A 55,646-nucleotide genomic window follows, 5' to 3' on the forward strand; every position below is an offset into this window, starting at 1 on the left:
GTGAAGGCGCGCAAGGCCTCGCGCCATGCCACCTCCGACTGGATGGAAATCGAAAAGCAGCGCGGCATTTCCGTGGCCTCGTCGGTGATGCAGATGGTCTACCGCGACCACGTCATCAACCTGCTCGACACGCCCGGCCACAAGGACTTTTCCGAAGACACCTACCGCGTGCTCACCGCCGTCGACTCGGCGCTGATGGTGATCGACGCGGCCAACGGCGTGGAAGCGCAGACGCGGCGGCTGATCGAGGTCTGCCGCCAGCGCGACACGCCCATCATCACCTTCGTCAACAAGATGGACCGCGAAGTGCGCGAGCCGCTGGACATCCTCGACGAGGTGGAGCGCGAGCTGGGCATGCCCTGCGTGCCCATGACCTGGCCCGTGGGCCAGGGCAAGAGCTTCCGCGGGATCATGAACCTGCGCACGCAGGCGATGACGGTGTTCGAGTCGGGCAGCGAGCGGCTGCCGCAGGACTTCGAGACCATTCCGCTCGCCGAGCGCGACACCCTGGTCGAGCGCTTCGGCGCCGACTTCGAGACCGCCATGGAAAGCATGGAACTCGCCACCGGCGCGTCGCCCGCCTGGGACCGCGAGGCCTTCCTGGCCGGCAAGCAGACGCCCGTGTTCTTCGGCTCCGGCGTGAACAACTTCGGCGTGATGGAAGTGCTGGACGCGCTGGTCGACCTGGCGCCCTCGCCGCGCTCGCGCACCAGCACCACGCTGGTCAACCGCCAGCCGGTGGTCAAGGAGATCCAGCCCGAGGACAAGGACTTCGCGGGCGTGGTCTTCAAGGTGCAGGCCAACATGGACGCCAACCACCGCGACCGCATCGCCTTCGTGCGCATGGCCTCGGGCAAGTACACGCCGGGCATGAAGCTGAAGGTGCAGCGCACCGCCAAGGAACTGCGCCCCACCAGCGTCGTGACCTTCATGAGCCAGCGCCGCGAGGCGGTGGAAGAGGCCTACGCCGGCGACATCGTGGGCTTCACCACGCACGGCGGCGTGCAGCTGGGCGACACCATCACCGACGGCGCGAGCCTGCAATTCACCGGCCTGCCCTTCTTCGCACCCGAACTCTTCATGACCGTGATCCTGAAGAACCCGCTGCGTACCAAGCAGCTGCAGCAGGGCCTGGCCCAGCTCGGCGAGGAAGGCGCGATCCAGGTGTTCCGCCCCGAGATCGGCGGCCCGATGCTGCTGGGCGCGGTCGGCCAGCTGCAGTTCGAAGTGGTGCAGCACCGCCTGAAGGCCGAGTACGACGCCGACGTGCGGCTCGAGGGCTGCCAGTACACGGGCGCGCGCTGGATCACGGCCGACACGCCGGCCGAGCTGCGCGAGTTCGTCAACGCGTACCCGCAGCGCATGGCGAAGGACGCGGCGGACACGCTGGCATTCCTGTGCACCTCGCCGTACGACGTGCGGCTGGCGCAGGAGCGCTTTCCGAAGATCCACTTCCATCCGCTGCGCGAGCATGCGGGGCTGGCGCTGCAGAGCGCGGGGTAGGCATTCGTCATGGAAACCTACATCCAGGTGGCTGGGCTCGGTGACTTGACCGAGACGATCGTCGAGCAACGCGCAGCCTTGACGATTACCGTCAAGGCATCGAAGACCGAGGTGGCACTGGCCGAAGCGACCAAGCTGCGCAACGACGCGATCCGGACGCTGAAGGAAGCCGGCCTCACGCCTGACGAGATCACCGAAGGCGGGCGCGACGCCTGGCAGCCCTGGTATCTGAAGCGCAACGTCGGCCAGGAAGTGGCGCACCGCGTGCTGATCGCCTGCAAGGAAACGCGCCGTCTCTATCAGGCACTCGACGCGCTCGAACCGCTGTTCACGAACTCGCGCTACACCATGGGTGTCGACATGCAGCAGCCCCGCTTCGAAGCGCAGGACGACGCGGAAGCCGAGGCACGCATCGCCGCGATCCGGCATGCGCGCAGCAAGGCGCTGATTCTTGCGAAGGAAGCGGGTGTCACGCTGGGTGCGGTCGCGCAGGTCGAGGAGCTTGGTTCGCAAGCAGATAACTCGGGTGCCTACGGCGATCGCAACTGGGGGTATGCGGGTGGTGCCGTGGCACTGGCGTCCGCCGGCCCTGGGGACGACTTCGAGGAATTGGCGGGAGCCAAACGCACACGCACCCTGCGCTACCGCGTGCGCTTCCTGATCGCCTGAGGCTCTTCAGCTCCCCGTCGACGCATAGTGGCGCAGCCCGAAGCGCCACACCCAGAACGCCGCCGCCAGGAACATGAACCCCGCGAGCGGCGACACCAAGCCCACCCACGCCGGCGCACCGAGCGGATCGGCCTTCCCGAGAATCGCCAGCACCGGGTAGTACGCCACGCAGGCCAGCGGCACGATGAATGTCAGCACGCGCCGGAACCATCGCGCATAGAGCGCCAGCGGATACTGCGCCGCCTGCACGCCACCGTAGGTCAGCACGTTCGCGACCTCCAGGCTCTCGACGGTCCAGAAGGCCAGCGTGCCCTGCAGCACCAGGATGCCGAGGAACAGCGCGACGCCGCCGGCAATGGCGAACAACGCAATGGCCACGGCGTGCGGCGTCCACGCGATGTGCATCTGCTGCGTGGCAAACGCCACCATCGCCAGCCCCTGCAGCAGGCGGCCCAGGCGGCTGATGCGGAAGTCGTTGCCCATCAGCTGCAGCGCGAGCGGACGCGGGCGCAGCAGCAGCCGGTCGAAGGTGCCGGTGCGCAGGAACTCCGTGCCCAGCACGTCGAAGCCGCGGCCCAGCGCGTCGGCCAGCGCGAACATGCAGTTCACCAGCCCGTAGAAGAGCGCCACCTCGCCGATGCGCCAGCCCTGCACGTCGCCGAAGCGGTGGAACAGCGCCCACACGGCGACGACCTCGATGCCGGTGCCGAGAAACTGGCCGACCGTCGTCATCAGCGCCGAGACCGGGTAGCGCGCCTGTCCGCCGATGGAGGCGCCCACCAGCCGGAAGAAGAGCGGAAGCGATCCCATCGCGTTCACCCGCCCTGCACCTGCAGGCCGCGCATCGTGCGCCCCATGGCCAGGTGCCCCAGCGCCACGATCACCGCGATCCAGAAGGCCTGAAGCCCCAGCGCGCCGATGGCCTGCCAGCCCTGCAGCTGCCCGAAGTAGAGCCGCGCCGGAATGTCCATCAGCCCTGCCAGCGGCTGCAGCAGCAGCGCGGCCTGCCAGCCGTCGGGCAGCATCGCGAGCGGCAGCAGGTTGCCCGAGAGCACGATGACCACCGGCGTGGCCACCGCGCTGATGCCGCGTTCGTTGAGCGCGGCGGTGGCCGCCACGTTCAGCAGCATCACCATCGACGTCGAGAGCAGCAGCGCGAACACGGCCGACACCACGAAGGCGAGCCCCGCCGCCACGCCCGCTGGAAGCTGCCACGCCCACTCGCCCAGCCCGGCCAGCGGCAACACGACCATCGCGAAGGCCGCCATCAGCGCCACGCGCGGCAGCACGCGCGCGGCGATCCAGCCGGCGCTGCGCGCGAACCACAGCGCGTAGGCATCCACGGGCCGCAGCCGGTCGTAGGCGACGGCGCCGGTGCGCACGGCCTGCGCCACTTCCGGATCGCCCAGCCAGGGCAGCAGCACGAGCAGCCCCTGCGCGAGCCATGTGTAGGTGATGGCCTGGGCGAGCGACATCGACGTGCTCGCGCCCGTGGCGGCCGCATGGCCGTAGAAGGCCGCGAACACCATCACCTTGATGCCGCCCCACCAGCATTGCGTGGCGAAGCCCGCGAGCGCTGCGGTGCGGTACTGCAGCATCTGCAGGAAGCGCGATGCGAAGGCCGCGAGGTACGGGCGCGCAAGATCGCGCGGGCTCGTCGCCGTCATGACTCCGCCGCCCCGTGCATGGCGTAGAAGCGCGCGATGACGGCCTCGATCGCCAGGCCTTCGAGGCGGATGTCCTCCACCGCGTGCGCGGCGGCGATGCGCGCGATCAGCGCAGGCGCCGCGGTCTGCGCGGGGTCGAAGTCGAGCACCAGCGTCTGGCCATCGCGCGAATGCACCCTGGCGCCGGCCACCTCCACGGGCAGCTCGGCGTCCTGCGCGAAATCGACGACGAGACGGCGCTCTGCCATCACCTGCGCGCGCAGCGCCTCGACCGGGCTGTCGGCCAGCACGCGGCCGTGGCCGATGATGATCACGCGCCGGGCCAGCGCCTCGATGTCGTGCATGTCGTGCGTGGTCAGCAGCACGGTGGTGCCGCGCTCGCGGTTGGCGCGGCGCACGAAGTCGCGCACGGCGAGTTTCGAGGGTGCGTCGAGGCCGATGGTCGGCTCGTCGAGGAAGAGGATGTCGGGCTCGTGCAGCAGCGCCGCGGCGATCTCGGCGCGCATGCGCTGGCCCAGCGAGAGCTGCCGAACCGGCTGCGCGAGCACGCGCTCCAGGTTCAGCAGCGCCACCAGCTCGTCGCGCGTGCGGCGGTAGCGGGCGGGGTCCACGCGGTAGATGTCGCGCAGCAGGTCGAAGCCGTCGCCCACGGGCAGGTCCCACCACAGCTGCGTGCGCTGGCCGAAGACCACGCCGATGCGCGCCACGTGGCGCTCGCGGTCGGCGAAAGGATCGCGCCCGTCGATCTCCACGCGCCCGCCATCGGACCGCAGGATGCCCGAGAGGATCTTGATGGTGGTCGACTTGCCCGCGCCGTTCGGTCCGATGAAGCCCAGCAGTTCGCCGCGCTCCAGCGCGAACGACACGCCCGACAGCGCCTCCACCATGCGATGGCGGCGCTGCACAAGGCCGCGCAGCGCGCCCATCACGCCGGGGTCGCGTTCGGAAATGCGGTAGGTCTTGCGGAGGTCGTCGACGAGGATGTGGGGCATGGGAGGCGCCGCGCCGGCCTCGATGGCACGGCGGGGGCGGGATGCTACACGAAAGCGCCGGTACGATCGCCGCTCTTCCAGCATTCCTGTCCCATGCCCTCGCAGCCGCCTTCCCTGCCCTCCTCGCCCCACCACCTGCTGCCGCTGGCCGACTGGCCCGAGGCCGCGCGCGCCGGGCTCACCGGCGTGTTCACTGACATCGACGACACGCTCACGCACGACGGCGCCATCACGCCCGATGCGTTGCGCGCACTGGGCGATCTCAAGGCGGCGGGGCTTTCCGTGGTGGCGATCACCGGCCGGCCGGTGGGCTGGAGCCTGCCATTCGTCAACACCTGGCCCGTCGATGCGATCGTGGCGGAGAACGGCGCGGTGGCGCTGCTGCCCACGGCCGACGGCAAGGTCGAGAAGCGCTACCAGCAGGACGAGCCCGCGCGCAGCGCCAACTTCGCGCGCATGCAGGCCGTGCTGGAGCGCATCGAGCGCGAGTTGCCCGGCGTGGGCCGCGCCACCGATTCGCCGGGGCGCGAGACCGACATCGCCATCGACCACAGCGAGTTCGTGCAGCTGAGCGATGCCACCGTCGCGCAGGTGGTGGCGCTGATGCGCGGCGAAGGCATGCACGCCACGGTCAGCAGCATCCACATCAACGGCTGGTACGGCGACAACGACAAGCTCGAAGGCGCGCGCTGGATCGTGCGCGAGCTGTGGGGCCGCGCGCTCGACGGCGAGATGGACCGCTGGGCCTACGTGGGCGACTCCACCAACGACCAGCTGATGTTCCGCACCTTCGCGCACAGCATCGGCGTGGCGAACGTCGCGCGCTTCGTGCCGCAGCTCGAGCACCTGCCGCGCTACGTGACGCAGGGCGAGCGCGGCACCGGTTTCGCCCAAGCGGCGCACGCGATTCTTTCTGCGCGCTGAGCACCGCGCGGCGCTGCGAAGAAACAACACACGCGGACGAAAAAAAAGCCCGCACGAGGCGGGCAAAGGGACCGTTTGACGGGGTCCTTGGAGAAAAAACGGTCTCGGGGATTCCTGGGAACGACCCCGATCAGAAGCTGTGGCGGATGCCGAACTCGTAGCCCATCGACGTCTTGGGCTGCAGCGCCACGCGGTTGTACGTTGCCACGTACGACGGGCCGGCGCCGACCGTGTTGCCGGCGCCGTTCTTGTTGGTCACGCGTGCGATGGTGCCGTAGAGCGCGGTGCGCTTCGACAGGTTGTGCACGTAGCCCAGCGCGAACTTGTTCGACTTGGGATCGGGCGAGTTCAGGACGCCGAAGGCCGGTACGCGGTTGAAGTCGTACTTGACCTGCGAGTACGAGGCGCGGATCTGGCCCGGGCCGATCGGCACGGTCACGCCGATCAGGTAGCCGGTGAGGTCGGTGCTCGGCACGCGGGTGAAGACGTTCAGAGGATCGCGCTGGTCCTTCGAGCGCGAGTACTCGCCGAACAGCTTGGCCACGCCGAAGTCGTAGGTCGCGCCGAGGTTGAAGGTCTTGATCTTGCCCGGGCGTGCCACGGCGGCTGCGCCGGTGCCGGTGGTGAAGCTGGTGTCGTTCTGCGCGTAGCTGGCGGCGACGTCGAACGGGCCCGAGGCATAGCCGACACGGCCACCGATGTGACGGCCGGTGTTGGTGCGGTCGGCGCCAGCCACGGAGTCCGGCGACGTGCGGGTGATTTCGTGGAAGCTGTAGCCGACGTTGCCGTAGAAGCCACCCAGGTTGCGCGGCAGGAAGTACTGGACCATGTTGCCGGCGCGCTTGTACGTGCTGTTGCTGCCGTAGCCGGTGCCCGACACGCTGGCTTCGTTGGCGTCGATGATCAGCGAGCCGCCGATGCCGGTGTCGGCGAACGGGTCGAACTGCTCGTCGTTCAGCACGGTGGCGGTCTTGTCGCGGCCGAGGCGGATTTCGCCGAAGCTGCCGGCCAGGCTCACCGTCGAGCGGCGGCTGAAGTTGGAGATGCCGGTGGCGCCGTCGTCATTGGTGATCGGGGCTTCGAGCCAGAAGCTGGCGGACAGGCCGCCGCCCAGGTCTTCCACGCCGCGGAAGCCGAGACGGCTGGAGCTCAGGCCCGAATTGGCCAGCTCGCTGCGGCTGGCCTTCACGCTGTAGTAGGGGGTGAAGGGGGTAGCCGGGATCGACTCGCTCTTGTTCGAGACGTTGCGGTAGGCGGCATCGACCACGCCGAACAGCGTCACGGTCGACTGCGCCGAGGCGGCACCGCAGGCCGCGAGGGCGGCCAGAACAAGCAGGGATTTCTTCATTCGTATCACTCCAGGATGGGGGAATCGCCGCACCAACGCGGGGCGCGGCAGTTAAGGCCCGGGCGTTTGCGCCACAAGACTGCATCGGAGTGTTTCCAGCGCGGAAGACAAATGAATTACATAGGGTAAACACTTGGCCACCGAAGGGCCAAGCCTCTTGACATGAGTGTCCTGACTGTTTCCTGACCTGAAATGCCTTCGCGGCTACTCGCTCACGGGCAGCTCGCGCGGCCGGCGGCGCAGCACCGCCCACTGGCTCCAGGTGCCGAAGGCCGCGATCAGCAGCAGCACCGTCGCGTAGCCTTCGGCCGTGTTCAGCAGCCCCAGCGGCGCCACCAGGAAGCCCGCGAGCATCGCCGGCAGGCTGAACGCGAGGTAGCTCACCACGAAGATCGCCGCGAAGAGCTCGCCGCGCTCGTGCGATTGCGCCATGGGCGCCAGCGTCTGCACCAGCGCCGAGAAGGCGCCGCCGAAGCCGACGCCCGCGACCGCCGTGCCGATGAAGAAGAGCGCGAGCGAGCGGCTGGCGAGCGCCGCCAGCAGCAGCACCAGCCCGAGCGCGATGCTGGCCATGCCGACGATGGCCGGGCGCGGCGCCGCGAGGCGGCCGAGCAGCGTCGGCGCGATGGCTCCCATGCCGGAGAGCACCGCCACCGTGAGGCCGTTGACCACGCCGTTGTCGACGCCGAACACATGCAGCATCAGCGAAGGCGCCAGCGACAGGTACAGCCCGCCGAGCGCCCACACCACGATAAACACCGGCAGCCCGCGTGCGAACTCGGCGCGGGCCTTCACCGGAATCGACACGCGCGGCACCAGCGAGGCCAGCGCGCCGGCGCGCGGCGTGACGGTTTCGGGCATCCACAGCACCACGGCCGCGCCCAGCGCGAACACGGCGGCCAGCACGCCGAACACCAGCATCACCGGCTGCACCGAGAACTTCACAGCGATGCCCGTGAGCAGCGCGCCCGCGGCAAGGCCGGCCAGCGGCGACACGCTGGTGATCAGCGCACCCAGCCGCTTGCGCGAAGCCGGGGCGGCCTCCACCACCGCCGCGCTCAGCGCGCCGCTCGCGACGCCGGTGGCGATGCCCTGCACCACGCGCGCGACGATCAGCCCGACGATGCCGTTCGCCAGCAAGAAAAGCCCCATCGCCACCGCCTGCAGCACCAGCGCCGCCAGCACCACCGGGCGCCGCCCGATGTGGTCGGACAGTGAGCCCGCGATCAACAGGGAAACCAGCAGCGCGATCGCATAGACCGCGAAGGCCACCGTGAGCAGCGACGACGAGAAGTGCCAGGCGTGCTGGAACACCACGAAAAGCGGCGAAGGCGCGGCGGCCGCGAAGAAGAAGGCGAACAGCACCGCCGCCAGCAGCGGAAAGGCCGCGCGCTGAGGCAGGCGCCATGGCCTGGAGCGGGCGGCGATCTCCGCAGTGGCGGAAGCGAGTTCGGGGCAGGAGGACGGCATGGCGAATCCTTAATGCAACTTTTTTTGCTTTTGCGATTCTAGACCTGCGAATCTTCTAAAGCAAATATCTTTGCGTTAAAGTCCAGACCATGACCGACATCGCCCTCCCCAACAAGCGTCCCGGTGGCCGCAGTGCCCAGGTGCAGGCACTGGTGCGCACCGCCCTCGAAGAGCTGGTCGCGGAACAGGGACGGGAGCGCGTGACGGTGCCGGCCGTGGCCGAGCGCGCGGGCGTCAGCGCCTCCAGCATCTACCGGCGCTGGGGCGACCTGCAGGGCCTGCTGGCCGAAACGGCCACCCACCGGCTGGACCCGAACCGCCCGCTGCCCGACACAGGCACCCTGCGCGCCGACCTGGAAGCCTGGGCGCGCGAGCTCATCGAACACCTGGCCAAGCCGTGCAATACCTCGTTGCTGAAAGCCGCGGCCGCGCTGGCCAACGGCAACTCCGACACCGACTGCCTGCGCAACCGCCGCAGGGAGGCGCTGACGCTGGTCGAGCAGGCGCACGCCCGGGGCGAGCGAGCGCCCGAGCCGCAGCAGGTGATCGATCACCTGATCGCGCCGATCGTGTTCCGGCTGGTTTTCGGGGGAGATGCGGTGCAGCCGGAACTGGCGTCCCGGCTGGTGGACGAGCTCTTCGCCCTCAGCTCGCTCAGTTCGTCTTGACTTCCTTCGCCAGGCCGAGCTTGTCGATGATGGCCTTCTCGCGCACCACCGTGTCCTGCGCGAACCTGGTGTAGGTCGCCGAGCTCATGTAGTTCGGCAGCATGTCGTAGCGGCCCAGCGCGGCCACGTAGCTGGGCTCTTCCATCGCCTGCTTGAAGGCGTCGTGCAGCTTCTTCACCACCTCGGGCGACGTGCCCTTGGGCGCGCCGATGCCGAAGGGCGAGTTCTGCACCACGTCGTAGCCCAGTTCCTTCAGCGTGGGCGCATCGGGGAACTTGGCCAGGCGCTTGTCGCCCCAGGTGTTGAGCACGCGCAGCTTGCCGGCCTCGACCTGCGGCGCGAAGCCGGTGCTGTCGGCCGCGGCCATCAACTGGCCGCTGACCACCGCGAGCATCAGGTCGGCGCTGCCCTTGTAGGGCACGTGCTGCAGCTGGATGCCGGCCTTCTGCGCGACGATCTCTGTGGTCAGGTGCGGGCTGGTCAGCGTGCCGGTCGAGCCGTAGGTGAGCTTGCCGGGGTTGGCCTTGGCGTAGGCAACGAAGTCGGCCCAGGTCTTGAAGGGGCTGTCGGCCGGCACGACGATGCCGAAGGCGTAGCCGGTGACGTTGATGACGTAGGTGATGTCCTTGAGCGGGTCCCAGTTGATCTTGGTCGTGTAGCCCAGGCGGAACACGCCCAGCGGGATCTGCGCGACGGTGTAGCCGTCGGGCTGCGCGGTCTGCAGTGCCTGCGCGGGCAGCGTGCCGCCGGCACCGGGCTTGTTGTCGATGATCACCGGCTGGCCGAGGATCTTGCTCGCGTTCTCGGCAAGCTGGCGCATGGTGATGTCGGTCGGGCCGCCGGCCGGGAAGGCGATCACCAGCTTGATGGGCTTGGCGGGAAAGGCCTGCGCGAGCGCCGCCATCGGAAGGGCGAGCCCGCAGCCCGCGGCGAGTGCGGCGGCGGTACGGAGGAAGGTGGAGCGGCGGAGCATGGCTGACTGGGTCCTGACTTTGAAAGCGCCGATTGGGCCCCGCCGCATCGGCGAAGGCAATCGGGGCTGCCCTGATTTCCCCGGGAAACCGGGGCGATTCGCGAGATCCGAGTCGCCTGCGCGTCAGCCGCGCCGGCCGCCTTAGGCCTGAGAGAAGCCCTCGATCACGTTCACCGCGTTGACGCCCACTTCGGCCACCGCATAGCCGCCCTCGAACACGAACACCGTCGGCAGCCCGGCGCGCGCCAGGTCCTCGCCCATGCGCAGGTAGTCGTCGCTCCTGAGCTTGAAGCCCGAGATCGGATCGCCCTCGAAGGTGTCGACACCGAGCGAGACCACCAGCGCGCCGGCCTTCACCTCGGCGATGCGGGCCAGCGCGGTCTTCAGCGCCGCGCGCCATGCCGTGAAGTCCGTGCCGCGCGGCAGCGGCAGGTTGTGGTTGAAGCCCTCGCCCCTTCCGGCGCCGCGCTCGTCGGCGTGGCCCAGGTAGTAGGGGTAGTCGGTCAGCGGATCGCCGTGCAGGCTCGCGAAGTGCACGTCGTCGCGCTCGTAGAAGATGGCCTGCGTGCCGTTGCCGTGGTGGTAGTCGACGTCGAGCACGGCGACGCGTTCGACGCCCGAATCGCGCAGCGCCTGTGCCGCGACGGCGGCGTTGTTGAGGAAGCAGTAGCCGCCGAAGAAATCGGCGCCTGCGTGGTGGCCCGGCGGGCGCGTCAGCGCGAAGGCGGCGCGCTCGCCGCCGATGACGCGTTGCGCCGCGGTCCACGCGCAGGCCGCTCCGTGGCGTGCCGCTGTCCAGCTGCCCGCCATCAGCGGCGTGCCTGCGTCGAAGGAGAACAGCCCCATGCGCGCCGGAAAACTCTTCGGCAGCACGTCGCTGCGCATGCCGCGCGTGGGCCAGTACGAAGGCAGCGCGTCGCGCGTCACGTTGGCCGGGTCCAGCGCCACCCACTCGTCCCACGCATGCGCGATGAAGTCCAGGTAGCGCGGCGCATGCACCTTCGCCAGCAGCGCCTCGTCGAAGGCATCGGGCGCCTGCAGCGGGCCGATGTTCCTGCGCTCCAGTTCATGCCTCACATGGTCGACACGGGCGGGCACCTCGAAGCACGGCACGAGCTCGCCGCGGAACATCTCGACTTTGCCTTGGTGAAGAGCGTGCTGGTCGTTGTAGATGGTGAGCATGAAGAAAGACTGGAGCGGCAGTGGCGAAGCCGCCCATCATGCCGCACGCCGCAGCACCGCCCGGCGCCGGCCCGAGGCCGTGAGCCCGAACAGGTCCTTCGGGTCGTCGAGCTCCGGCACCAGCGCGATCTGCCGGCCGATGCCGCGCTCGGTGGCGATGCGCTGGATGTAGCGCAGCGCCGTGTAGTCCTCCAGCGCGAAGCCCACCGAGTCGAACAGCGTGACCTGCGCGGGGCTCTCGCGGCCAGGCACCTCGCCGAGCAGCACGCGCCAGAGCTCCTGCACCGGAAAGTCGGCCTCCACCTGCTGGATCTCGCCCTCCACGCGGGTCTGCGGCTCGTACTCGACGAACACGCGCGCCTTGCGCAGCACGTCGGGATGCAGCTCGGTCTTGCCGGGCGAATCGCCGCCCACGGCGTTGATGTGCATGCCCGGCTCGATCATGTCGGGCGTGAGCACCGTCGCTCGCCCCTGGTAGGCGGTGACGGTGGTGACGATGTCCGCGCCGCGCACCGCGTCGGCCACCGAGCGGGCGCGCACGATGTCCAACGGCGTGCAGGCCGACAGGTGGCGCACCAGCTTGTCGGTGGCATGCGGATCGGTGTCGAACACGCGCACTTCCTCGATACCCAGCAGCGCATGGAAGGCCAGCGCCTGGAACTCGCTCTGCGAGCCGTTGCCGATCAGCGCGAGGCTGCGCGAACCAGGCCGCGCCAGTGCCAGGGCGGCCATCGCCGAAGTGGCGGCCGTGCGCAGCGCGGTGGTGAGCGTGAGTTCGGAAAGCAGCACGGGGTAGCCCGTGTCGACTTCGGCAAGAACGCCGAAGGCCATGACGGTCGGCAGCCCGACCTGGGTGTTGTGGGGGTGCCCGTTGACGTACTTGAAGGCATAGGCGCCGTCGTCGGCCACCGGCATCAGCTCGATCACGCCGAGGTGCGAATGGCTGGCCACGCGCGCCTTCTTGTCGAACTCCCGCCACCGCATGAAGTCGTCGCGCAGCGCGTCGGCCAGCGCGGTGAGGAACTGCGGGACACCGGTCTCGTCCACCAGGCGGACCAGGCTGTGAACATCGATGAAGCGGGTCATGACATGGCTCCTTGCGTAGCCCCGCCGCGGCGCTTCATCCCATCACATGTTTACTCCGCCATGGCTGATTCAGGATGCGCCTGCGCCAAGGGTTGAGAGCCATTGTGCGCCGCTTTGCATGACCTTGGCGAGCCCCTCGAAAGGCCTATGCATCGAGGCGGAAAGAAGGCGCGCGGCAGCCGGCGCCGCGCGAGCCTCCTTGCGCACTCAGCGCGCCAGCACCGGCTTCAGCGCAACGCCCGTGTGCGTGCCCAGCCGCACCACTTCTTCGGGCGGCGCCGCCGCGACGATGCGCCCGCCGGCGCCACCGCCTTCGGGACCGAGATCGAGGATCCAGTCGGCCTCGGCGATCAGGTCGAGGTCGTGCTCGATCACCACCACGCTGTGGCCGCCGTTCACCAGCCGGTGCAGCACGTGGATCAGCTTCTCGACGTCGGCCATGTGCAGGCCCACGGTCGGCTCGTCGAGCACGTACAGCGTGTGCGGCGCCTTCTGGCCGCGGCGGGTGATGTCGTCGCGCACCTTGCTCAGCTCGGTCACCAGCTTGATGCGCTGCGCCTCGCCGCCCGAGAGCGTGGGCGAGGGCTGCCCCAGCGTGAGGTAGCCCAGCCCCACGTCCTTCAGCAGCTGCAGCGGATGGCTGATGTTGGGCATGCTCGCGAAGAACTCGACGGCCTCGTCGACTTCCATCTTCAGCACGTCGCCGATGCTCTTGCCGCGCCAGCTCACGGCCAGCGTCTCGGGGTTGAAGCGCGCGCCGTGGCAGACCTCGCAGGGCACCTTCACGTCGGGCAGGAAGCTCATCTCGATGGTGCGCACGCCCGCGCCCTCGCAGCCCGGGCAGCGGCCTTCGCCGGTGTTGAAGCTGAAGCGCGCCGGGCCGTAGCCGCGCGCCTTGGCCTCCAGCGTGTCGGCGAATAGCTTGCGGATGGTGTCCCAGAAGCCGATGTAGGTGGCCGGGCAGCTGCGCGGCGTCTTGCCGATGGGCGTCTGGTCGACTTCGAGCACGCGGTCGATGGTCTCGTAGCCCTCGACCTTGCGGCAGCCGGCCCACGCCGGGCGCTTGCCGGCGGCGTCCGCGTCGCGGCCCGCCTTGGTCATGCGCTGCACGACGATGGCCTGCACGTTGGCCAGCAGCACGTCGCGCGCGAGCGTGGACTTGCCCGAGCCGCTGACGCCGGTGACCACCACGAGGCGGTGCAGCGGCAGCGTGGCGGTCACATCCTGCAGGTTGTGCAGGTTGGCGCCGTGCACGGTGAGCCACTCGCCGCTCTCCTCGGCCTTCGGGTCGGGCGACGGCACCAGCCGGCGCGCCTGCAGCGGGTGCCTGATGGCGTCGCGCAGGTAGCGGCCGGTCTGCGAGTCGCCGGCCTGCTGGATGTCGGCCACCGTGCCCTCGGCCACCAGCCGGCCGCCGCGCTTGCCCGCGCTCGGGCCGATGTCGATGATGTGGTCGGCGCGGCGGATGGTGTCCTCGTCATGCTCCACCACCACCAGCGTGTTGCCCTTGTCGCCGAGCTTGTGCAGCGCGTCGAGCAGGATCTGGTTGTCGCGCGCGTGCAGGCCGATGGTCGGCTCGTCGAGCACGTAGCACACGCCCTGCAGGTTGCTGCCGAGCTGCGCCGCCAGGCGGATGCGCTGCGCCTCGCCGCCCGAGAGCGTGGGCGCGCCACGGTCGAGCGTGAGGTAGCCCAGGCCCACTTCTTCCAGGAACTCGAGCCGGCTCCTGATTTCCGGCACCAGGTCGCGCGCGATCTCGGCTTCGCGGCCGGTGAGCGTCAGCCCGTCGAACCACTGCCGCACCTCGGTCACGCTCATGCGCGCGAGCTCGGTGATGCCGATGCCGCCCGAGCCGTCGGCCGCGGTGCCGAAGCTCACGGCGCGCGCCGTGGCGTTCAGGCGCGTGCCCTCGCAGGTCGGGCAGGCCACGTCGGCCAGGTCTTCCACCTCGGGCTCGGCGAAGGTCTGCTCACGGCCCTTGTTGTCGTCGGCCAGCACGGAGTCGTCGAACACCTTGCGCTGGTCCTTGCTGAGCTTGACGCCGGTGCCCACGCAATCGGGGCACCAGCCATGCTTGCTGTTGTAGCTGAACAGGCGCGGATCGAGCTCCGCGTAGCTGGTGCTGCACACCGGGCAGGCGCGCAGCGTGGAGAACACGTTCACGCGGCCGATGCCGGCGGCGGACACGCCGGCCATCATCGCGGCGCGCAGGCCGTCGAGCTCGCTCAGCACGTGCACCACGCCCTTGCCGTGCTCGAGCGCCCTGGCCAGCGCCTCGCGCAGTTCGTTCTCGTTCGACGGCAGCACGTCGAGGCTGGCCACCGGCAGCTCGATGCTGTGCTCCTTGAAGCGGTCGATGCGCGGGAAGCCGGTGGTCGGCAGGAAGTCGCCGTCCACGCGCAGGTGCGTGAAGCCTCGCGGGCGCGCCCAGTCGGCCAGCTCGGTGTACACGCCCTTGCGGTTGGTCACCAGCGGCGCGAGCAGGCCGATGTGCTGGCCCTTGAAGTTGCGCATGAGCTGCGCGGCGATGCTGTCGGGCGTCTGCGGCTGCACGGCCGCGCCGTCGTGGATGCAGTGCTGGATGCCCAGCTTCACGTACAAGAGGCGCAGGAAGTGCCACACCTCGGTGGTGGTGCCCACCGTGCTCTTGCGGCCGCCGCGCGACAGGCGCTGCTCGATGGCCACGGTCGGCGGAATGCCGTACACCGCGTCCACCTCGGGCCGGCCGGCCGGCTGGACGATGCTGCGCGCATAGGCGTTGAGCGACTCCAGGTAGCGGCGCTGCCCCTCGTTGAACAGGATGTCGAAGGCCAGCGTCGACTTGCCCGACCCGCTCACGCCCGTCACCACGCTGAACTTGCCGCGCGGAATGTCGACGCTGAGGTTCTTCAGGTTGTGCTCGCGCGCGTTGACGATCTCCACGGCATCGGCGCCCGGCGCCTTCTTGGCGTTGGCGATGTAGCGGCGCGCGGCGCGCTCGGCCACCTTGTAGGCGTCGGGGCCGATGGCCAGTTCGTAGTCGGCCAGCGCGGCGCCGGTGAGCGAGGCGCGGTTCTCGCGCAGCTGCTCGGGCGTGCCTTCGGCCACCACCTGCCCGCCGCCCTCGCCGCCTTCGGGGCCGAGGTCGATGAGCCAGTCGCTGGCGCGGATCACGTCGAGGTTGTGCTCGATCACGATCAGCGAATGGCCGGCGTCCAGCAGCTTGCGCAGCGCGCGCATGAGCCGCGCGATGTCATCGAAGTGCAGGCCGGTGGTCGGCTCGTCGAACAGGAACAGCGTGCCCTTGCGCGCCACCGACTGCTTGCTGGCGGTGGCGTTCTTCGCTGCCTCGGCCAGGAAGCCCGCGAGCTTCAGGCGCTGCGCCTCGCCGCCGCTGAGCGTGGGCACGGGCTGGCCGAGCTTGACGTAGTCCAGGCCCACGTCGGAAATTGGCTGCAGCACGCGCAGCACGTCGCGGTCGGCCTCGAACACCGCCGCGGCTTCGGCCACGGTAAGTTCGAGCACGTCGGCCACGTTGTAGCTCCTGCCCTTGCGCTCCACGCGCACTTCGAGGATCTCGGGGCGGTAGCGCTTGCCGTCGCAGTCGGGGCAGCGCAGGTACACGTCGGACAAAAACTGCATCTCGACGTGCTCGAAGCCAGAGCCGCCGCAGGTCGGGCAGCGCCCGTCGCCGGAGTTGAAGCTGAACTTGCTCGCGGTGTAGCCGCGCTGGCGCGAGAGCGTCGCCGTGGCGAAGATCTCGCGGATGGCGTCCCAGGCGCCCACGTAGCTCGCGGGGTTGGAGCGCGCGGTCTTGCCGATGGGCGACTGGTCGACGAACACCACGTCGCCGAGGTGGTCGGCGCCCAGCAGGCGGTCGTGCGCGCCGGGCGTTTCCGTGGCCTTGCCGAAGTGGCGCATGAGCGCCGGCGCCAGCACGTCCTGTATGAGCGTGGACTTGCCCGAGCCGCTCACGCCGGTCACGCACACCAGCCGCGCCAGCGGGAACTCGACCGTCACGTTCTTCAGGTTGTGCTCGCGCACGCCTTCGAGGATGAGCCGGTGCGTGTTCTCGCTCACGAGGCGCTTGAAGCCCATGCCGATCTTCTTGCGCCCGCCCAGGTACTGGCCGGTGAGCGTGTCGGCGTCGCGCAGCTGGTCGGTGGTGCCGTCGAACACCACCTGCCCGCCGCGCGCGCCGGGGCCGGGGCCCATGTCGATCACGCGGTCGGCGGCCAGCATCACGGCCGGGTCGTGCTCGACCACCACCAGCGTGTTGCCCGCGTCGCGCAGGCGCAGCATGGCCTCGGTGATGCGGTTCATGTCGCGCGGGTGCAGGCCGATGCTGGGTTCGTCGAGCACGAAAAGCGTGTTGACCAGCGAGGTGCCCAGCGCGGTGGTGAGGTTGATGCGCTGCACCTCGCCGCCGCTGAGCGTGCGGCTCTGGCGATCGAGCGTGAGGTAGCCGATGCCCACGTCGTGCAGATAGCGCAGGCGCGTGGTGATTTCCTCGAAGAGCAGCTTCAGCGCCTGGATCTCGCCTTCGCTGGCCGACTGGCCGTTGCCGTGGTGCTCGATGCGGTCGAACAGCTGCCGCAGCCGCTCGATGGGCAGCAGCATCAGGTCGTGCAGGCACAGGCCGGGCAGCGCCTCGAGCTGGGCGCGCGTCCATTTCACGCCCTGGGGCATGAAGCGCTTCTCGGGCGGCAGCACCGCGTCGGCGTCTTCCTTGCTGCCGATGCGCCACAGCAGGCTCTCGAGCTTCAGGCGCGCGCCGCTGCAGGTGGGGCACGGCGTGTAGCTGCGGTACTTGGACAGGAGCACGCGGATGTGCATCTTGTACGCCTTGCTCTCCAGGTAGCCGAAGAAGCGGCGCACGCCATACCACTGCTTGTTCCAGTTGCCTTCCTTGTAGTTGGGCGTGCCCTCGATCACCCAGTGCTTCTGCTCGTCGGTGAGCTTGTTCCAGGGCGTGTCGCGCGGAATGCCGGCCGTCTCGGCGTGGCGCATGAGGTCGTCCTGCGCTTCCTTCCAGGCGGGCGTCTGGATGGTCTTGATGGCGCCGGCGCGCAGCGTGAGCTTGTCGTTCGGAATCACCAGGCCCAGGTCGACGCCGATCACGCGGCCGAAGCCGCGGCAGGTGTCGCAGGCGCCCACGGCGGAGTTGAACGAGAACATCGACGGAATGGGGTCGGCGTAGCGGATGTCGCTCTCGGGGCAGTGCAGGCCGGTGGAGAACTTCCACACCTCGGTGGGCGCGTTCTCCTCGGAGCCGGTGGCGTGCACAGTGACGCGCCCGCTGCCGCGCTTGAGCGCCACCTCGATGGCCTCCACCACGCGCGAGCGCTCTGCGCCCGAAGCGCGGAAGCGGTCGGCCACCACGTCGAGCACCTTGCGCGGGCCGGTGGGCGTGGCCACCTCGCGCTCGGACTGCACGCGCGTGAAGCCGCTGGCCGACAGCCACTGCGTGACCTCCTCGGCCGTGGTGCTCGCCGGCAGCTCGACCGGGAAGGTGACCACCAGGCGCGGATCGCCCGCGGCCGCTGCGCGTTCGACGATCTGCGCATAGATGCTGTCGGGCGAGTCGTGACGCACCGGCAGCGCGGTCTCGCGGTCGAACAGGTTGGCCGCGCGCGCGAAGAGCAGCTTCAGGTGGTCGTTCAGCTCGGTCATCGTGCCGACCGTGGAGCGCGAGGAGCGCACCGGGTTGGTCTGGTCGATGGCGATGGCGGGCGGCACGCCTTCCACCTTGTCGACGGCCGGCTTGTCCATGCGGTCCAGGAACTGGCGCGCGTAGGCGGAGAAGGTCTCCACGTAGCGCCGCTGGCCTTCGGCATAGAGGGTGTCGAAAACGAGGCTCGACTTGCCCGAGCCGCTGGGCCCGGTCACCACCGTCATTTCGCCGGTGCGGATGTCGAGATCGAGGTTCTGGAGGTTGTGCTGGCGCGCGCCGCGAATCCGGATGGAGCCCTGTGTCATGAGTGCCTTGGGGGGTGGGGCAAACATTCTAGGGAGTGCTCCGTGACGGGTTTGCGCACTAGGTCACAAGGTCGGGGGCTGCGCAGGGGTTTGTCCTGATGGAATTCACGACACTTTCAGAAACAAATACCACATTTGTTTTCATGACAGCCCGAACCGGGCCCTCGCATTGCCTCGAAAGGTTTCCATGACGAAAACGCGCATGCTCTGCGCCACCGCACTGCTGGCCTTCAGCGCGCTCGGCGCGTCGGCCCAGATCGTGATCGGGCAGACCGCCGGCATGACCGGCTCGGTGGCGGCGAGCGTGAACGAGACCATCGGCGGCGCGCAGCTGGTGATCGACGCGGCCAACGCCCAGGGCGGCATCCACGGCGAGAAGATCGAGGTGCTGCGCATGGACGACGGCTTCGACGTGAAGCGCGCCAGCGAGAACGCACGCGTGCTGATCGAGGACAAGAAGGTGCTGGCGCTCTTCATGAGCCGCGGCACGCCGCACTCGCAGGCGATCATTCCCTGGCTCGACAAGTACGACGTGGCGCTCATCGGCCCTTCCACCGGCGCAATGGCGCTGCACAAGCCGCTGCAGAAGCACGTGTTCAACGTTCGCGCCACCTACCAGCGCGAGGCCGAGAAGGCCGTGCAGCACCTGCTGACCATCGGCCTCACGCGCATCGCGGTGGTGTACGTGACCGACTCCTTCGGCTCCGACGCGCTCGAAGGCGCCATGACCGGCTTCACCAAGGGCAAGGCCAAGCCCACCGTGACCATTCCGGCCGACCGCGACAAGCCCGACTACAAGACCATCGTGCCCGCCATCAAGGGCGCCGACGCGCAGGCGGTGGTGTGGATCGGCTCCGGCGTGGCCGTGGTCGATGGCATCAAGGCGCTGCGCGCCGCGGGTTCGGCCGCGCAGGTGGTCACGCTGTCGAACAACGCCTCCTCGGGCTTCATCAAGCAGCTGGGCGACGCGAGCCGCGGCGTGATCGTGACGCAGGTGTTCCCCAACGAGCGCTCGCTGGGCCATCCGATGGTGAAGGAAGCGCTGGCGCTCGCGCAGGCCAAGGGCCAGACCGAGCTGTCGCCCGCCGCGCTCGAAGGTTTTGCCTCGGCCAAGGTGCTGGTGGAGGCGCTTCGCCGCGCCGGCCCCAAGCCCACGCGGGCAAGGATGGTGGCCGCGCTCGACAGCCTGCGCGGCTACGACCTGGGCGGCGGGCTGGAGGTGAGCTACTCGCCGACCGACCACAGCGGCATCGATTTCGCGGACCTGTCCATCATCAGCGACGGTCGCTTCAAGCGTTGAGTCCCCGCCCCCAGAGGGCGAGTTGAACGGCCCGCCGGCCCGTCCGGCGGGCCGCTTTTTTTCGGGCGCTGGAAACCTTGGTTTGACAGGGTTTGCGCGAGCTAGCGATGCGTGACGTTCAGCAACACATTACACAGTTTCTGACAGAAGCACCGCTTCCTGGAAAGGCTTTGCTCGATGAAGAAGACGTTCACGTCCTGCGCCGTTGCGCTGTTCCTGGCCATGGCGGCGCCGGGTGCATCGGCCCAGATCCTGATCGGCCAGTCGGCCGACCTCTCGGGCCCCGTGGCGGCCAGCGTCAAGGAAACCATCATGGGTTCGCAGCTGGTCATCGACCAGGTCAACGCCCAGGGCGGCGTCAACGGCGAGCAGATCGAGGTCATCCGCATGGACGACGGCCTCGACGCCAAGCGCTCGCTGGAGAACACGCGCGTTCTCATCGAGGAGAAGAAGGTCGTCGCGCTGCTGCTGAACCGCGGCACGCCCAACACGCTCGCGGTGATCCCGCTGCTCGACAAGTACGGAGTGGCGCTGGTCGGCCCCTCCACGGGCGCGATGGCGCTGCACAAGCCGCTGCAGAAGAACATCTTCAACGTGCGCTCGACCTACCAGCGCGAGGCCGAGAAGGCGGTGCAGCACCTGCAGACCACCGGCATCCAGCGCATCGCCGTCGTGCAGGCCGACGACTCCTTCGGCAAGGACGCGATGGAAGGCGCGAACAAGGGCTTCGAGAAGGCCAACCTGAAGCCGGCCGTGGTGGCGCTTGCCGACCGCAGCAAGCCCGACTACGCGGCCATCGTGCCGCAGCTCACCAAGGCGAACGCGCAGGCGGTGCTGTGGATCGGCTCCGGCACCGCCGTGACCGACGGCGTGAAGGCGCTGCGCGCCGCGGGCTCGGCGGCGCAGATCATCACGCTGTCGAACAACGCGGCCTCGGGCTTCATCAAGGAACTGGGCTCGGCCAGCGCGGGCGTGATCATCACGCAGGTGCTGCCCTACGAGCGCTCCTTCGGCCATCCGCTCATCAAGGAAGCGCTGGCTCTCGCCAAGGCCAAGGGCCAGAACGAGCTGTCGCCCGCGCTGCTCGAAGGCTTCGTCGCCACGAAGGTGATGGTGGAGGCGCTGCGCCGCACGGGGCCGAAGCCCACGCGCGCGAAGCTCATCGCCACGCTGAACGCCTTCCAGTACGACGTGGGCGGCGGGCTCGACATCAGCTACTCGCCGACCGACCACACCGGCATCGACTACGTCGATCTCTCGATCGTCAGCGACGGCAAGTTCAAAAGGTAGCTCGCCCCCAGGCTTCGCGCACTTCGTGTCGCTTCGCCAACCCCCTACCGGGGGCAACACCTGCGGCCCGGCAAAGCCGGTTCCGCGGTGTTCCAGCCTGAAGAATCCGGGCCTACTTCGGCGCTGCGGCCGGTGCAGGCTCGTGCGTGGTGGTGTCCCCACCATGCTTCTCGCCCGACATGTCGACCTTGTCACCGGCCTTCGAGATCACGTACAGGGCAATGGCGGCGAAGATGACGAAGCCGACGACGAGTTTCCACATGGGTTTTGTCTCCTGGATGGTTCAAGAAAAAGGCCTCATGCGGTCGGCATGAAGCCTCTTTGTTGAACGGAGGGCGCGGCGCCCTCCTCTTTTTTTCTTCTCTTGTCCGTCGACGATCAGTCGTTGGCGTAGATGTCCACGTCCTTGGTTTCGCGGATGAACAGCGTGCCCACCACCAGCGTGATGCCGGCGATGATGATCGGATACCACAGGCCGTTGAACATGTTGCCGGTCGAGGCCACGATGGCGAAGGCGGTGGTCGGCAGCAGGCCGCCGAACCAGCCGTTGCCGATGTGGTACGGCAGGCTCATCGAGGTGTAGCGGATGCGCGTGGGGAAGAGCTCGACCAGCATCGCGGCGATCGGGCCGTAGACCATGGTCACCAGCAGCACCAGCCAGAACAGCAGCACCACCGTCAGCACCTTGTTCATCTTCGCGGGGTCGGCCTTGGCCGGGTAGCCCGCGATCTTCAGGTCTTCGGCCACGCCCTTCTTGAAGGCGGCGATTTCCTTGACGGAGTTCTCGTCGAACTTGGAGTTCACGACGTTGCCCACGGGAGCCTCGACCGACTTGTCGCCGATCTTCACGACGGCCTTCGAACCCGGCGCGCCGGCCACGTTCTCATAGCTCACCGAGTTCTGCACGAGGTAGCGCTTGGCGATGTCGCAGGAGCTCTTGAAGTCGATCTCGCGTGCCACCGGGTTGCCCTGGAACGAGCAGGTCGCCGGGTCGGCCGTCACCGTCACGCCGGCAGTGGCCTGCGCGCGGGCCAGGTCGGGGTTGGCGGCTTCGGTCAGCATCTTGAAGACCGGGAAGTAGGTGACCACGGCCAGCAGGCAGCCGGCCATGATGATCGGCTTGCGGCCGATCTTGTCCGACAGCGTGCCGAACACCACGAAGAAGGGCGTGCCCAGCAGCAGCGCGGCGGCGATCATCAGGTTGGCCGTGGTCGCGTCGACCTTCAGCTGTGCCGTCAGGAAGAAGAGCGCGTAGAACTGGCCCGAATACCAGACCACCGCCTGGCCGGCCGTGAGGCCCACCAGCGCCAGGATCACGATCTTCAGGTTCTTCCACTGGCCGAACGATTCGGCCAGCGGCGCCTTAGAGGTCTTGCCCTCGGCCTTCATCTTCTGGAAGGCGGGCGACTCCGACAGCGTCAGGCGGATCCACACCGAGATGCCCAGCAACAGGATCGACACCAGGAACGGAATGCGCCAGCCCCAGTCGTTGAATGCCGCCTCGCCCATGAACTCGCGCACGCCCAGGATCACCAGCAGGCTCAGGAACAGGCCGAGCGTGGCGGTGGTCTGGATCCACGAGGTGTAGGCGCCGCGCTTGCCGTGCGGCGCGTGCTCGGCCACGTAGGTGGCGGCACCGCCGTACTCGCCGCCGAGGGCCAGGCCCTGCAGCATGCGCAGCGCGATCAGGATCACCGGCGCCGCGACGCCGATGGTCGCGTAGCTCGGCAGCAGGCCGACGATGAAGGTCGACAGGCCCATGATCAGGATCGTCACCAGGAAGGTGTACTTGCGCCCGATCATGTCGCCCAGGCGGCCGAACACGATGGCGCCGAACGGACGCACCAGGAAGCCCGCCGCGAAGGCCAGCAGCGCGAAGATGAAGGCGGCGCCCGCATCCAGGCCGCTGAAGAACTGCTTCGCGATGATCGCGGCCAGCGAGCCGTAGAGGTAGAAGTCGTACCACTCGAACACGGTGCCTAGCGAGGAGGCGAAGATGACTTTCTTCTCCTCCGAGGACATGGGCCGGGGGGCCGGATGCGGCACTCCCCTCGAATCTAGTGTGGCTGCCATTGGTCGTCTCCTGTGTATGCGTACATTCGTTCCCGGCATTCGGGACCGTGAGGCATTCTTGGAGGCGCGACTGACCCGAGCCTTTCGCGAAACTGAACCGGTGCTTACGGATTAGGGTGAAACCCGCGCAGCGCGTTTCAGCTTGTAAGAAATCGGACCCTTGCGCGGGTTTGTACTCAGGCCGGCTTGCTGCCGCGCAGCAAGGCCGGGCGCTGGTCCGCCGAGGCCCATTGCGGGCCGTCGAACCAGTCATCGCCCTTCAGGTATGCGCGCAGCATCTGCAGGCCGTCGAAGCCCCAGAACAGGCGGCCGTCGACCACGTAGGCCGGCGTGCCGAAGACGCCCTGCTGCAGGGCTTCGTCGGTGTTGCGCTTGAGCAGGGCCTTGCTCTCGTCGCTGTTCGCGTCGCGCTTCGGCTCGAGCTGCGCGGCGAGCGCGGCAAGGCGCGCGGCGTCGCCGGCCTCCTCGCCGCCGCGCCATACGTGGCGGAAGATGGTCTCGGCCGCGAGGCGGCTGATGGTGCCGTCGTCGCCGGTGGAGACCGCCAGCCGCAGGTGCGGCAGCGGGTTGTAGGGATGCGAGGCGGGCATCTGGATCTCGATGCCGTTCGCATGGCCCAGCCAGAGCACGTGGCGGTAGGTCCAGCTGCGCTTCGACGGAATCTCGGCCGGGCCCAGCTGGCCATGCTGCTTGAGCAGCGCGCCCAGCAGCACCGGCTTGTAGGCCACGCTGTAGCTCAGGCCCTCGAGCGCCTCGGGCAGGTGCTCGAAGGCGAGGTGCGCGTAGGGCGAGATGAAGTCCAGATAGAAGTCGATGTGCTTCATGCGTGCCTGTCTCCTGTGTCGCTCGTGCCGTCCGGAGCCCGCCAGATGCCGGCCTTGGCACGCAACTCTATCGCGCGCCACACGTGGCGCCGCGTTTCGTCTTCCATCCTGCTCCAGCCCGCGATCTCGGGAATGGTGCGCAGGCAGCCTTCGCAGAAACCGCTCAGGCGGTCCATGCGGCAGACCGACGAGCACGGCGAGGGCACGTCTTCCACCATGGCCTGCACGGCCACGGCGCGTTCAGCAAGCGTCTCGGCTTCCGCGAAATTCACACCACGTCGGCCACCGGCGCGCCGGTGAGCTTCTCGAGGTCGTGCGGGCGCAGCTGGAACACGGCGTGCGGATGGCCTGCGGCCGCCCAGATTTCCTCGAAGCGGAACAGCTCCCGGTCGATCAGCACCACGGGCTGCGTCAGGTGGCCCACCGGCGACACGCCGCCGATGGTGAAGCCGGTGCGCGACTTCACGAAGTCGGCGTCGGCGCGGCCGGTCTTGCCGACCAGCGCATCGACCTTCTTCTCGTCCACGCGCTTGTCGCCCGAGGTGATGACCAGCACCGCCGACTCGTCGCTCTTGCGCCTGAAGATGATGCTCTTGGCGATCTGCCCGACCGAGATGCCGAGCGCGTCGGCCGCCTGCTGCGCGGTGCGGCAGGCGTCGTCGAGCATGCGTGGGGAGTGGGGATGGCCGGCATCCTGCAGGGCGCGGGAAACGCGCTGGACGCCTTCGGGGAGGGATTGGAGTTCAGAACCGCACATGGATTCGAATCTATCAGGCTGTCGCCAGACTGGCGGTAGAGCGTCGTCGAGCGCCGCTCAGGCGCTGCGCTTGAACATGAACAGGAACGCACCCATCGCCATCAGCACGCCGCCGAAGACGCGGTTCTGCGCACGCCGGGCGCGCACGCTGCGAAGCATGCCCTGCAGGCGCGCCGCCAGCCAGGCGTAGCCGTGCATCACGGTCACGTCGACCATCACCGTCGTGGCCAGCAGCACCAGCAGCTGCAGCCACAGCGGCCGCGTCGGCTGGATGAACTGCGGCAGCACGGCCGCCATGAAGACGATGCCCTTGGGGTTCGTCACGTTGGTCAGGAAGCCGCGCAGCACGCGCTGCGAGGCCGTGAGGTCGGGCTCGGCGGATGCCTCCTGCGCATCGCCTTCAGCCTTCGCGACGGGCGCGCGCCACTGGCGCCAGCCCAGCCACAGCAGGTAGCACGCGCCGACCACCTTGATGACCGTGAACGCGGTGGCCGAGGCGGTGAGCACAGCGCCCACGCCGAGGCCGGCCACCAACAGGATCACGGCGAGCCCCAGCTGGAGCCCGACGATGGTCGCCGTGGTGCGCCGCACGCCGTAGCTGAGGCCATGGCTCATGCTGAGCACCGCGCCCGAACCGGGCGATACGGCGATGACGCAACTCGCCACCAGGAATGCGAGCCAGACATGCAGGTCCACGCTTGTTCCTCTTCTTTCTTCTTTCGGTTTGCGATGCGCCTCAGCCGGCGCGCTTGGTGCGGATGGCCTTCGAGGCGCGGGAGTTCGGCTCGCGGCCCAATGCCTCGCTGATGTAGACGCCCGCGTCGATCAGCTTGTCGAGATCGATGCCGGTCTCGATGCCCATGCCTTGCAGCATGTAGACCACGTCTTCCGTCGCCACGTTGCCCGTCGCACCCTTGGCGTAGGGGCAGCCGCCCAGGCCGGCCGAGGACGACTGGAAGTTCCACACGCCCAGCTCGAGCGCCGCCAGCGTGTTGACCAGCGCCTGCCCGTAGGTGTCGTGGAAGTGGCCGGAGATGGCGTCGACATCGAAGTGCGCCAGCGTGGCTTCCATGGCCGCCTGCACCTTGCGCGGCGTGCCCACGCCGATGGTGTCGGCCACGTCCACGCGCTGCACGCCGATGCCCTTCATCAGCTGCGCGAGGTAGCCGACCTTGGCGGGCGCGATCTCGCCCTCGTAGGGGCAGCCGACCGTGCACGACATGGCGCCGCGCACCTGGATGCCCTTTTCGAGCGCCGCGGCCACCACCGGTGCGAAGCGCTCGATGCTCTCGGCGATGGAGCAGTTGATGTTCTTCTGGCTGAAGGCCTCGCTCGCGGCGCCGAACACCACGATCTCGTCGGGCCATTCATCGCGCGGCGCGGCAATGGCGGCCTCGAAGCCCTTCATGTTGGGCGTGAGCACCGAATAGCGCACGCCGGGCTTGCGCTGGATGCCGTGCATCACCTCGGCGTTGTCGGCCATCTGCGGCACCCACTTGGGACTCACGAAGCTGGTGACCTCGATCTCCTTCAGGCCCGCGTCCTGCAGGCGGTGCACGAGGCCGATCTTCACTTCGGCGGAGACGGGCTGCTTTTCGTTCTGCAGGCCGTCGCGCGGGCCGACGTCGACGAGGCTGACTTTGGTGGGGAGTTTCATGGGATGTCTCTTGTATCGCAGGAGGATGGAAGACCGCCTCCGATTGTCGGCCACATGGAAATACCCTGCCTGGTACACAAGCGGCGGAAGGTAGCAATGCGTGCCTGCGGAGTTGCAAATGGTGCCAGCCGCGCGGCGCCGACGGCCTGAAGGGCCGGACAGGCCGGCTAGACGGTTTCGCGCTGCTCGAAGCCTTCGGGCAGGTCGTCCGCCGGCGTGGCGCCGACCATGTCGCCCAGGTCCACGGCATCGACGCGTGCGCCGTCCGGCCCGCGCCGCGCCCAGCGCACCAGGTCTTCCACCGCACCGGGCTCGCCCGCCGCGAGCGCCTCCACGCTGCCGTCGCGCCGGTTGCGCACCCAGCCGCGCACGCCGAGCCGCCGCGCGGCCTGCACCATCGACCAGCGGTAGCCCACGCCCTGCACGAGGCCGCGGATCACGAGATGGCGGGTGACGGTGTTCATGGCTCGAGAGAAGAGATCAGTAGAGATCAGTACGACTTGGGCAGCCCCAGCGCCTTCTCGGCGATGAAGTTCAGGATCATCTGCGGGCTCACCGGCGCGATGCGCGGGATGTAGCTCTCGCGCAGCAGCCGCTCCACATGGTATTCCTTCGCATAGCCCATGCCGCCGAGCGTGAGCACGGCGTTCTGGCAGGCGTCGTGCGCCGCCTCGGCCGCGAGGTACTTGGCGGCGTTGGCCTCGATGCCGCAAGGTTCGCCCGCGTCGTAGAGCGTGGCGGCCTTGAGCATCATCAGGTCGGCTGCCTCCAGGTTGGCCCACGCGCGCGCCAGCGGATGCGCCACGCCCTGGTTCTGCCCGATGGGCCGGCCGAACACGACGCGCTCCTGCGCGTACTGCGAGGCGATGCGCAGCGCCGCACGGCCGATGCCGATGGCTTCCGCCGCGATCAATATGCGCTCGGGGTTGAGGCCGTGCAGGATGTACTCGAAGCCCCGCCCTTCCTCGCCGATGCGGTCTTCCTCCGGCACTACGAGCCCGTCGATGAAGAGCATGTTCGAGTCCACCGCCGCGCGGCCGAGCTTGTGGATCTCGCGCACCTCGACCTTGCTGCGGTCCAGCGGCGTGTAGAACAGCGTGAGGCCCTGCGTGGGCTTCTTCACCTGGTCGAGCGGCGTGGTGCGCGTGAGGATCAGCATGCGGTCGGCCACCTGCGCGGTCGAGATCCAGATCTTGCGCCCGTGCAGCAGGTAGCCGCCATTGGGCTGGCGCACCGCCTGCGTCTTGAGGCTGGTGGTGTCGAGCCCCGCGTCGGGCTCGGTCACCGCGAAGCAAGCCTTCTCGGTGCCTGCGATCAGCGGCGGCAGGAAGCGCTGGCGCTGCTCTTCGCTGCCGAACACCACCACCGGGTTGAGCCCGAAGATGTTCATGTGCACCGACGACGCGCCCGACATGCCCGCGCCCGACGCGCTGATGGCGCGCATCATCAGCGCCGCCTCGGTGATGCCGAGCCCCGCGCCGCCCTGCGCCTCGGGCATGGCGATGCCCAGCCAGCCGCTCTCGGCCACGGCGCGATGGAACTCGTGCGGGAACACGGCGCGGTCGTCGTGGTCGCGCCAGTAGTCGATGGGAAAGTCCTCGCAGAGGCGTTCGATGGCGGCGACCAGCGAGCGCTGGTCTTCGTTCAGGGAAAAGTCCATGTCAATCCTTGGCTGTGTCGGGTTGCAGCGTCACGCCGCGTTCGAGCATGCGCTCGATGGCCTCGTCGCCGTAGCCAGCCTCGCGCAGCAGCTCCACGCTCTGCTCGCCGATGCGCGGCGCCGGGCGGCGAATGGCGGCCGGCGTGGCGCTGTAGCGGCCGACCGGCGCGAGGGTGCGGATGCGGCCCTCGCTCGGGTGGTCGAGCTCGGGATAGAAGCCGACGGCGCGCAGGTGCGGGTCGTCGAGCAGGCTCTCGGTGCTGTGCAGGCGCGCGACCGGGATGTCGGCGCCGGACAGCGCGGCGAACCATTCGTCGCTGGTGCGCGTGGCCATCACCTCGGCCACGAAGGCATAGACCGCGCCGATGTTCGCGGCGCGCGCCGTGTGCGTGCCGAACATCGGCGAATCGCGCAGCTCCGGCCGGCCGATCACGTCGAAGAAGGCCTGCCAGTGCTTGTCGTTGTAGATGAGCACGCTGAGGTAGCCGTCGGCCGTGGCGTAGGGCTTGCGGTGCGGCGCGAGCAGGCGCGCATAGCCGGTGGGCCCGAGCGGCGGCTCGAAGCTGTGCCCGCCGAGATGGTCGCCCATGACGAACTGCGACAGCGCCTCGAACATCGGCACCTCGACGGCCTGGCCCTTGCCGGTGCGCTGGGCGTGCAGCACGGCGGCCAGCAGCGCGATGGCGGCCTGCAGCCCCACCGCGCGGTCGGCCAGCGTGACGGGCGCGTAGCGCGGCGCGCCGCCGCTTTGCTGCGCGAACAGCGATGCAACGCCGGCCGCGCCCTGGATCAGGTCGTCGTACGCCGGCTTGCCCGCATAGGGCCCTTGCTCGCCGTAGCCGAAGGCGCCGAGGTAGACGATCTTCGGGTTCGCCGCCGACACCGCCTCGTAGCCGAGCCCGAGCCGCGCCATCGCCTGCGGCCGCGTGTTGTAGATGAGCGCATCGCTGCCCGCCGCGAGCCGCAGGCAGGCTTCGCGGCCCTCGGGCTGCTTGAGGTCGAGCACGATCGAGCGCTTGTTGCGGTTGAGGTGCATCGCCATCGCGCCCATGCCGGGGTTGCGCATCGGGCCGACGGCACGCAGGTTGTCGCCACCGGGCGGCTCGATCTTGATGACGTCGGCGCCGAGGTCGCCCAGCGTCTGCGTCGCATACGGCCCCATCACCACGGCCGTGAGGTCGAGGATGCGGATGCCCTGCAGCGGCCCTGTCGATCCTGTAGCGCTCATTCCGGCTGGATCCCCGCGGCCTGGATCAGCTTCTTCCACTTCGCCAGCTCCGACACCGTGAACGCGCCCAGCTCTTCCGGCGTGCTGCCGAAGGCGTCGAAGCCCAGCTTCGCCACGCGCTCGCGGAAGACCGGGCCGTTCGCCATCTCGGCGAGCGCCTTGTTGAGCTTCAGCACGATGTCGCGCGGCGTGCCGGCCGGCGCGAACACGCCGTTCCACGAGGTGATGTCGAAGCCCTTGAGCTCGGGCGTGTCGGCCAGCGGCGGCAGTTCGGGAAAGAGCTTGGTGCGCTCCTGCGTGGTGACGGCGATCGCGCGCATCTTGCCGGCCTTCACCGTGGCGAGACCCGCCGCGAGGTCGACCACCATCATCGACACCTGCCCGCCGATCAGGTCGGCGATGGCCGGCGGCGTGCTCTTGTAGGGCACGTGCAGCATCGGCACGCCGCTCATGCGCGAGAGCGTGGCGCCGCTCACGATGCCGGTGCTGTTGCCGCTCGCGTAGGTGAGCTTGCCCGGATGCGCGCGGCCCCAGGCCAGCAGCTCGGCCACGCTCTTCACGGGCAGGTCGTTGTTCACCACCAGCATGAAGGGCAGGTTGCCCATGCGGCTCACCGGCGCGAAGTCTTTCACCGGGTCGTAGGGCAGCGACTTCATCAGGCTCGGGTTGGCCGAATGCGTGGTGTTGGTCGTCATGAACAGCGTGTAGCCGTCGGGCGCCGCCTTGGCGACGTACTCGGCCGCGATCACGCCGTTGGCGCCCGCCCTGTTGTCGATGATGACCGAGGCCTTCAGCGCCTCGCCCAGCATCTGCCCCGTGATGCGCGCCACCGCGTCGGTGCCGCTGCCTGCGGCGAAGGGCACGACGATGCGTATCGGCTGCTTCGGGTAGCCGTCCTGCGCGAAGGCCCAGGGCATGGCGCCCGCGAGGCCGGCGGCGGCGCCGATGGAAATGAAACGGCGACGGTTCGCCATCGCGGCCGGTTGCCCGGTCGCGTTCTTCGTTGTCTGCATGGTTTGTCTCCGGTTGTAGTGCTGTCGGTTCTCAGGGCCGGATCACGCGCTCCGGCGATTCCTCGTAGGGCGGGCTGTAGATCACCAGCACGCGCACCGGCTCGTCGCTCACCACGGTGAAGGTGTGCATCGCGTCGGCGGGAAAGAAGCAGCTGTCGCCCGGGTGCAGTTCCTGCCGCTGGCCGCCCACCTCGGCGACCGCGCGGCCCTCGAGCATGTAGCAGACCTGCTCGATGCCCGGGTGGGCGTGAGGCAGCGCGCCCTTGCCCTTCTGGATGTGGCCGACCAGCACCTCGAGCTGCTTCGCGCCCACGGTCTCGGGGCCGATCAGCCGCTTGTTCAGCGTGCCGGTGTGGTTGGCGGGGTGGTAGCCGGCGATCTCGGCCTCGCGGACGAAATAGCGGGGGGCTGCGACGGTCGTTGCTGTCATCGGGGGCTTTCGTTCTTGGGTTCGATGGCGAGGCAGGCGGAGCGCAGCATCGCGGCGATCTCCTCGATGCGCGCCTCCATGCGGTAGCGCGGGCCGGCGACGGAGATGGCATAGGCCTCGCCGCCGATGCGCAGCGGCCATGCCAGGCCGATCAGGTCGGGAATGCTCTCGCCGAGGTTGCCGTACCAGCCGCGCGTGGCGGAGCGCTGCAGCTCGGCCTCGATGGCGTCGGCGGTGGTGAGCGTGGCGTCGGTCAGCGGCGCGAGCGTGGCGCCTTCGAGCAGCCTGCGGCGCTCGTCGGGGTCCAGCGTGGACAGCAGCGCGCGGCCGATGGAGTTGGCGTAGGCCGGGCGCGTCTCGCCCGACTCGGCCGTGTAGCGGATGCTCTGCGGCGCGCTCAGCACCTCCAGGTACACCACCTGGCCCGCATCGCGGAACTTGCCGAAGACCACCGTCTCGCGCGCCGCGTCGCGCAGTTCCTCGAGCGTGGCCTTCACCCGGTCGAGCACCGGGTCGTGGGCGGCGATGACCTGCGCCATCGCGAGCAGCCGGCCGGTCGGGTAGTAGCCCTGGCGGCGGCCGGTCTCGTACATGTAGCCCTGCTCCTCGAGCGTGCGGATCAGGCCCAGGCAGCTCGACACCGGCATGTCGAGCAGCCGCGCCATCTCGGAAAGAGCCAGCGGCTGCTTCTCCCGGGCGAAGAGCTCGACGATCTCGATCACCCGAAACGCAGTTTTCACAGTCATGAAAAGATTTTCATACTTGTGAAAAACATGTGTTTCAGGGTTTCCCCTGCCCGCGATGCATTCCGGCGGGCCCGGAGGGAGGACGCGCCCCCGTCAGTAACCGCGCGCCGGATCGACCACGCCGGCGATCGGCAGCCCCTGCTCCATCGCGCGGATCTTCCCGGCGATCTGGGCAATGGACTCCTCGCGCAGCGTGCGCGCCGAGCCGTGCGGCGTCACGGTGATCTTCGGATGGCGCCAGAAGGCGTGGTCGGAAGGCAGCGGCTCGACCTGGAACACGTCGAGCGTCGCGCCCGCGAGCCGGCCGGCGTCGAGCAGCGGGATCAGGTCGTCTTCCACCAGGTGGCCGCCGCGCGCGATGCTGATGAGATAGCCCTCGGGCTTCAGCTTGCCCAGCGTGTCGCGGTTGAGGATGCCGCGCGTCGCCTCGGTCAGCGGCAGCAGGTTGACCAGCACGCGCGTGGACGACAGGAACTCGTCGAACTGCGACTCGCCGCTGAACACGCGCACGCCTTCGATCTCCTTCGGCGAACGGCTCCAGCCCAGCACCGGGAACTCGAACTGCGCCACGGCCTTCGCCACGCGCTCGCCGAGCACGCCCAGGCCCATGATGCCTACGGGGAAGTCGCGCCGCAGCTTCGGCTTGCGATAGCTCCACTTGCCCTCGCGCGCATCGGCCTCGTAGGCGTCGAACTCGCGGAAGTGGCGGATGAGCGTGTGGCAGACGTATTCGGCCATCTGCACCGACATGCCCGCGTCGTCGAGCCGCACGATGCGCGTGTGCGCCGGCACCTTCAGCTTGAGCAGCGCATCGACGCCCGCGCCGATGTTGAAGATGCCGCGCAGCTCCGGTTGCTCGTCGAGGAACTCCTGCGGCGGCGCCCACACCACGGCATGGTCGGCCTGGGGAGCGCCGGGCTTCCAGGCTTCGATGACGGCATCGGGGAGTTCGGCCTTCAGGCCTTCGATCCAGGGGTCTGGGCGGTTGTCGGTGAGGTAGACGGTGATTCGCATGGGCACGCATCTTAGGGGCCGCCCACGCGACACGCAGAGTCGCGCCCGGCTCGCCCTCGGCTTGTGCGGGCACTGGCCATCTCCTATGCTCGAACGCCCAAAGGAGACACTGCCCATGATCAAAGTCAGCGTGATGTACCCCCACACCCCCGGCGCCCGGTTCGATCACGACTACTACCGCGACAAGCACATGCCCATGCTCAAGGCCCGCATGGGCGATGCATGCCTCTCGTACACCATCGACAAGGGCCTGGCCGGCGGCGCACCGGGCTCCGCGCCCACCTACGTCGGCATGTGCCACGTGTTCGCCGAATCGGTCGAGTCCTTCCAGAAGGCCTTCGGCCCGCACGTGAAGGAGATCATGGGCGACGTGAAGAACTACACCGACATCGCGCCGGTGATGCAGATCAGCGAAGTGGTGGTGGGCTGACGAAGCCCCGTCGCCGTCCCGTCACCGTCTCGTCAGCGCGGCGGCCGCTCCAGCGCCACCCAGCGCTGCACCGATGGCCGCTGCCACTGGCGGTCGGCGTAGGAGGCCAGTCGCTGCGGCACGGCATCGCCGTTCATGACAAGGCGGTTGAGCATCAGCGCCAGGTCGACGTCGGCGATGGACCACTCGCCGAACAGGTTCTCCGCGCCATCGACAAGCAGCGACTGCGTCACCTGGAAGAGCGTCTTCGCCGAACGGTGCGCCGCCGCCGACAGCGGCACGCTCGCAGGGCCGTAGAAGATCACCTCGGTCGAGCGCTCCTGCCGTATCGGCATCAGGTCGCTGCGAAGCCAGGCCTGCAGCTGTCGCGCACGCGCCCGGCTGCGCGGTTCGGCGGGGTACAGCGCCGTGCCCTGCGAAAAGGTCTCCTCGATGTACTCGGTGATCGCCGAAGACTCCGACAGGGCGAAGTCGCCATGCACCAGCGTCGGCACGCGCTGCGTGAGCGACAGCTGCGAGAAACCCGCCGCCCGATGCTCCAGCGCGCCCAGGTCGACGGCTGTCATGTCGAAGCCCAGCTGCTTTTCATGCAGCGCCACGAACACCGACATGGCATAGGGGCTGGCGTACTGGGCATCCACGTAGAGACGCAGCGGATCCGGCATCGGAAAAGGCTCCTGGGGTAAGAAAAAGGGCCTAGAACAGAGCCCTCCCCGATCTTACTTACTCGGCCGCGTCATTTGGTTGCAGCGCGGCGGCGGCGCCACAGAACGCGCACCAGCCAGCCCACTGGCAAAACCATCAGCACCAGCCACGGCAGCACCGCCGCGATGAAGGTGATGAGCGAGCCCACGCTCTCCGCCAGCACCGCGCCCGCATTGCGCAGCGCATGCCCCATCGGGCTGTAGCCGTCGCCGCTGCTCACCAGCGCGCGCTTGGCCGAGAACTGGATCTGGATGTGCTGCTTGCTGGTCTGCTGCGCCAACACCTTGCGCTGCGTGGCGATGGCGTCGAGTTCGGCCTGCGTGTCCGACAGCGTGCGCTGGATGGCCAGCAGGTCGGTCATGGTGCGCTTGGTGACGGTGTCGCGCAGCATCGTGCGCAGGCTGTCGCGGAACTCGGTGCGGTTCTTGATGCGGGCCTCGACGTCGATCACCTCGGCGGTCTTGTCCTCGCTGGTGGTGGTGTGCGAGACCACGTTCGCCACGCCGGCCAGGCCGCCGAGCAGCTTGTCGACGTCGGCGGGCTCCACGCGCATCTCGAGCATGGCGTTGCCGGGCTGCTGCGGCGTCTCGCGCAGCAGCGAGGACGACAGCAGCTCGCACTTCAACGTGCCGCACAGGTCGCGCACCTTGCCCCAGGCATCGGCGAGCTGCTCGGCCGGCACCTCGACATTCAACTCCTGGCGCACGGCCAGGAAGCGCTGCAGGGGCGTGCCGTCTTGCTGCTGGTCGGAGGCGGAAGGCGCGGAGGCCGGCTCCGCCGAGCGCATGCGCTGCTCCTTCATGGCCATGCCGCCGCCGTAGCCGGCCGCTGCCTGCATGGGCGCGGGCGGCGGGGCCGATTCGGCGAGCACGCCGGCCTCGCCGCTGTTGCGGTTGCAGCCGGCCAGCGACAGCGCGGCCGCCAGGGCCAGCAGGGCGATGCCCGCATGGCGACGGGCAGAGAAACGGGGCAAACTGGGCAAACGGGGCAGGCGATAGGTCATGGAACGATTCCCTCGAGTGATGACTACCGCAGCTCATACGGGCGAGCGCCCGCAACGGGGTTAACTTTTTTTCGTCAGGCCGCCACCGCCGCGCTCATCCGAAGCAGTTCGTCGCCCTCGGCCACCTGCTCGCCCGGCGCGAACATCAGCTCCTCCACCGTGCCGTCGGCCGGCGCGGCGATGGTGTGCTCCATCTTCATCGCCTCCATCACCGCCAGCGGCTGGCCGCGGCTGACCTTGTCGCCGGCCTTGACCGCGAAGGACACGACCTTGCCGGGCATCGGCGCCGTGAGGCGGCCGCCTTCGGCCTGCGTGTCGCCGGCGTGGGCCAGGCGGTCGATGGCGGTGATCTTCGTGGCCCCCTTCGATGCGAAGACGTGCGCGGTGGCGCCATCGAAATGCACGTCGAGCGTCTGGCGCGTGCCGGCGAACTCCACCTCGAACTCGCCGGTCGGGAATTGGCCGATGACCAGCGGACCTGCGGCGCCGCCGGCCTCGAGCCACAGGCTGCCGTCGCGCTTGTAGGTCAGCACGGCGGTCTGCTCCGCGCCGCGGAACTCGAAGTCGAAGTGGCGCCGGTACTCGCCCAGCGAGCGCCAGCCGTCGCGACGCGCAAAGGGATCGGGCACCTTCGCGGGCCATTCGGTGATCAGCGTGCGCGTGATGGCTGCGGCAGCCGCCAGCGGCAGCCCCAGCGGCTCGCGGTCGAACAGCACGGCGCGCTCGCGCTCGATCAGCGCGGTGTCGAGGTTGGCCTTCGAGAACGACTGCGTCGCCAGAATGCCGCGCAGGAACTGCACGTTGGTGGCCACGCCCACGATCTGCACCTGCGCCAGCGCCGCGTCGAGCCGCGCCAGCGCTTCCTCGCGCGTGGAGCCGTGCACGATCAGCTTGGCGATCATCGAGTCGTAGAAGGGCGAGATCTCGCCGCCCTCGCGCACGCCGTCGTCGATGCGCACGCGGCTGCGCTGGAAGGCGGTGGCAGAAGGCTTGCGGTACACGCGCAGCGTGCCGGTGGCGGGCAGGAAGTTGTTGTCGGGGTTCTCGGCGCAGATGCGCGCCTCGATGGCGTGCCCGTGGATCTGCAGTTCGGCCTGCTTCGCGGGCAGCGTCTCGCCCGACGCCACGCGCAGCTGCCATTCGACGAGGTCCTGCCCCGTGATGGCCTCGGTCACGGGGTGCTCCACCTGCAGGCGGGTGTTCATCTCCATGAAGAAGAAGTTCATCTCACCGCCTTCGCGCTGCTCGACGATGAACTCGACCGTGCCCGCGCCCACATAGTTCACCGCGCGCGCTGCAGCCACGGCGGCCTCACCCATCTGCTTGCGCATCGCCTCGGTCATGCCGGGCGCAGGAGCTTCTTCAAGAACCTTCTGGTGGCGCCGCTGCACCGAGCAATCGCGCTCGAACAGGTAGACGTAGTTGCCGTGCGTGTCGCCGAACACCTGGATCTCGATGTGGCGCGGGCGCTGCACGTACTTCTCGATCAGCACCGCGTCGTCGCCGAAGCTGTTGATGGCCTCGCGCTGGCACGAGGCGAGCGCGGCGGCGAAGTCTTCCGCCTTGTCGACCGCACGCATGCCCTTGCCGCCGCCGCCGGCGCTGGCCTTGATGAGCACCGGGTAGCCGATGCGGTCGGCCTCGCGCTGCAGCAGCTGCGGGTTCTGGTCGTGGCCGTGGTAGCCGGGCACCAGCGGCACGCCGGCCTTTTCCATCAGCTGCTTCGACTCGGCCTTCAGGCCCATCGCCTTGATGGCCGAGGGCGGCGGGCCGATGAAGACCAGGCCCGCGTCGGCGCAGGCCTGCGCGAACTCCTCGTTCTCGCTCAGGAAGCCGTAGCCCGGATGCACCGCCTCGGCGCCCGTGGCCTTGGCGGCCTCGAGGATCTTTTCCCAGCGCAGGTAGCTGTCCTTCGGGGCGCTGCCGCCGAGGTGCACCGACTCGTCGCAGGCGCGCACATGGTTGGCGTGCGCATCGGCATCGGAATACACGGCGACGGTGCGGATCGCCATGCGGCGCGCGGTGGCGGCAACACGGCAGGCGATTTCACCGCGATTGGCAATGAGGATCTTCTTAAACATTCGGAGTGTCTCCCGGAGGATTCTTTTTCAGTTGAAACGCCGGCACCACGCCCGGATCGGGCCGGCCGCTGAAGATGCGGGCCACGCGGGCGAACAGCGCCTTGAGGAAACGCCAGCTCTTGCGGATGAGCCACACGCTCGCCACAAGCACCAGCACGAACAGCACGAGAAAGACGAAGGGATGCGCCACCGCGAGCCACAGCCCGGCGGGCACCATGGTGTCTTCGGCCAGCGAGGCGCCGACGTTCGAGAACGGCTCGGGCGACGTGTTGATGGCCGCGCGCGTCGTGGCCTTGGCCGCATGCGCGGTGGCCGCGAAGCTGCCACCCAGCAGCGCCGCGACGATGGCCATCACGCCATGGTCGACGCCGAACACGCTGGCCGCGAGCGCCGCGCCGGCCGGAATGCGGATCGCCGTGTGCACCACGTCCCACAGCGAATCGAGCCCGGGAATCTTGTCGGCGAAGAACTCGATGAACACCATGAAGCCGCTGGCCGCGATGACCACCGGATGCGCCAGCATCTGCAGCCCGCCCGGCAACGGCACCCAGCCGAAGTAGCCGGCCAGCCCCGTCAGCAGCACGACCAGGTAGAGCCGCACGCCGCTGGCCCAGCCGATGGCGGCGGCCAGTGCGAGCAGCTGCGGCATGTCGAGGCTGGTGTTCATGGCGGGGCCCCTTCTCTCTTCAGTCGAATTCGACGGTGCCGGCTTCCATGGAAGCCACGAGTTCCGCGAGCCATGCCTCGACCGACGCCTGCTCGACGGGACGGTCTTCATCGGCCTTCCAGAAGGCGACGAGCTGCCCCGGCAGGCCGCCGCCCTCGGCATCGATGTCCACGCACAGGTAGCTGCCGCCGCCGTTCGACAGGAAGGGCACCCAGCCGCGCCGCCATGTGGCGGGGTCCTCGAAGTCGGTGCCGATCATGTCGTCGAGCATCTCCTTGGTGTCGGCGATGTCCTCGAGCGCGCTGAACATGCGGTTGCCCTGCAGGCTGTCGAAGCTGCTGTTCGGCTGACCATTGCGCCAGCGGTAGAGCGCACGGAAGGCCTCGGGCAGCTTCAGCGAGAACTTCGCCTCGAAGGCGTCGAGCGCGCCGTCGTCCACGCCGGGCTGCAGCAACGCGTGGTAGTCCGGCCGACGGGCGGCCAGCCATGCGTCCATGCGCCCGATGAGTTCGCGATGCTGCGCCATGCCGCTCAGGCCTTGTTCGCTTCCAGCCACGAGGGCTTGCGCTTCTGCAGGAAGGCCTGCACGCCCTCGCGGCCTTCGTCGCTCGCGCGGATGTCGGCAATGCCCTCGACGGTCTGAGCGATCAACGCATCGTCGATCTCGCGGCCGGCCACGTCGGCGATCAGCTGCTTGCAGGCTCGCACCGCGGCGGGACTGGCACCGGTCAGCGCCTTCACCAACTCGTCGACCTTGGCATCGAGCGCATCGGCACTCACCACTTCATGCACGAAGCCGATGCGATACGCCTCGGCCGCCGTGAAGCGCTCGGCCGTGAGGAAGTAGCGCTGCGAGGCGCGCGTGCCCATCGCGCGCAGCACGTAGGGGCTGATGGTCGCGGGCACGAGGCCGATCTTCACTTCGCTCAGGCAGTACCAGGCGCTGTCCACGCTCACGGCCATGTCGCAGGCCGCCACCAGCCCCATGCCGCCCGCGTACACGTCGCCTTGAACGCGCGCGATGGTGGGCTTGGGACATTCGGCAATCGTGCGCAGCATGTCGGCCAGCTTGCCCGCGTCGGCGATGTTCTCGTCGCGCGTGTAGTCGGCCATGCGGCGCATCCAGTTGAGGTTCGCACCCGCGCAGAAGGCAGGGCCGTTCGCGCCGAGCACGATGGCCTTGACCTGCGTCGCGGCGCCGGCCTCGGTGAAGGCCCGCGTCAGTTCGGCGATGACGATGTCGTCGAAGGCATTCCGTGCGTCGGGCTGGTCGAGCCAGATGCGGGCGATGGCGCCGTCGAAGCTCAGCTGGAGTTTGGTGTATTCGTTCATGGTGTCGGTTTCCAGACGACGTTGCCGTCGACTGCATAAAGCTGGCATCCGCCGGCCCGTGCCTTGCGGGCGCAGCTTTCCATCGCGCGGCCGCGCGGGTCTTCTCCGCCCCAGGCGGAGCCCCAGCCGCCCTGCGCGCTGGCGGCGAAGGCGCGGGGAGATGTCTTGCCCAGGAAGACGCGGTACGCATCCAGCGCGGCCGCGCTCTGGTCCGGCAGGTGCTCCATGGCGTCCAGTGCCGCATAGCCGCTGGCAGGCATCGGCGGCTCGGCTTCGTAGCGCGCGAACTCGGCGCGCGGCTCGTCGGGCAGGCCGATCTCGCGCAGGAACTTCGCGACCTCGGGCTGCCAGATGCGCGCGCCATCGGCGGCGCCGAACATCGAGTGCGAGTCGCCGCCGAAGGTGCCGAAGGCGATCAGCCGCGCCTTGCCGCCCGCGGCGGTGTAGCTCTCGTGCATGCCCTTCCAGGCGAAGGGCGGAAAGTAGCTGTCGTTGTCGCCATAGAACCAGAGCGAGGGAACATGGGTCTGCTTGCCGTAGCTGCCGGCCGCGCCGATCAGGCCCTGCTGCCAGGCGACGCACTGCTCCTGCTTGAGTCCGCCGGCGAAGTCGATCAGCCCCTTCACGCCCGGATAGTCCAGCGTGCCGAAGGCCAGCGTGGTCCAGCCGCCATGCGACTGGCCCGCCACCACGATGCGCGTCTTGTCGGCCCAGGGCTGCGCCGTCACATAGTCGAGCACGGCAGCAACGTCACCGGCCTGTTCTCGGCCGTTGCTCTCCACATTGCAGCCGCCGCCGATGTAGCTGCCGGTCGACTTGGAGAAGCCCTGCCGCATCGGCACCACCACGGCGTAGCCTCGCGCCAGGAAGAAGCGGACCGCACCCAGCGGCCGGTAACGGCCCTGGAAGCGCGGATCGCCGTTGGCCTTGCCGTGGTTGATCACCGCGATCGGAAACGGCCCTGCGCCATCTGGCTGGTAGATCGTGGTCTCCAGCTCGGTGCTGAACAGGCCCGACTTCTTCGGCACCATCACCACCGATTCCGGCAAGGCTGCCGCGCCCATGGCCTGCGTGCACGCCAGCGCGGCAGCGGCGAACCCGAGCAGGGCCGCGATCCGCCGGGCGTGCGAGCCGATGGTGCGCGCGAGCCTCATCGCCTCACATCCGGAAGATGCCGAACTTCGGCTCCGGCACCGGTGCGTTGCGCGCGGCCGCGAGACCCAGCGCCAGCACGCGACGCGTGTCGGCCGGATCGATGATGCCGTCGTCCCACAGCCGCGCGGTGGCGTAGTAGGGGTGGCCCTGGTCTTCGTACTGCTGGCGGATCGGCGCCTTGAAGGCTTCTTCCTCTTCCTTGCTCCAACTGCCGCCCTTGCCCTCGATGCCGTCGCGCTTCACCGTGGCGAGCACGCTCGCGGCCTGCTCGCCGCCCATCACGCTGATGCGCGCGTTGGGCCACATCCAGAGGAAGCGCGGGCTGTACGCACGGCCGCACATGCCGTAGTTGCCGGCGCCGAAGCTGCCACCGATGATGATCGTGAACTTGGGCACGTTGGCGGTGGCCACCGCCGTCACCATCTTGGCGCCGTGGCGCGCGATGCCTTCGTTCTCGTACTTCCGGCCCACCATGAAGCCGGTGATGTTCTGCAGAAACACCAGCGGGATCTTGCGCTGGCAGCACAGCTCGATGAAGTGCGCGCCCTTTTGCGCCGATTCGGAGAACAGGATGCCGTTGTTGGCGACGATGCCCACCGGCATGCCTTCGATCTCCGCGAAGCCGCACACCAGCGTGGCGCCGAAGCGTGCCTTGAACTCGTGGAACTCGCTGCCGTCGACGATGCGCGCGATGATCTCGCGCACGTCGAATGGCTTGCGCGTGTCGGTGGGAATCACGCCGTAGAGCTCTTCGCGCGGGAATGCTGGCTCGCGCACCGCGGCTTTCGCCGGGGCCTCGGCCGCCTTGGCGTTGAGGTTCGCCACCGCCGAGCGCGCGAGCGCCAGCGCATGCAGGTCGTTCTGCGCGAGGTGGTCGACCACGCCTGACAGGCGCGTGTGCACGTCGCCGCCGCCCAGATCCTCGGCCGTCACCACCTCGCCGGTGGCCGCCTTCACCAGCGGCGGGCCGCCCAGGAAGATGGTGCCCTGGTTCTTCACGATGATCGATTCGTCGCTCATCGCGGGCACGTATGCGCCGCCGGCCGTGCAAGAGCCCATCACCACCGCGATCTGCGGGATGCCCTGGGCGCTCATGTTGGCCTGGTTGTAGAAGATGCGGCCGAAGTGCTCGCGGTCGGGGAACACCTCGTCCTGGTTCGGCAGGTTGGCGCCGCCCGAGTCGACGAGGTAGATGCACGGCAGGCGGTTCTGCTCGGCGATCTCCTGCGCGCGCAGGTGCTTCTTCACCGTCATCGGGTAGTAGGTGCCGCCCTTCACCGTGGCGTCGTTGCAGACGATCATGCAGTCCACGCCGTTGACGCGGCCGATGCCCGCGATGATGCCGGCGCCGGGTGCGGATTCAATGCCCTTGCCGTCGAGGTACATCGCATGCGCAGCCAGCGGCGCGATTTCCAGGAACGGCGTGCCCGGGTCGAGCAGCTCGGCCACGCGGTCGCGCGGCAGCAGCTTGCCGCGCGCCGTGTGCTTGGCGCGCGCGGCTTCGCCGCCGCCCTGCTCCACTTTCGCGAACTGCGTGCGAAGGTCGTCGACCAGCGCGCGCATGGCGGCGGCGTTGGCCTGGAAGTCCGCCGAGCGGGCGTTCAGTTTGGTCTCGAGTTGGCTCATGCTGTCTTTTCCTGGCTCAGGCCGAGCTGCTCGGTCATGGCGTCGCGGATCTTGAATTTCTGGATCTTCCCGGTCACCGTCATCGGGAACTCGCTCACGAAGCGGATGTACTTCGGCACCTTGTAGTGCGCGATCTGGCCCTTGCAGAACTCGCGGATGTCTTCCTCGGTGGCGCTCTGGCCCGGCTTCACGATGATCCAGGCGCACAGCTCCTCGCCGTACTTGCGGTCGGGCAGGCCGACGACCTGCACGTCCTGCACCTTCGGGTGGCGGTACAGGAACTCCTCGATCTCGCGCGGATAGATGTTCTCGCCGCCGCGGATCACCATGTCCTTGATGCGCCCGACGATGTTGACGTAGCCCTCGGCGTCCATGGTGGCGAGGTCGCCGGTGTGCATCCAGTGCTCGGCGTCGATGGCCTCGCGGGTCTTGGCCTCGTCGTCCCAGTAGCCGTGCATCACCGAGTAGCCGCGCGTGCACAGCTCGCCCGACTTGCCCGGCGGCATGACGGCACCGGTCTCGGGGTCGACGATCTTCACCTCCAGGTGCGGCTGCACCGTGCCCACGGTCGACACGCGGCGGTCGAGCGGCGTGTCGGTGCTGCTCTGGCAGCTCACAGGGCTGGTCTCGGTCATGCCGTAGGCGATGGTGATCTCGCTCAGGTGCATCTCGCTGACCACGCGCTTCATCACCTCGATGGGGCACGGCGAGCCGGCCATGATGCCGGTGCGCAGCGTCGACAGGTCGAACCCCTTGAAGCGCGGATGGTCGAGCTCGGCGATGAACATGGTCGGCACGCCGTGCAGGCCGGTGCACTTCTCGGCCTGCACCGTCTCCAGCACGGTGAGCGGATCGAAGCCGTCGTTCGGGTACACGATGGCCGAGCCGTGCGTGAGGCAGGCGAGGTTGCCCAGCACCATGCCGAAGCAGTGGTACAGCGGCACCGGAATGCACAGCCTGTCGACCGGCGAGAGCTTCATGCACTCGCCGATGAAGAAGCCGTTGTTCAGGATGTTGCGGTGCGTGAGCGTCGCGCCCTTGGGAAAGCCCGTGGTGCCGCTGGTGAACTGGATGTTGATCGGGTCGGTGGCCTTCAGCGTCTTCTGCACCTGCGCGACGCGCGGGTCGCTGGCGTCGCCGCTTGCGAGAAGCTGCGAGAAGCGCTGCATGCCGGGCTGCTCGGCGCCCTCGCCCGGCTTCGCATCGATCCAGAAGGTGTGAGCCAGCTGCGGCAGGCGTTTCGGGCCCAACTCACGCAGCATGCCGAGGTAGTCGCTGGTCTTGAACTGCGCCATCGTCACCAGCGCCTTGCAGCCGACCTTGTTGAGCGCGTATTCGAGCTCGGAGGTGCGATACGCCGGGTTGATGTTGACGAGGATCAGGCCGGCCTTCGCGGTGGCGATCTGCATCAGCACCCACGGCACGTTGTTGTGCGACCAGATGCCGACGCGGTCGCCGGGCTCGAGGCCCAGCTTCAGCAGCGCGCTGGCGAGGCGGTTCGACTCGGCCTGCAGCTCGCGGTAGGTATAGCGCCTGCCTTCATGGCGGCTGACGAGCGCCTCGCGATCCGGCTGCTTCGCGACCATGTCGTCGAAGAAATCGCCGATGGGTTGTTCGATCAGGGGGACGTCGGTGGCGCCCTTGCCGTAGCTCTCGGTCAACGAAGCAGTCATGCTCATTTCCTTCCTTGTCTCCGTTCGCTCTCTTCGCCTTTCGTCCCTGCCCGGTTCATGTCCAGGGGCAGGGAGAAAACATCCTATGCCGTCTCTGCGAAAAGCTCGCGGCCGATCAGCATGCGGCGGATCTCGCTCGTGCCCGCGCCGATCTCGTACAGCTTGGCGTCGCGCCAGAGGCGCTCGACCGGAAATTCCTTGGTGTAGCCCACGCCGCCCAGCGCCTGGATCGCCTCGCCGGCCATCCACGTCGCCTTCTCGGCCGAGTACAGGATGGCGCCGGCCGCGTCCTTGCGGAAGGTGCGCGCATGGTCGTTGCGGTCGCAGGCCTTGCCCACGGCGTACACGTAGGCGCGCGTGGCCTGCCAGGTCGAGTACATGTCGGCGATCTTGCCCTGCATGAGCTGGAACTCGCCGATGCTCTGGCCGAACTGCTTGCGCTCGTGGATGAAGGGCAGCACCGAGTCCATGCACGCGGCCATGATGCCCAGCGGACCGCCCGAGAGCACGGCGCGCTCGTAGTCGAGGCCGCTCATCAACACCTTGGCGCCCATGCCTTCACCGCCGAGCACGTTCTCTTCGGGCACTTCGCAGTTGTCGAAGAACAGCGGGAAGGTGTTGGAGCCGCGCATGCCGAGCTTGTCGAGCTTGGTGCCGGCGGAGAAGCCCTTGAAGTTCTTCTCGACGATGAAGGCCGTCATGCCGCGCGCGCCCATCTCGGGCTCGGTCTTGGCGTAGATCACCAGCGTGTCGGCGTCGCCGCCGTTGGTGATCCACATCTTTCCGCCGTTGAGCACGTAGTAGCCGTTCTTCTTCTCGGCCTTGAGCTTCATGCTCACCACGTCGGAGCCGGCGTTGGGCTCGCTCATGGCCAGCGCACCCACATGCTCGCCGCTCACCAGTTTGGGCAGGTATTTCTTCTTCTGCGCGTCGCTGCCGTTGCGGTGGATCTGGTTCACGCACAGGTTGGAGTGCGCGCCGTACGACAGGCCCACCGAGGCCGAGGCACGCGACACCTCTTCCATGGCCACGATGTGGGCCAGGTAGCCCAACTCGGTGCCGCCGTACTCTTCCTTCACCGTCATGCCGTGCAGGCCGAGGTCCCCGAGCTTCTTCCACAGGTCGTGGGGGAACAGGTTTTCGCGGTCGATGTCGGCGGCGCGGGGGGCGATCTCGTTCGCGGCGAAATCCTGGATCGCGCTGCGCAGCGAGTCGATGGTCTCGCCCAGGTCGAAGTTCAGGCCGGGATCGTGCATGGGGTTTGTCTCCTCTGAGGGGTCGGCGCGCAGAGCTACCCGCGCGGAATGGCGCTTGCTTGAAAGACCGCAGCTTACGCTTCGCCGTTCCTCAATTGGCGCCACAATGGTTGCAAATTGCGCCACGACCGATCCGCCAAGCCATGTCTGCCCCGTCGTTCCTCCGACCCACCCGCGCCGTCACGCCGATGGCCTTCGTGAGAGCCATCGTGCAGGCCTACGAGCGCTACGGCAAGGACCCCGCGGAGGCCCTGAAGGCGGCACAGATCACGCCGCGCGAACTGGCCCGGCCGGGCGCGCGGGTGACGGCCGCGCAGTTCGAGGCGCTGTCCGGCCACGCCATGCAGGAACTCGACGACGAGACCCTGGGCTGGTTCTCGCGGCGGCTGCCCTGGGGCAGCTACGGCATGCTGTGCCGCGCCTCGCTGACCTCGCCCAACCTGGGCGTGGCCCTGAAGCGCTGGTGCCGCCACCACCGGCTGCTGACCGACGACATCGGCTTGTCAATCGACGTGGCCGGCGGCGTTGCCACGCTTCGCATCGCCGAAAAACGCCCGCTGGACGAGGCTTTCCGCGAATTCTGCATGGTGACCATCCTGCGCTTCGTGCACGGCTACATGTGCTGGGCCATCGACTCGCGCATCTCGCTGCGCCACGCGGCCTTTCCGTTCGCCGCGCCACCGCACAGCGACGCCTACCCGCTGATGTTCACGCCCGACGTGCGCTTCGGCGCACCGCAGGCAGGTATCGCATTCGACGAACGCTACCTCGCCCTGCCGCTGCAGCGCGACGAACGCGCGCTGCGCACCATGCTCAAGCGCGCGCTGCCGCTGACCATCCTGCAGTACCGGCGCGACCGCCTGCTGGGCCAGCGCGTGCGCGAGCTGCTGCGCTCGCGCGCCGGCGAAGCGACCACCGCCGAGGCGCTGGCCGCGCTGCTCAACGTGTCAGGCCGCACGCTGCACCGGCAGCTGCACGAGGAAGGCACGTCGCTGCAGGTGCTGAAGAACGAGGTGCGCCACGAGATGGCGGTCGACCAGCTTCGCCGCACCACGCGGCCGATCAAGCAGGTGGCGCTGGCGGTGGGGTTTCGCAACGAGAAGAGCTTTTCACGTGCCTTTCTGCAATGGACGGGGCAGGCGCCGCGCGACTTCAGGCAGCAGGGCAAGTGAACAGGATCAGGCGGTCTTTTCTTCGCGATCCCGCAGCAGGCCCTCGAACGCGGAGACCTGCCACGCGAACTCTTCCGCGAAGGCGTCGGGATCGGTGATCGCGTAGGCGCCATAGGCATAGACCATGGCGTAGGCCGCGTACTCCGCCGCCTGCAGCGCGCGTCCGGCCACCGCCTGGTAGACGGCATAGGTCGCGGACACCGCTGCATGGGCCGTTCCGTCGATGGAACGCGAGCCAGGATGGCTGCCCGCCACCACAGCCATGCGCTGCTGCGCCGATGCCAGCGCGGCAGCATCGGCATGACCATCGACAAAGGCACCGAGCGTGTCGAGGCCGCTCAACGCTTCGGGCGACTCCAGCAGGTGCCTCACGCGCTGCGCGCACATGAAGCCGAAGCGAAACCGCAACGGGGCGTTGGCCTCCGCATCGATATCAGCCGCCCTGGCGAGCCGCTGGAGTTCCGTATTCATGTCGGGCGCCCTTTCTCGGTGGATAGAGCATCGCCTGCTGTGCTCAGGCGGGCGTGTCGATCAGTGCCAGCGCGTCGGCGATGGACTTGCTGTCCTCCGGACGCACCAGCTTCGCGACTTCCTTGCCGTCGCGCATGAACACCAGCGTGGGCCACAGCCGCACGTTGAACGAGCGACCCAGTGGCCGGCCGCTGCCGTCTTCCACCTTGATGCGCGGCACGTTCGGGTACTTGGCGAATGCCTCGGCGATGTTCGGCTGCGCGGCCTTGCAGATGCCGCACCAGTTGGTGCCGAACTCGACCACGGCGGGCCCGGTGAGCCCGTCGATCTCGCTGCGGTCGGGCTGCTCGGTTTTGTATTCGGAGGTCATGGGGTTTGCTTGCTTCCTGCCTGCGGCTCGGGGGTTGGCTCGGTTCCCCGCATTCCAACAGAAACTCAGGCCGCCTGCAGCCCGTAGCCCGAAAGCAGCGCGGGCAATTCGGCCATGTCGCTGAACACCCTCACCGCGCCCACGCTCAGCAGCGGCCCGGGGCCGCTGTGGCCCGATTCGCCAGTGCTGTAGCCGAACACCGTCGCGCCAGCCGCCACGCCGGCCATCGCGCCGGTGACCGTGTCCTCGACGATGGCGCAGCGCGCGGGGTCCACGCCCAGTGCCTTCGCGGCGGCGAGGTACACATCGGGATGAGGCTTGGAGCGCGGCATCTCGTGGCCGCTGAAGATACGGCCCTCGAAGTATTCGAGAAGGCCGACCTTGGCGAGCTGCAGCTCGACCTTGTGGCGGTCGGCGCCCGAGGCGCAGGCGATGCGGCCATCGAGCATGGCGTGGATCTCGCGGATGGCTTCTGGAGCACGCGGGATGGCGACGAGGTCGCGCTCCAGGGCCTCGTTGCGGCGGGCGCGGAAGGTCTTCAGCCAATCGTCGGTGATCTTGAAGCCGGTCTTCGATTCGATCAGCGCGGCTTCGTCCTTCACGGCCTTGCCGGTGAAGGTGTTCATCGATTCTTCGGTGGTGATTTGCCAGCCTAGCTCGCCGAGCATTTCGGCGAGGACGCGGTTGGTGATGGGTTCGGAGTCGACGAGGACGCCGTCGCAGTCGAAGAGGACTGCGGAGAAGGGGAAAGGGGTCATTGGGTTGGGGCTGACTTGGACTGCCTTGATGGTAGCAATCGACTCTTGGGGTGATTTTCTTTCCCGGGGCCGGGTCTCGGCCCGGCGGCCGACCTACTTTTCTTTGCTTCGCCAAAGAAAAGTAGGCAAAAGAAAGGCGACCCTACTGTCTGCGTCCCTCCGCTTCGCTACGGGCAACCTGCGGTGCTCGACGTAGGAGGGGGTCCGCAGAACTCGCTTCGCTCAGACAGCTGCGGCCCTGATCCCTCCTACGTCTGCGCTCCTCGGCGCAGCCAGAAGGGAGTTGGAGACCGAGCAGGCCATCGCTGCGCTCGGCCTTCTGAACGGCCTAGACTGGCCTTCGCTTCGCTCGGCCGGAGATTCAAGTCCCTTGGCTTCACCAAACCCAGCGCTTCATTGCTTCATTCCAAGCACAGCAAGCGCGAAGCGCTTGCTGTGCCTTGGGGGCCGAGCAACGCGATGGCCCGCGCGTCTCCCCTCCCCTCTGGCTGCGCCGAGGAGCGCAGCGTTTCGCGGATCAGGGCTCGCAGCTGTTTGAGCGAAGCGAGTTCTGCGAGACCCCGCGAAACGCGAGCACCGCAGGTTGCCCGCAGCGAAGCGGAGGGTCGCAGACAGTGGGGTCGCCTTTTCTTTGCCTACTTTCTTTTGGCGAAGCAAAAGAAAGTAGGTCCGCCGCCGGGCGGAACTCCCGGCCCCGGGAAGCAAAACCCCAACAAGCACCACTCAACGAGCGTGAGTAACCCCTCCATCCACCACCAACGTAGACCCCATCACATAGTCCCCTGCCCGCGAAGCAAGGTAAATAGCAGCCCCAGCCATATCCTCCGGCACCCCGATCCGCCCAGCCGGAATCCGCCCCTTGATCTCATCCCCATGATCCCGGGCAACCTTGTTCATGTCCGAAGCAAACGCCCCAGGCGCAATCGCACTGACCACGATGCGGTCCTGCGCGAGCCGCAGCGCCATGCGGCGCGTGAGCTGGATCAGCCCCGCCTTGCTCGCCGCATAGGAGTACGTCTCCTGCGGATTGATCGAGATCCCGTCGATCGACGCGATGTTGATCACCTTCGCCAGGTGGTCCGTCGCGGCCTTCTTGAGCATGGGCGTCAGCGCCTTGGTCAAAAAGAAAGGCGTCTTCAGGTTCAGGTCCACCACCTTGTCCCAGCCGCTCTCTGGAAACTCCTCATACGGCGCGCCCCAGGCGGCACCGGCGTTGTTCACGAGGATGTCCAGCGAGCCTTCGTGCTTCGCATAGGCATCGACCAGCGCCTGCGCGCCTTCCACCGTCGACACGTCGGCCGGCAGCGACACGCAGTGCCCGAAGGCCGACAGCTCCTTCGCCGTTTCGTCGCAGGCCGCGGCCTTGCGCGCCGAGATGTACACGCGCGCGCCTTGGGCCAGGAAGCCCTCGGCGATCATGCGGCCGATGCCGCGCGAGCCGCCGGTGATCAGCGCGGTGCGGCCCTTCAGCGAGAAGAGTTGGGTGGTGTCCATGGTGCGGATGTCTCCTGAAAGAGTGATCTGGTTCAGGAAACGAGCTTAGTGCGCGCGACGCCGCGCGCGCGTCACCTCGGTGTCAGCAGCAGGCTGCGGGGGCTGGTGAAGCTGCGCGGCGCCCCGGTCACGGGGTCGACGAACTCCAGCGACCGGGCCAGCAGCTGCATGGGCTTGCCGAAGTCGTCGGCGCCCTCGGGCAGCAGCACCGGGTAGATCGGATCGTTCACGATCGGCATGCCCAGCGCCATGCAGTGCACCCGCAGCTGGTGCTTGCGGCCGGTGATGGGCGACAGCCGCAGCAGCGCATGGCCGCCGTGCACGTTCAGCACTTCGATGCGGGTCTCGGAGTTGGGCTCGCCTGGCTCTTCGCGCACGCGCATGAAATGGTCGTCGTCGACCAGCCGACTGCGGTAGACCTCCGGCACCGACGACACGCCCTCGTGCCACGGCACCACGGCCTCGTAGTGCTTGGTGATGCGGCGTTCGGGAAACAGGGACTGGTAGGCTCCACGCGTCGCGGGCTTCACCGAGAACAGCACCAGCCCGGAGGTGCTGCGGTCGATGCGGTGCAGCGGCACCAGGTCGTCGAGCCCCAGCTTGCGCTTGAGGCGCACCAGCAGGCTTTCCTTCAGGTACTTGCCCTTGGGCGTCACGGGCACGAAAGGAGGCTTGTCGACGACCAGCAGCTGGTCGTCCTGGAACACGACCTGCTCCTCGAAAGGAATGCTCGCCTCGCCGTCGAGCGTGCGGTAGTAGTACACACGCAGCGGCGACTGGTAGCGGCGCGCGGCGGTCACGGGCACGCCGTGCTCGTCGACGACGTCTCCCGCCTCCATACGTTCCAGCCAGGCTTCGGGCGTGATGATGGGAAAGCGCTCGATCAGGAATTGGGCAATGGTCGGCCATGGGCCGTACGGCAGGCCAACGCAGCTCGGGCCTACGCCGTCGCGCGTGGGCAGCGGCATCTGGGCGGGCCGGCGGCGGGTCATGGCTGAGGTGCGTGCTGCTGCAGCACCGACAACGTCTCGGCGAACGTGGGGCGTGTCGCCGCGTCCGGCTGCAGGCAGCGCTCTTTCAATGCCACCAATTCCGGCGACGGCGTGTCGGTGCAGCGGTCGAGCAGTTCTTCCAGCAGGCAGCCGAAGGCGCGCACTTCCAGCGACTGGAATGCCCGTGTCTGCCCGGCGTCGAGCGCACCTGTGAGCCATCCCGCGCCGAAGTCGCCAAGCCGGCCGCCGCCTTGCGCGTGCCACAGGATGTTGTGCGCGTAGAGGTCGCCGTGAAGAATCCCTCGCGCATGCAGATGCTGCATGGCCGAGGCGATGTCGCGGGCGATGCGCAGCGCCACGCCGGTCGTCCACTCCGCTTCCTCGGCGTAGACGTCGCGCGTGCACGATGCAAGGCTTGGCGGCCCCGCGAGGGTGGCGAACGCGGGATCGACCAGCGCCATCACCAAGCCCTCGGTGCCTTCGGGGTGTCCGTCGATGCGGCTCTGCGCGGCGATCAACGTGGGGTGCGCACCGGCCGCGATGCTGGCGGCCATTTCGCTGTGCGGCCAGCCGTCGCTGGTGACCGCGCCCTTGAAGAGCTTGACCGCCACCGGCCGTGAATCAGCGCCGAGGGTCGCCCGATGGATCACGCCCGATGCGCCTTCGCCGAGCTTTTCGCCCAGCGTGAGCTCGCTCCAGTCGACGTGCGGCACCGAGCGTGCGGCGATGGCGGCATCCTCGGCCTGCGTGTCGAAGGGATTGCCCGCGCAGGCGAGCCACGACAGGCGAGGCAGCGTCGGCAGCCACGCGGGCAGCGTCTCGAAGCGGTTGGCCGAGATGCGCAACAGTTCGAGCTGAGCGAAATTCGCCATCGATTCAGGCAGCGTGCGCAGGCGATTGCCGGCGAGCATCAGCTTCTGCATCCGGGCGCATGCGCCTAGCGAATCGGGAAGCTCCTCGATCTCGTTGTCGGTGAGGATCAGCCAGCGCAGCGAAGGCGGCAGCGCATCGGCCGGCACGGTACGGATGCGGTTGGCCTTGAAGCCCACGATGTCGAGGCCGTGGCAGCGGCCTATCGATTCGGACAGCGTGGTGAAGCGATTGTCCGAGCAGAAGAGCACGCGCAGCCTGTGCAGGCGATGCAGGTCGTCGGGCAGGGTGTCAAGCGCATTGCCCGACAGGTTCAGCACCTCGAGCGAATCGGCAAGGTCGAAGACCTCGCGCGGAAACTCGGTGAGTCCGCAGGAGAGGTCGATCCGGGTAGCGCCTGCCAGCCGGCCCGCGCGCAGCTGAGCCAGCGTGTCGTTCATGCGGCGAGTCTAAGCCGTCGTGACCTTCGGTCCGAAGCGGTAGATGCCGTCCTTGCCCAGCTCGCGTCGCACCTGGCCCGCGAACCAAAGCAGGTGAAGGTGGGCCACGGTCTCGCCCATCGCAAAGGTCATCTGGTGCAGGTCGAGTTCGCGCTTGAACAGGATCGGCAGGCCCTCGGCGGCCGTCAGCGCGCGCGCCGTGCAGGCTTCGAGCAGCTCGGCGAGCCGGTCGCGGTGGTGCTCCTGCAGCTGCTCGACGCGGCGATGGATGCCCCGGAACGGCTTGCCGTGCGAGGGTAGGCCCAGCGCGTCGGCCGGCAGCGACTTGAACCGCTCGATGCTGTCCAGGAAGAGGCGCAGCGAGTTCGCCTCGGGCTCGCCAGCATGCACGCTCACGTTGGTGGAAATGCGCGGCAGCATCATGTCGCCGCCCAGCAGCAGCTTGAGCTCGTCGCAATACAGGGAGATGTGCTCGGGCGCGTGGCCGTAGCCGCTGATGCAGCGCCAGTCGTGGCCGCCGATGCTCACGGTGTCGCCGTCGAGCATGCGCACGAAGCTGTCGGGCACCGAAGGCACCATGTTCGCGTAGTAGTTGGTGCGCGCGCGGATCTTGGCGACCGCCTCGGGGTCGGTCAGCCCGTGCGAGGCGAAGAAGCGCGCCGCCTGTTCGCCGCCCGCCAGGGTGTCGCCGGCGGTGCTGAGCACGCGGGCCACGTGGTAGTCGGTCGAGCTGATCCACAGCGGCGCGTTCCAGCGCTTGCACAGCCAGTCGGCCAGGCCGATGTGGTCGGGGTGCATGTGCGTGACGATGACGCGCAGGATCGGCATGCCCTGCAGTTGCGTCTCGAACACCTGCTCCCATTGCGCGCGCGCCTCGTCGCGGGCGATGCAGCAGTCGACCACCGTCCAGCCCTCGACGCCGTCGATGCTGTCGCGCAGCAGCCAGAGGTTGATATGGTCGAGCGCGAAGGGCAGCCGCATGCGGATCCAGCGCACGCCGGGTGCCACTTCCAGGGCCTGGCCGGGCTCGGGGAGCGTGTCGCCGAGGGGGTAATGGAGTTCGCGTTCGAGGAGGTTCATGTAAGATTGACGTTTACGTAAACGTCATGAGTCAAGGGCACCATTGTAGGGATCGCGGCGCAAACCTGCTGTCGCGCCCGTAACGCCCCCCGAACAAGGCCTTTTTTTCCGTCACCGTCGTCATGCCCGCGCAGACCTTCACCATCAGCCAGCTCGCGAAGGAATTCGACCTCACCACGCGGGCCATCCGCTTCTACGAGGACATGGGCCTGCTCACGCCCGAGCGCGCCGGGCTGCAGCGCATCTACAGCACGCGCGACCGGGCCCGGCTCACCCTCACGCTGCGCGCCAAGCGCCTGGGCCTGAGCCTGACGGAGGCCAGGGACATCCTCGACATGTACGACAGCCCGCGCGACACCGTCCCGCAGCTGGAGCGGTTCCTCGGCGTGCTGGGCGCCCACCGGGCCCAGCTCGAAGCGCAGCTGGCCGAACTGCAGGCCAACCTCGCCGAGGTGAAGGAGCACGAGAAGAAGGGGCGGGCAACACTCGCCAGAGCGCAGAAAACCAAGGCACAGAAGGCCGGCAAGGCCCCCAGACCGGCCGAAGCCAAGGCCTGATACACGTCTCATCGACAATATCCGACTATGTCCGAAAAATCCGACAACCTCGACGACCTCTTCGCCCACAACCGCGCCTGGTCCGCGCAGATGGAACGCGACCGGCCCGGCTTCTTCACCGGCCTGGTGAAGCAGCAGACGCCGCGCTACATGTGGATCGGCTGTTCCGACAGCCGCGTGCCCGCCAACCAGATCACCGGCCTGGAGCCGGGCGAAGTGTTCGTGCACCGCAACGTCGCCAACATCGTGGTGCACTCCGACCTCAATGCGCTCTCGGCGATCCAGTTCGCGGTGGAGCACCTGAAGGTCGAGCACATCATGGTCGTGGGCCACTACGGCTGCGCGGGCGTGAAGGCTGCGTTGAGCGGCAAGCGCATCGGCCTGGCCGACAACTGGATCCGCCACATCCAGGACGTGCGCGACCGCCACCACGTGATGCTGGAGAGCCTGCCCGACGAGGATGCACGCGTCGATGCGCTGTGCGAGCTCAACGTGGCCGAGCAGGTGGTGAACGTGGCCGTCAGCACCGTGATGGTCGATGCCTGGGCGCGCGGCCAGAAGGTCCGGATCCACGGCTGGACCTTCGGCGTGCACGACGGCCTGCTGCAGGACCTGGGCCTGAGCGTGGACGGCACCCAGCCGCTCGACGCCGCCTACAAGGCCACCGTGCAGCGCATCCGCCACAAGTGGAGCAAGCCCGGAGAAGTGGTGAAGTCGATCTCGGCACAACCCAAGGCCACGGCACCCGGCTCCGAAAAGGCCTGATCCCGGGCGGCCTGCTGCCTTCCATCCGCCCCTTCGCTTCGTCATGTTCCCGCAGCGCCTCGACTCGCCGCTGGCCTACGACATCGCGAAGGCGATGATGGACGGCTTCAACCGGCACTACCGGTTGTTCAGGGCCGAGTCGGCGCGTGCCAAGCACCGCTTCGAAACCGCGGACTGGCACGGCCAGCAGCGCGCGCAGCGCGAGCGCATCGAGTTCTACGACCTGCGCGTGAGCGAGGCGGTGGCCCGGCTCGAGAAGGAATTCAAGGCGGGCGACCAGCCCATGGACGTGTGGCACCAGATCAAGCTGCACTACATCGGCCTGCTGGTGGACCACCACCAGCCCGAGCTGGCCGAGACCTTCTTCAACTCGGTCACCACGAAGATCCTGCATCGCGCGTACTTCCAGAACGACTTCATCTTCGTGCGCCCGGCCATCAGCACCGAGTACATCGAGCCGCGCGGCGCCCCCACCTACCGCCCCTACTACCCCAAGCCCGAGACGCTGGCCGACACCGTCGAGCAGATGCTCGACGACTTCGCGCTGCTCGGCAATTTCGCCAGCAAGCGGCGCGACGCGGAGCGCGTGGCGCACGTCATCCTGAGCCGCTTCAACCAGGTCAAGCTGCGCGCCAACTTCCAGCTGCAGGTGCTGTCGGGCCTGTTCTTCCGCAACAAGGGCGCGTACGTGGTCGGCAAGATCATGAACGGCTTCACCGAGATCCCGTTCTCGCTGCCCATACTGCACGACAGCCACGGCCGGTTCTACATCGACGCGGCGCTCTTCGGCGAAGACGACCTGCAGATGCTCTTCAGCTTCGCGCGGGCCTACTTCATGGTCGACATGGAGGTGCCCTCGGCATGGGTGCAGTTCCTGCGCTCGCTCATGCCGCGCAAGCCGCGTGCCGAGATCTACAACGCGCTGGGGCTGGCCAAGCAGGGCAAGACGCTCTTCTACCGCGACTTTCTTTCCCACCTGAACTACTCGAGCGACCGCTTCCGCATCGCCCCCGGCATCAAGGGCATGGTGATGCTGGTGTTCGACCTGCCCTCGTTCCCGTTCGTCTTCAAGGTCATCAAGGACTTCTATCCCCCGCAGAAGGACACCACGCGCGAGCAGATCAAGGGCAAGTACATGCTCGTGAAGCAGCACGACCGCGTGGGCCGCATGGCCGACACGCTGGAGTACAGCGACGTGGGCTTCCCGCTCGACCGCTTCGAGCCCGAACTCATCGAGGAAATCCGCAGGTTCGCGCCCAGCCAGCTCGAGATCGGCGACCGCGACGGCAACGGGGAAATGGAAGTCGTGGTGAAGCACGTCTACATCGAGCGGCGCATGATCCCGCTGAACATCTACCTGCAGGAAGCCTTCGATACGCTGGCCAACCCCGAGAGCCCGGCGCACGCGAAGCGCGCGAAGGACCAGCTCGAGCATGCGGTCGTCGAATACGGCAACGCCATCAAGGACATGGTGGCCGCCAACATCTTCCCCGGCGACATGCTGTGGAAGAACTTCGGCGTCACGCGCGGCGGCAAGGTCGTGTTCTACGACTACGACGAGATCGAATACGTCACCGACTGCAAGTTCCGCAAGGTGCCCGCGCCGCGCAACGAGGAAGACGAGATGAGCGGCGAGATCTGGTACTCGGTGGGCCCGAAGGACGTATTCCCCGAGACCTTCGAGCCCTTCCTGCTGGGCAACAAGGACGTGCGCGCGGCCTTCATGGCGCACCACGCCGACCTGCTCGACGCCGCCTTCTGGCAGCACCACAAGGAGCGCATCCAGGCCGGGCAGATGCTGGACGTGTTCCCGTACGAAGAGTCGCAACGCTTCCGGCACGAAGGGCACGCCACGCACTTCTGACCGACCGCTTTCATTTCTTTCCGATTCCGCTTCCACATCACTGAATTACCGAAGGAGACCTCCATGTCCGAATCCATCGTCATCGTCGGCGCCGCCCGCACCCCCATGGGCAGCTTCCAGGGCGACTTCGCCTCCCTCTCCGCGCACGACCTCGGCGGAGCGGCCATCAAGGCCGCCATCGAGCGCTCGGGCGTCGCGCCCGACAGCGTGGGCGAGGTGCTCTTCGGCAACTGCCTGATGGCCGGCCAGGGCCAGGCCCCAGCGCGCCAGGCGGCCTACAAGGGCGGCCTGCCCGACAGCGCGGGCGCGGTCACGCTCAGCAAGATGTGCGGCTCGGCCATGAAGGCCGCGATGCTCGCGCACGACCTGCTGCTGGCCGGCACGCACGAGGTGATGGTGGCCGGCGGCATGGAAAGCATGACCAACGCGCCCTACCTCATGCTCAAGGGCCGC

52 protein-coding genes (2 of these 52 cut by a window edge) are annotated in these 55,646 nt (G+C 68.2%); 12 read left to right on the plus strand and 40 right to left on the minus strand.

Going from position 1 to position 55,646, the window contains the following annotated elements; genetic code table 11:
* Both SFB74_RS29190 and SFB74_RS29195 read left to right on the plus strand, forming a co-directional pair.
* Window positions 1-1,503: the 3' portion of a peptide chain release factor 3 gene (locus SFB74_RS29190; protein ID WP_432727899.1), read on the plus strand. 132 nt of this gene lie to the left of the window's left edge; only the last 1,503 of its 1,635 coding nucleotides appear in the window; the start codon falls outside the window, past its left edge; its stop codon occupies window positions 1,501-1,503.
* A 9-nt stretch (window positions 1,504-1,512) separates the two neighbouring features.
* On the plus strand, window positions 1,513-2,172 hold the full coding sequence (locus tag SFB74_RS29195; protein WP_432727900.1) for an SIMPL domain-containing protein: 660 nt from the start codon (window positions 1,513-1,515) through the stop codon (window positions 2,170-2,172).
* Between the two features lie 6 nt (window positions 2,173-2,178).
* Here the strand turns inward: SFB74_RS29195 and SFB74_RS29200 are convergent, their stop codons facing one another.
* The 3 genes from SFB74_RS29200 to SFB74_RS29210 are packed head-to-tail and all read right to left on the minus strand — an operon-like array spanning window position 2,179 to window position 4,831.
* Complete coding sequence (locus SFB74_RS29200) at window positions 2,179-2,982, minus strand: ABC transporter permease (RefSeq protein ID WP_432727901.1); 804 nt, start codon at window positions 2,980-2,982, stop codon at window positions 2,179-2,181.
* Window positions 2,983-2,987: 5 nt separating this feature from the next.
* On the minus strand, window positions 2,988-3,839 hold the full coding sequence (locus tag SFB74_RS29205; protein ID WP_432727902.1) for an ABC transporter permease: 852 nt from the start codon (window positions 3,837-3,839) through the stop codon (window positions 2,988-2,990).
* On the minus strand, window positions 3,836-4,831 hold the full coding sequence (locus SFB74_RS29210) for an ABC transporter ATP-binding protein (protein ID WP_432727903.1): 996 nt from the start codon (window positions 4,829-4,831) through the stop codon (window positions 3,836-3,838). The genes SFB74_RS29205 and SFB74_RS29210 overlap by 4 nt, the downstream gene beginning before the upstream one ends.
* A gap of 93 nt (window positions 4,832-4,924) precedes the next feature.
* On the opposite strand from SFB74_RS29210, the gene SFB74_RS29215 reads away from it, so the two are divergent.
* On the plus strand, window positions 4,925-5,755 hold the full coding sequence (locus SFB74_RS29215; RefSeq protein WP_432727904.1) for an HAD-IIB family hydrolase: 831 nt from the start codon (window positions 4,925-4,927) through the stop codon (window positions 5,753-5,755).
* A 130-nt stretch (window positions 5,756-5,885) separates the two neighbouring features.
* On the opposite strand, the gene SFB74_RS29220 is transcribed toward SFB74_RS29215, so the two are convergent.
* Both SFB74_RS29220 and SFB74_RS29225 read right to left on the minus strand, forming a co-directional pair.
* Window positions 5,886-7,103, minus strand: coding sequence for a porin (locus SFB74_RS29220; RefSeq protein WP_432727905.1), 1,218 nt, complete (start codon window positions 7,101-7,103; stop codon window positions 5,886-5,888).
* Window positions 7,104-7,307: 204 nt separating this feature from the next.
* Window positions 7,308-8,573 (minus strand): MFS transporter, encoded by a 1,266-nt coding sequence (locus SFB74_RS29225; RefSeq protein WP_432727906.1) that lies wholly within the window; start codon window positions 8,571-8,573, stop codon window positions 7,308-7,310.
* A gap of 89 nt (window positions 8,574-8,662) precedes the next feature.
* On the opposite strand from SFB74_RS29225, the gene SFB74_RS29230 reads away from it, so the two are divergent.
* Window positions 8,663-9,241, plus strand: coding sequence for a TetR/AcrR family transcriptional regulator (locus SFB74_RS29230; RefSeq protein ID WP_432727907.1), 579 nt, complete (start codon window positions 8,663-8,665; stop codon window positions 9,239-9,241).
* On the opposite strand, the gene SFB74_RS29235 is transcribed toward SFB74_RS29230, so the two are convergent.
* From SFB74_RS29235 to uvrA, 4 genes are all read right to left on the minus strand, one after another.
* Entirely contained in the window at window positions 9,228-10,214 is a 987-nt protein-coding gene (locus SFB74_RS29235; protein WP_432727908.1) for a tripartite tricarboxylate transporter substrate binding protein, read from the minus strand. The two genes, SFB74_RS29230 and SFB74_RS29235, sit on opposite strands and share 14 nt — an antisense overlap.
* 141 nt (window positions 10,215-10,355) lie before the next feature.
* Complete coding sequence (locus tag SFB74_RS29240; RefSeq protein WP_432727909.1) at window positions 10,356-11,396, minus strand: histone deacetylase family protein; 1,041 nt, start codon at window positions 11,394-11,396, stop codon at window positions 10,356-10,358.
* Between the two features lie 36 nt (window positions 11,397-11,432).
* Window positions 11,433-12,482 carry an ornithine cyclodeaminase gene (locus SFB74_RS29245; protein ID WP_432727910.1) on the minus strand — a complete coding sequence of 350 codons (1,050 nt, stop codon included), beginning with the start codon at window positions 12,480-12,482 and terminating at the stop codon, window positions 11,433-11,435.
* Window positions 12,483-12,689: 207 nt separating this feature from the next.
* A complete protein-coding gene (uvrA, locus tag SFB74_RS29250; protein WP_432732019.1) occupies window positions 12,690-18,440 on the minus strand; it encodes an excinuclease ABC subunit UvrA in 5,751 nt (1,916 codons plus the stop codon).
* Between the two features lie 187 nt (window positions 18,441-18,627).
* Here uvrA and SFB74_RS29255 point away from each other — a divergent pair, with 187 nt between their 5' ends.
* Window positions 18,628-19,740, plus strand: coding sequence for an ABC transporter substrate-binding protein (locus tag SFB74_RS29255; protein WP_432727911.1), 1,113 nt, complete (start codon window positions 18,628-18,630; stop codon window positions 19,738-19,740).
* Between the two features lie 177 nt (window positions 19,741-19,917).
* Window positions 19,918-21,030 carry an ABC transporter substrate-binding protein gene (locus tag SFB74_RS29260; protein ID WP_432727912.1) on the plus strand — a complete coding sequence of 371 codons (1,113 nt, stop codon included), beginning with the start codon at window positions 19,918-19,920 and terminating at the stop codon, window positions 21,028-21,030.
* A gap of 112 nt (window positions 21,031-21,142) precedes the next feature.
* On the opposite strand, the gene SFB74_RS29265 is transcribed toward SFB74_RS29260, so the two are convergent.
* From SFB74_RS29265 to SFB74_RS29330, 14 genes are all read right to left on the minus strand, one after another.
* Window positions 21,143-21,292 (minus strand): hypothetical protein, encoded by a 150-nt coding sequence (locus tag SFB74_RS29265; RefSeq protein ID WP_019656389.1) that lies wholly within the window; start codon window positions 21,290-21,292, stop codon window positions 21,143-21,145.
* A 116-nt stretch (window positions 21,293-21,408) separates the two neighbouring features.
* Window positions 21,409-23,103 carry an MFS transporter gene (locus SFB74_RS29270; RefSeq protein ID WP_432727914.1) on the minus strand — a complete coding sequence of 565 codons (1,695 nt, stop codon included), beginning with the start codon at window positions 23,101-23,103 and terminating at the stop codon, window positions 21,409-21,411.
* A 176-nt stretch (window positions 23,104-23,279) separates the two neighbouring features.
* Window positions 23,280-23,927 (minus strand): 2-hydroxychromene-2-carboxylate isomerase, encoded by a 648-nt coding sequence (locus tag SFB74_RS29275; RefSeq protein WP_432727915.1) that lies wholly within the window; start codon window positions 23,925-23,927, stop codon window positions 23,280-23,282.
* A complete protein-coding gene (locus SFB74_RS29280; RefSeq protein ID WP_093304648.1) occupies window positions 23,924-24,199 on the minus strand; it encodes a DUF1289 domain-containing protein in 276 nt (91 codons plus the stop codon). Before SFB74_RS29280 ends, SFB74_RS29275 begins: the two co-directional genes overlap by 4 nt.
* Entirely contained in the window at window positions 24,196-24,684 is a 489-nt protein-coding gene (locus tag SFB74_RS29285; RefSeq protein WP_432727916.1) for a YbaK/EbsC family protein, read from the minus strand. Before SFB74_RS29285 ends, SFB74_RS29280 begins: the two co-directional genes overlap by 4 nt.
* 57 nt (window positions 24,685-24,741) lie before the next feature.
* Window positions 24,742-25,380 (minus strand): homoserine/homoserine lactone efflux protein, encoded by a 639-nt coding sequence (rhtB, locus tag SFB74_RS29290; RefSeq protein WP_432727917.1) that lies wholly within the window; start codon window positions 25,378-25,380, stop codon window positions 24,742-24,744.
* Window positions 25,381-25,420: 40 nt separating this feature from the next.
* Window positions 25,421-26,341, minus strand: coding sequence for a hydroxymethylglutaryl-CoA lyase (locus SFB74_RS29295; protein WP_432727918.1), 921 nt, complete (start codon window positions 26,339-26,341; stop codon window positions 25,421-25,423).
* A gap of 167 nt (window positions 26,342-26,508) precedes the next feature.
* Window positions 26,509-26,805, minus strand: a complete 297-nt coding sequence (locus tag SFB74_RS29300; protein ID WP_432727919.1) for an acylphosphatase — start codon at window positions 26,803-26,805, stop codon at window positions 26,509-26,511.
* A 26-nt stretch (window positions 26,806-26,831) separates the two neighbouring features.
* A complete protein-coding gene (locus SFB74_RS29305) occupies window positions 26,832-28,001 on the minus strand; it encodes an acyl-CoA dehydrogenase family protein (RefSeq protein ID WP_432727920.1) in 1,170 nt (389 codons plus the stop codon).
* Between the two features lies 1 nt (window position 28,002).
* Window positions 28,003-29,229 (minus strand): CaiB/BaiF CoA transferase family protein, encoded by a 1,227-nt coding sequence (locus tag SFB74_RS29310; RefSeq protein ID WP_432727921.1) that lies wholly within the window; start codon window positions 29,227-29,229, stop codon window positions 28,003-28,005.
* Complete coding sequence (locus SFB74_RS29315) at window positions 29,226-30,242, minus strand: Bug family tripartite tricarboxylate transporter substrate binding protein (RefSeq protein ID WP_093205894.1); 1,017 nt, start codon at window positions 30,240-30,242, stop codon at window positions 29,226-29,228. Before SFB74_RS29315 ends, SFB74_RS29310 begins: the two co-directional genes overlap by 4 nt.
* A gap of 31 nt (window positions 30,243-30,273) precedes the next feature.
* Window positions 30,274-30,672 carry a cupin domain-containing protein gene (locus SFB74_RS29320; RefSeq protein WP_432727922.1) on the minus strand — a complete coding sequence of 133 codons (399 nt, stop codon included), beginning with the start codon at window positions 30,670-30,672 and terminating at the stop codon, window positions 30,274-30,276.
* Window positions 30,669-31,418 (minus strand): IclR family transcriptional regulator, encoded by a 750-nt coding sequence (locus tag SFB74_RS29325; RefSeq protein ID WP_126023744.1) that lies wholly within the window; start codon window positions 31,416-31,418, stop codon window positions 30,669-30,671. Before SFB74_RS29325 ends, SFB74_RS29320 begins: the two co-directional genes overlap by 4 nt.
* Window positions 31,419-31,511: 93 nt before the next feature.
* A complete protein-coding gene (locus SFB74_RS29330; protein WP_432727923.1) occupies window positions 31,512-32,432 on the minus strand; it encodes a 2-hydroxyacid dehydrogenase in 921 nt (306 codons plus the stop codon).
* A 115-nt stretch (window positions 32,433-32,547) separates the two neighbouring features.
* On the opposite strand from SFB74_RS29330, the gene SFB74_RS29335 reads away from it, so the two are divergent.
* Complete coding sequence (locus SFB74_RS29335; RefSeq protein WP_432727924.1) at window positions 32,548-32,862, plus strand: EthD family reductase; 315 nt, start codon at window positions 32,548-32,550, stop codon at window positions 32,860-32,862.
* A 32-nt stretch (window positions 32,863-32,894) separates the two neighbouring features.
* On the opposite strand, the gene yfcF is transcribed toward SFB74_RS29335, so the two are convergent.
* The 10 genes from yfcF to SFB74_RS29385 all read right to left on the minus strand — a co-directional run bounded on the left by yfcF (window position 32,895) and on the right by SFB74_RS29385 (window position 44,360).
* Window positions 32,895-33,527, minus strand: coding sequence for a glutathione transferase (gene yfcF, locus SFB74_RS29340; RefSeq protein ID WP_432727925.1), 633 nt, complete (start codon window positions 33,525-33,527; stop codon window positions 32,895-32,897).
* A gap of 71 nt (window positions 33,528-33,598) precedes the next feature.
* On the minus strand, window positions 33,599-34,570 hold the full coding sequence (locus SFB74_RS29345) for a DUF4349 domain-containing protein (RefSeq protein WP_432727926.1): 972 nt from the start codon (window positions 34,568-34,570) through the stop codon (window positions 33,599-33,601).
* 74 nt (window positions 34,571-34,644) lie between these two features.
* A complete protein-coding gene (locus SFB74_RS29350) occupies window positions 34,645-36,651 on the minus strand; it encodes an acetyl-CoA carboxylase biotin carboxylase subunit (protein ID WP_432727928.1) in 2,007 nt (668 codons plus the stop codon).
* Window positions 36,644-37,318 (minus strand): DUF4126 domain-containing protein, encoded by a 675-nt coding sequence (locus SFB74_RS29355; RefSeq protein WP_126023750.1) that lies wholly within the window; start codon window positions 37,316-37,318, stop codon window positions 36,644-36,646. The genes SFB74_RS29350 and SFB74_RS29355 overlap by 8 nt, the downstream gene beginning before the upstream one ends.
* Window positions 37,319-37,337: 19 nt before the next feature.
* The gene (locus tag SFB74_RS29360) at window positions 37,338-37,844 is read right to left on the minus strand and encodes an SMI1/KNR4 family protein (protein ID WP_432727929.1); all 507 of its coding nucleotides are present in this window, start codon (window positions 37,842-37,844) and stop codon (window positions 37,338-37,340) included.
* A gap of 5 nt (window positions 37,845-37,849) precedes the next feature.
* Window positions 37,850-38,650: an enoyl-CoA hydratase/isomerase family protein gene (locus tag SFB74_RS29365; protein ID WP_432727930.1), complete on the minus strand. Its 801-nt coding sequence runs from the start codon at window positions 38,648-38,650 to the stop codon at window positions 37,850-37,852.
* Window positions 38,647-39,804: a dienelactone hydrolase family protein gene (locus tag SFB74_RS29370; protein ID WP_432727931.1), complete on the minus strand. Its 1,158-nt coding sequence runs from the start codon at window positions 39,802-39,804 to the stop codon at window positions 38,647-38,649. Before SFB74_RS29370 ends, SFB74_RS29365 begins: the two co-directional genes overlap by 4 nt.
* A 4-nt stretch (window positions 39,805-39,808) precedes the next feature.
* A complete protein-coding gene (locus tag SFB74_RS29375) occupies window positions 39,809-41,431 on the minus strand; it encodes a carboxyl transferase domain-containing protein (protein ID WP_432727932.1) in 1,623 nt (540 codons plus the stop codon).
* The gene (locus SFB74_RS29380; RefSeq protein WP_432727933.1) at window positions 41,428-43,110 is read right to left on the minus strand and encodes an AMP-binding protein; all 1,683 of its coding nucleotides are present in this window, start codon (window positions 43,108-43,110) and stop codon (window positions 41,428-41,430) included. The genes SFB74_RS29375 and SFB74_RS29380 overlap by 4 nt, the downstream gene beginning before the upstream one ends.
* A 77-nt stretch (window positions 43,111-43,187) precedes the next feature.
* Window positions 43,188-44,360, minus strand: a complete 1,173-nt coding sequence (locus SFB74_RS29385) for an isovaleryl-CoA dehydrogenase (RefSeq protein ID WP_432727934.1) — start codon at window positions 44,358-44,360, stop codon at window positions 43,188-43,190.
* 143 nt (window positions 44,361-44,503) lie between these two features.
* On the opposite strand from SFB74_RS29385, the gene SFB74_RS29390 reads away from it, so the two are divergent.
* Window positions 44,504-45,532: an AraC family transcriptional regulator gene (locus SFB74_RS29390; RefSeq protein ID WP_432727935.1), complete on the plus strand. Its 1,029-nt coding sequence runs from the start codon at window positions 44,504-44,506 to the stop codon at window positions 45,530-45,532.
* Between the two features lie 6 nt (window positions 45,533-45,538).
* On the opposite strand, the gene SFB74_RS29395 is transcribed toward SFB74_RS29390, so the two are convergent.
* The 7 genes from SFB74_RS29395 to SFB74_RS29425 form a co-directional block, all read right to left on the minus strand.
* Window positions 45,539-46,003 carry a hypothetical protein gene (locus SFB74_RS29395; RefSeq protein ID WP_432727937.1) on the minus strand — a complete coding sequence of 155 codons (465 nt, stop codon included), beginning with the start codon at window positions 46,001-46,003 and terminating at the stop codon, window positions 45,539-45,541.
* A 43-nt stretch (window positions 46,004-46,046) separates the two neighbouring features.
* Window positions 46,047-46,373 (minus strand): thioredoxin family protein, encoded by a 327-nt coding sequence (locus SFB74_RS29400; RefSeq protein ID WP_432727938.1) that lies wholly within the window; start codon window positions 46,371-46,373, stop codon window positions 46,047-46,049.
* A gap of 65 nt (window positions 46,374-46,438) precedes the next feature.
* The gene (locus tag SFB74_RS29405) at window positions 46,439-47,131 is read right to left on the minus strand and encodes an HAD family hydrolase (RefSeq protein WP_432727939.1); all 693 of its coding nucleotides are present in this window, start codon (window positions 47,129-47,131) and stop codon (window positions 46,439-46,441) included.
* Window positions 47,132-47,854: 723 nt separating this feature from the next.
* Window positions 47,855-48,625 (minus strand): SDR family oxidoreductase, encoded by a 771-nt coding sequence (locus tag SFB74_RS29410; RefSeq protein WP_093205966.1) that lies wholly within the window; start codon window positions 48,623-48,625, stop codon window positions 47,855-47,857.
* A 71-nt stretch (window positions 48,626-48,696) separates the two neighbouring features.
* Window positions 48,697-49,617 carry a pseudouridine synthase gene (locus SFB74_RS29415; protein ID WP_432727940.1) on the minus strand — a complete coding sequence of 307 codons (921 nt, stop codon included), beginning with the start codon at window positions 49,615-49,617 and terminating at the stop codon, window positions 48,697-48,699.
* Entirely contained in the window at window positions 49,614-50,927 is a 1,314-nt protein-coding gene (locus SFB74_RS29420; protein WP_432727941.1) for a leucine-rich repeat-containing protein kinase family protein, read from the minus strand. The genes SFB74_RS29415 and SFB74_RS29420 overlap by 4 nt, the downstream gene beginning before the upstream one ends.
* Window positions 50,928-50,936: 9 nt before the next feature.
* The gene (locus SFB74_RS29425; protein WP_432727942.1) at window positions 50,937-52,007 is read right to left on the minus strand and encodes an MBL fold metallo-hydrolase; all 1,071 of its coding nucleotides are present in this window, start codon (window positions 52,005-52,007) and stop codon (window positions 50,937-50,939) included.
* 122 nt (window positions 52,008-52,129) lie between these two features.
* On the opposite strand from SFB74_RS29425, the gene SFB74_RS29430 reads away from it, so the two are divergent.
* The 4 genes from SFB74_RS29430 to SFB74_RS29445 form a co-directional block, all read left to right on the plus strand.
* Window positions 52,130-52,564, plus strand: a complete 435-nt coding sequence (locus SFB74_RS29430; RefSeq protein ID WP_432727943.1) for a MerR family transcriptional regulator — start codon at window positions 52,130-52,132, stop codon at window positions 52,562-52,564.
* A 27-nt stretch (window positions 52,565-52,591) separates the two neighbouring features.
* The gene (gene can, locus SFB74_RS29435; RefSeq protein WP_432727944.1) at window positions 52,592-53,329 is read left to right on the plus strand and encodes a carbonate dehydratase; all 738 of its coding nucleotides are present in this window, start codon (window positions 52,592-52,594) and stop codon (window positions 53,327-53,329) included.
* 43 nt (window positions 53,330-53,372) lie between these two features.
* A complete protein-coding gene (aceK, locus tag SFB74_RS29440; protein WP_432727945.1) occupies window positions 53,373-55,193 on the plus strand; it encodes a bifunctional isocitrate dehydrogenase kinase/phosphatase in 1,821 nt (606 codons plus the stop codon).
* A 63-nt stretch (window positions 55,194-55,256) separates the two neighbouring features.
* Window positions 55,257-55,646: the start of an acetyl-CoA C-acyltransferase gene (locus SFB74_RS29445; protein WP_432727946.1), read on the plus strand. Its footprint extends 795 nt past the window's final position; only the first 390 of its 1,185 coding nucleotides appear in the window; the start codon lies at window positions 55,257-55,259; its stop codon lies off the right edge, out of view.

This window comes from Variovorax xiamenensis (assembly GCF_050916385.1).
Taxonomy (GTDB): domain Bacteria; phylum Pseudomonadota; class Gammaproteobacteria; order Burkholderiales; family Burkholderiaceae_C; genus Variovorax.

Bases quoted from the DNA above. Each gene is read 5' to 3' on its own strand.
- SFB74_RS29195 (WP_432727900.1), top strand. From the start codon at position 1,513: ATGGAAACCTACATCCAGGTGGCTGGGCTCGGTGACTTGACCGAGACG.
- SFB74_RS29200 (WP_432727901.1), bottom strand. From the start codon at position 2,982: ATGGGATCGCTTCCGCTCTTCTTCCGGCTGGTGGGCGCCTCCATCGGC.
- SFB74_RS29205 (WP_432727902.1), bottom strand. From the start codon at position 3,839: ATGACGGCGACGAGCCCGCGCGATCTTGCGCGCCCGTACCTCGCGGCC.
- SFB74_RS29210 (WP_432727903.1), bottom strand. From the start codon at position 4,831: ATGCCCCACATCCTCGTCGACGACCTCCGCAAGACCTACCGCATTTCC.
- SFB74_RS29215 (WP_432727904.1), top strand. From the start codon at position 4,925: ATGCCCTCGCAGCCGCCTTCCCTGCCCTCCTCGCCCCACCACCTGCTG.
- SFB74_RS29220 (WP_432727905.1), bottom strand. From the start codon at position 7,103: ATGAAGAAATCCCTGCTTGTTCTGGCCGCCCTCGCGGCCTGCGGTGCC.
- SFB74_RS29225 (WP_432727906.1), bottom strand. From the start codon at position 8,573: ATGCCGTCCTCCTGCCCCGAACTCGCTTCCGCCACTGCGGAGATCGCC.
- SFB74_RS29230 (WP_432727907.1), top strand. From the start codon at position 8,663: ATGACCGACATCGCCCTCCCCAACAAGCGTCCCGGTGGCCGCAGTGCC.
- SFB74_RS29235 (WP_432727908.1), bottom strand. From the start codon at position 10,214: ATGCTCCGCCGCTCCACCTTCCTCCGTACCGCCGCCGCACTCGCCGCG.
- SFB74_RS29240 (WP_432727909.1), bottom strand. From the start codon at position 11,396: ATGCTCACCATCTACAACGACCAGCACGCTCTTCACCAAGGCAAAGTC.
- SFB74_RS29245 (WP_432727910.1), bottom strand. From the start codon at position 12,482: ATGACCCGCTTCATCGATGTTCACAGCCTGGTCCGCCTGGTGGACGAG.
- uvrA (WP_432732019.1), bottom strand. From the start codon at position 18,440: ATGACACAGGGCTCCATCCGGATTCGCGGCGCGCGCCAGCACAACCTC.
- SFB74_RS29255 (WP_432727911.1), top strand. From the start codon at position 18,628: ATGACGAAAACGCGCATGCTCTGCGCCACCGCACTGCTGGCCTTCAGC.
- SFB74_RS29260 (WP_432727912.1), top strand. From the start codon at position 19,918: ATGAAGAAGACGTTCACGTCCTGCGCCGTTGCGCTGTTCCTGGCCATG.
- SFB74_RS29265 (WP_019656389.1), bottom strand. From the start codon at position 21,292: ATGTGGAAACTCGTCGTCGGCTTCGTCATCTTCGCCGCCATTGCCCTG.
- SFB74_RS29270 (WP_432727914.1), bottom strand. From the start codon at position 23,103: ATGGCAGCCACACTAGATTCGAGGGGAGTGCCGCATCCGGCCCCCCGG.
- SFB74_RS29275 (WP_432727915.1), bottom strand. From the start codon at position 23,927: ATGAAGCACATCGACTTCTATCTGGACTTCATCTCGCCCTACGCGCAC.
- SFB74_RS29285 (WP_432727916.1), bottom strand. From the start codon at position 24,684: ATGTGCGGTTCTGAACTCCAATCCCTCCCCGAAGGCGTCCAGCGCGTT.
- SFB74_RS29295 (WP_432727918.1), bottom strand. From the start codon at position 26,341: ATGAAACTCCCCACCAAAGTCAGCCTCGTCGACGTCGGCCCGCGCGAC.
- SFB74_RS29300 (WP_432727919.1), bottom strand. From the start codon at position 26,805: ATGAACACCGTCACCCGCCATCTCGTGATCCGCGGCCTCGTGCAGGGC.
- SFB74_RS29305 (WP_432727920.1), bottom strand. From the start codon at position 28,001: ATGGACTTTTCCCTGAACGAAGACCAGCGCTCGCTGGTCGCCGCCATC.
- SFB74_RS29310 (WP_432727921.1), bottom strand. From the start codon at position 29,229: ATGAGCGCTACAGGATCGACAGGGCCGCTGCAGGGCATCCGCATCCTC.
- SFB74_RS29315 (WP_093205894.1), bottom strand. From the start codon at position 30,242: ATGCAGACAACGAAGAACGCGACCGGGCAACCGGCCGCGATGGCGAAC.
- SFB74_RS29320 (WP_432727922.1), bottom strand. From the start codon at position 30,672: ATGACAGCAACGACCGTCGCAGCCCCCCGCTATTTCGTCCGCGAGGCC.
- SFB74_RS29325 (WP_126023744.1), bottom strand. From the start codon at position 31,418: ATGACTGTGAAAACTGCGTTTCGGGTGATCGAGATCGTCGAGCTCTTC.
- SFB74_RS29330 (WP_432727923.1), bottom strand. From the start codon at position 32,432: ATGCGAATCACCGTCTACCTCACCGACAACCGCCCAGACCCCTGGATC.
- SFB74_RS29335 (WP_432727924.1), top strand. From the start codon at position 32,548: ATGATCAAAGTCAGCGTGATGTACCCCCACACCCCCGGCGCCCGGTTC.
- yfcF (WP_432727925.1), bottom strand. From the start codon at position 33,527: ATGCCGGATCCGCTGCGTCTCTACGTGGATGCCCAGTACGCCAGCCCC.
- SFB74_RS29345 (WP_432727926.1), bottom strand. From the start codon at position 34,570: ATGACCTATCGCCTGCCCCGTTTGCCCAGTTTGCCCCGTTTCTCTGCC.
- SFB74_RS29350 (WP_432727928.1), bottom strand. From the start codon at position 36,651: ATGTTTAAGAAGATCCTCATTGCCAATCGCGGTGAAATCGCCTGCCGT.
- SFB74_RS29355 (WP_126023750.1), bottom strand. From the start codon at position 37,318: ATGAACACCAGCCTCGACATGCCGCAGCTGCTCGCACTGGCCGCCGCC.
- SFB74_RS29360 (WP_432727929.1), bottom strand. From the start codon at position 37,844: ATGGCGCAGCATCGCGAACTCATCGGGCGCATGGACGCATGGCTGGCC.
- SFB74_RS29365 (WP_432727930.1), bottom strand. From the start codon at position 38,650: ATGAACGAATACACCAAACTCCAGCTGAGCTTCGACGGCGCCATCGCC.
- SFB74_RS29370 (WP_432727931.1), bottom strand. From the start codon at position 39,804: ATGAGGCTCGCGCGCACCATCGGCTCGCACGCCCGGCGGATCGCGGCC.
- SFB74_RS29375 (WP_432727932.1), bottom strand. From the start codon at position 41,431: ATGAGCCAACTCGAGACCAAACTGAACGCCCGCTCGGCGGACTTCCAG.
- SFB74_RS29380 (WP_432727933.1), bottom strand. From the start codon at position 43,110: ATGAGCATGACTGCTTCGTTGACCGAGAGCTACGGCAAGGGCGCCACC.
- SFB74_RS29385 (WP_432727934.1), bottom strand. From the start codon at position 44,360: ATGCACGATCCCGGCCTGAACTTCGACCTGGGCGAGACCATCGACTCG.
- SFB74_RS29390 (WP_432727935.1), top strand. From the start codon at position 44,504: ATGTCTGCCCCGTCGTTCCTCCGACCCACCCGCGCCGTCACGCCGATG.
- SFB74_RS29395 (WP_432727937.1), bottom strand. From the start codon at position 46,003: ATGAATACGGAACTCCAGCGGCTCGCCAGGGCGGCTGATATCGATGCG.
- SFB74_RS29400 (WP_432727938.1), bottom strand. From the start codon at position 46,373: ATGACCTCCGAATACAAAACCGAGCAGCCCGACCGCAGCGAGATCGAC.
- SFB74_RS29405 (WP_432727939.1), bottom strand. From the start codon at position 47,131: ATGACCCCTTTCCCCTTCTCCGCAGTCCTCTTCGACTGCGACGGCGTC.
- SFB74_RS29410 (WP_093205966.1), bottom strand. From the start codon at position 48,625: ATGGACACCACCCAACTCTTCTCGCTGAAGGGCCGCACCGCGCTGATC.
- SFB74_RS29415 (WP_432727940.1), bottom strand. From the start codon at position 49,617: ATGACCCGCCGCCGGCCCGCCCAGATGCCGCTGCCCACGCGCGACGGC.
- SFB74_RS29420 (WP_432727941.1), bottom strand. From the start codon at position 50,927: ATGAACGACACGCTGGCTCAGCTGCGCGCGGGCCGGCTGGCAGGCGCT.
- SFB74_RS29425 (WP_432727942.1), bottom strand. From the start codon at position 52,007: ATGAACCTCCTCGAACGCGAACTCCATTACCCCCTCGGCGACACGCTC.
- SFB74_RS29430 (WP_432727943.1), top strand. From the start codon at position 52,130: ATGCCCGCGCAGACCTTCACCATCAGCCAGCTCGCGAAGGAATTCGAC.
- can (WP_432727944.1), top strand. From the start codon at position 52,592: ATGTCCGAAAAATCCGACAACCTCGACGACCTCTTCGCCCACAACCGC.
- aceK (WP_432727945.1), top strand. From the start codon at position 53,373: ATGTTCCCGCAGCGCCTCGACTCGCCGCTGGCCTACGACATCGCGAAG.